Source organism: Paraburkholderia nemoris, from assembly GCF_905221015.1.
GTDB lineage: Bacteria > Pseudomonadota > Gammaproteobacteria > Burkholderiales > Burkholderiaceae > Paraburkholderia > Paraburkholderia nemoris.
This window is the reverse complement of the sequence record NZ_CAJNBO010000028.1, coordinates 1-57,671: the sequence shown is the minus strand read 5'-3', so window position 1 is coordinate 57,671 and position 57,671 is coordinate 1. Positions and strand designations below refer to the sequence as shown.

Sequence of the window (57,671 nt, the reverse complement as noted above, 5' to 3'; positions counted from 1 at the left end):
GGCCCCATGTACTGGCGGGCGTAGTAGATGGCCCCGCCCCGTTTATGTTCGATAACCGTTCCGGGCGCGCCCATCAGGACCTTGTCCTGAGTGGCGGCGGCCTGTTCGATATTGGCGAACTGGGAGCAGTAGGCTTGTTCTTGCTGCTCGTAGAGAGGAAAAAGCGGCATGGGATTTTTCAGTAATTTTTTATATTTTACTGAAAAATGCCCGCTGGTGGGTTTTTCAGTACTTTTCCACAAATTACTGAAAAATGGAGGTGAGCCAACCCGCCAGACTCCGAATGACAAAAGCCCCTGTTCGTCATAGACAAACAGGGGCTTCGGACAGATCGAAAAACCAGCCTCCACGCAACAAGGCCGGGCGAACTCAAACCCTTATCGCCGGCGGCACATACTTACACTCATACCGCTTCCTCACCGTGCCGTTCTCATCGACGCTTTCCAGGTAGACGTCGAACTGCCACAAGCGCGCCATGTGCTTGAGCACTTCATCGCTATCGCCGGACAGATGCCGGTTGTCGCTCATGAAATGCCGCAGCGTCAGGCTCCGGTCACCCCGCGTATTCACCGCCCACACCTGAATATTGGGCTCCCGATGGTGCATGTCGTACTGCCGCGACAACGCCTGGCGCACGTATTGATAGCCGCTATCGTCATGAATCGCCGACACTTCGAGCGCATCGCGCATATCGTCGTCGAGCACCGAGAACAGACGCATCTCGCGAATCAGATGCGGCGACAGATACTGCGCGACGAAACTCTCGTCCTTGAAGTTGCGCATCGCATAGTGCATTGCCTGCAGCCACGGACTGCCCGCCAACTCGGGGAACCACTTGCGATCCTCCTCCGTTGGCGACTCACAGATCCGGCGGATATCGCTCATCATCGAAAAGCCGAGCGCATACGGGTTGATGCCGCTGTAGTACGGTTTCGTGACCGGCGGCTGGTAGACCACATTGCTGTGTGAATGGAGAAATTCCATCATGAAGCCGTCTTCCAGCTTGCCCTGGGCATACATCGTATTGAGCAAGGTGTAGTGCCAGAACGTCGCCCAGCCTTCGTTCATGACCTGGGTTTGCCGCTGCGGATAGAAATACTGGCCGACCTTGCGGACGATGCGGATCACTTCCCGCTCCCACGGCTCGAGCAGCGGTGCGTTCTTCTCCGCGAAATACAGCAGGTTTTCCTGCGGCTCGGGAGGATAGCGCTCCTCGATTTCCTCCGGCAACGGCGTATGCCGCGTCGGCAAGGTGCGCCACAGTTCGTTGACCTGCGATTGCAGATAAGCCTCACGTTCGCGGCGCGCCGCAAACTCCTTTTCCAGCGACAGTTTCTGCGGACGTTTGTAACGGTCCACGCCGTAATTCATCAACGCATGGCACGAGTCGAGCAGTTCCTCCACCCGGTCGAGCCCGAAGCGCTCCTCGCACTCCGCAATGTAATTCTTCGCGTAGACGAGGTAATCGATGATCGCGTGCGCATCCGTCCACAGCCTGAACAGATAGTTGCCCTTGAAGAAAGAATTGTGGCCATAGGCCGCGTGCGCGATGACGAGCGCCTGCATCGTCATCGTGTTCTCTTCCATCAGGTACGCGATGCAAGGGTTCGAATTGATGACGATCTCATACGCCAGCCCCATCTGCCCGCGACGGTAGCTTTTTTCGGTGGAGAGAAAGTGTTTGCCGAACGACCAGTGACGGTAGTTCACCGGCATGCCGACGGACGCGTAAGCGTCCATCATCTGTTCGGCGCTGATGAGTTCGAGCTGGATCGGATATACGTCGAGTTCATATTGCTCTGCAACACGGGCAATATGCGAGTCGTACTCTTCGATCAATTCGAAGGTCCAGTCGGACGGGCACGGCAGAGGCCGTCTATCGGCTACGTTCATACGGACTTCCCTTTGCCCCTCAGTGGGCGTTCCGGTGTGTCCCCGTGCTGCAGCGGCGTCGACTGCTCCGGCTGCGGCGGCTCCCGTATCGTCCGCCTTCGCCTCGGCATGCCCCGACTGTTGCTGCTGCGGCACGCCTTTCCCGCGCGCCGGCTGATCGCCGGCCGCTTCGTTGTGCAGGTGCTTTGCCGTCATGAAGACGCCACCTGCTTTTCAAACAACTCCCGAAACACCGGATAAATGTCAGCCGCGGTTTCGACCTTCTTCATCGCCATGTGCGGCTGGCTCAGCGCCAACTGTGCATATTCGAGCCACAAGTTCTGCTCTTCCGGCGTCACCTGGATATACGCAAAATAGCGCACCTTCTCCAGGATGTCATCCGAAAGTATCTTGCGGCACTTGGGCGAATCGTCGGTCCAATTGTCGCCGTCAGACGCCTGAGCGCCGTAAATATTCCATTCAGTCGGCGAATAGCGCTCGTCCATCACCTTCTGCATCAGTTCCAGCGCGCTCGACACCACCGTGCCGCCGCTTTCCGTCGAATGAAAGAATGTGTCTTCGTCGACTTCTTCGGCGCGGGTGTGGTGGCGAATGAACACCACCTCGATCTTTTCGTAGTTACGCTTGAGGAACAGATACAGCAGGATGAAAAAGCGCTTGGCGAGATCCTTGCGCTGCTCGTCCATGGACCCGGACACATCCATCAGACAGAACATCACCGCCTGGCTGGACGGCGTGGGCTGCTTCACCCGGTTCACGTAGCGCAGATCGAACGGATCGATAAACGGAATGCGCCAGATGCGCCCGCGCAAATGGTGAATTTCCTCTTCGAGCAGTTTGATCTCGTCGCGACGGTCGTCCGGATCGGCCTTCATCACTTCGAGTTGCCGTTCCATCTCATGCAACTGATTGACGAGCGGCGCACCAAGCGCAATCCGGCGCCCGAGCGCGCTGCGCAGCGAACGGACCACGTCGATATTGTTTGGCGTGCCTTCGGCCGCCCAGCCGGCGCGGATGCTTTTCCACGTGGGCACGGCCATCAGATGGGTTTTGACGAGACGCGGCAGTTCAAGGTCGTCGAAGAAATACTGCATGAATTCTTCGCGGCTCAGCTCGAACACGAAGTCGTCCTGACCCTCGCCCTCGTTGCTCGCCTGGTTGCCCCCGCCTCCGCCGCCGCCCCCTTGCGGGCGCTGGATCTTGTCGCCGCGGATGTAGTCGGAATTGCCCGGATGCACCATTTCCCGCTTGCCGCCGGGACCATGCCGGAACGACGGTTCCGCGATGTCCTTGCGTGGGATGGTAATGCTCTGGGTGTTCTGAATATCCTTGATGCTGCGATCGCGAACCGCTTCCGAGACGGCGCGACGAATGTAGTTTTTAACGCGACGCAAAAAACGCTCGCGGTTTGCAATGCTCTTGTTCTTACCAGCTAACCTGCGGTCGATGATTTGATGAAGCACGCCCGGTCTCCAGTATCGACCGGAGTTGGCGCTTCAGCGCTTACTCCGGTCCTATGCAGTCGCAATTTCCGCTGCGCGAGACGCACATTGCAATAGGCATGTCTGCAAATGCAACGCTATGTCCATGCGACATGCGCCTCGCAAGGTGCCCGCGCGGTCGGACCGCGCGGGCGGCACGCAGTGCGTATCATGACGACTTGCGCACGCGCAGATACCAATCACACAGCAAGCGCACCTGCTTCGGCGTATAGCCCTTCGTCACCATGCGATTGACGAAGTCTTCGTGCTTGCGTTGCTCTTCCGCCGAACCCTTGGCGTTGAACGAGATCACCGGCAACAGCTCTTCCGTGTTCGAGAACATCTTCTTTTCGATCACGACGCGCAGCTTCTCGTAACTGATCCACGCGGGATTCTTCCCCGCATTCGCAGCCCGCGCACGCAGCACGAAGTTCACGATCTCGTTGCGGAAGTCCTTCGGGTTGCTGATGCCCGCAGGTTTCTCGATCTTCTCCAGTTCGGCGTTCAGCGCCGCGCGGTCGAAACTCTCGCCGGTGTCGTGGTCGCGGAACTCCTGATCCTGAATCCAGAAGTCCGCATACGTCACGTAGCGATCGAAAATATTCTGACCATACTCGGAATACGACTCCAGGTACGCGGTCTGAATCTCCTTGCCGATGAACTCGGCATAGCGCGATGCCAGCACGTCCTTGATGAACGACAGATACTTCTGCTCGGTTTCCGGTGGGAACTGCTCGCGCTCGATCTGCTGTTCGAGCACGTACATCAGGTGCACCGGATTTGCCGCGACTTCCGTCGAATCGAAGTTGAATACGCGTGACAGGATCTTGAACGCGAAGCGGGTCGACACGCCGGTCATCCCTTCATCCACGCCCGCGAAATCACGGTACTCCTGATACGATTTCGCCTTCGGATCGGTGTCCTTGAGATTCTCACCGTCGTACACCTGCATCTTCGAGAACAGGCTGGAATTTTCCGGCTCCTGCAAGCGCGTGAGCACCGACATCTGCGCCATCATCTTCAACGTACCCGGCGCGCATATCGCACTGGCCAGCGACGAATTGCGCAGCAGCTTCTCGTAGATCTTGACCTCTTCGCCATAGCGCAGGCAGTACGGCACCTTCACGACGAAGATCCGGTCGAGCAGTGCTTCGTTGTTGCGGTTGTTACGGAACGCCTTCCATTCCGACTCGTTCGAGTGAGCGAGGATCACGCCGTCGAACGGGATTGCACCGAAGCCTTCCGTGCCCTTGAAGTTGCCTTCCTGAGTTGCGGTAAGCAGCGGGTGCAAGACCTTGATCGGCGCCTTGAACATTTCGACGAACTCGAGCAAGCCCTGGTTCGCGAGGCACAAGCCACCGGAGTAGCTATATGCGTCCGCATCGTCCTGGGCGTACTGTTCGAGCTTGCGGATGTCGACCTTGCCGACCAGCGACGAAATGTCCTGATTGTTTTCGTCACCCGGCTCGGTCTTGGCAATACCGATCTGGCGAAGGATCGACGGGTAGCGGCGCACCACGCGGAATTTGCGGATGTCGCCGTTGTATTCGTGCAGGCGTTTCACCGCCCACGGGCTCAGAATATTTTTCAGGTAGCGGCGTGGAATACCGTATTGCTCTTCGAGGATCGGACCGTCCTCGTCGTAATCGAACAGACCGAGAGGCGACTCGTTCACGGGCGAGCCCTTGATCGAGTAGAACGGCACGCGTTCCATGAGTTGCTTCAGACGTTCCGCGATCGACGATTTACCGCCGCCGACCGGTCCCAGCAGATACAGAATCTGTTTCTTTTCTTCGAGCCCCTGGGCCGAGTGCCGGAAGTAGGCGACCACCTGCTCGATCACCTCTTCCATTCCGTAGAACTCACGGAATGCGGGGTATACCTTGATGACCTTGTTCGCGAAGATACGCGACATGCGCGGATCGTTGCGAGTGTCGATCTGTTCTGGTTCACCGATTGCCGTCAACATGCGTTCGCCAGCCGTAGCGTACGCGGCGGGATTGTCTTTGCAGAGCGCGAGATACTCCTCGAGCGAGAGTTCATCTTCTCGCGTTTTCTCGAAGCGGGTCGCGAAACTGCTGTAGATATCCATGCTACCTCCTCGCCGAAGTCTAGACCGATGTCGTGCGCGGCGCGCTATTCGGAAACGACATCGCTCGAATTCATCCTAAACCCTTTTAAATTTTTTTTCACGAACTACGTTGCGAAAATCGCGCCGTACCCGCCTCCCAACATTCCTCACTTGGAAACACAGATTCGCTCACCTACAATCTTCCGCTCACATCACAGCGAATGTGCGGCGATTGCCGGCATCACGTTGATGCCTCTCCTGCGCCCTCTGCTCGCCATGCTCCGTTACACAAATCGTCTCGTTCATCGAACGATCTCACTGCTCTACCGGACGGCCTGTCTGCATGCGCACACTTTCTTGCATTGAGCGCGGACGTCATGCGTTTTCTGTGCCCGGGACCTTTTTTCATCAACGCGCGGCATTGCCGTTTGGTCTACAGCGACATGCGCAGTGTTACATGTTCGTTCGCCGCGCTCACCTGAGGCGCTCTTCACCGACGCATCGTCAAGCGGTTCGTCAACGCGCCGGCGGTATTGTTCCGCACTATTTCGCATGAAGTGCGGTGTGTTGCCACTGCTTGCTGCCCATGCCTGCCTCGCGCATTAACCGCGTCAGCAACATGGTTAGCCGCATGTATAACTGGATCACGGCAGCGCATCGGGCCGCTTCATAGGTGTATACGGCAAAGCGTGTGGTGCAGATGCGCCGGCAAATGTAAAACGGCCGCCCGCGGGCAGCCGTTTGCGTGATGCTTCGTAATCAGCGGTTACAAGCGAACCTTCACAAGCGGCCCTTCACAAGCGCGCCGTTACAAGTACACCGTGACACGCTCAGGTCAGTTCAATCTCCACTTCCCCAAGGCCGTCGATGTGGCCGCGCACGATGCCCGGCTTGTCCACATTGTGCGCACCGACGTACGAACCGGTGGTGATCGTCCATTCCGGCTCGATGGTGATGCCCATGGCGGCGCAATGGTTGACGAACCACACCAGCAGTTCACGCGGATCGCCGGCCGGATTACCCGTAGCTTCGGGCACCAGCGAGTTGCCGTCGAAGCTCAGCTCCAGTTCGGGCGATACAAAATCGAAGCTGCGTGCAAGACCCGCATAGGCAACCGGATGACCGGTGATCAATGCGCCGTTGTTCTGTGCGTCGGCCAGTTGCGCGAGCGGCGCGACATTGGGCCACTCGGCAAAGCGGCTATCGACGATCTCGATGGTCGGCAGCACGACGCCGACCTTCGACAGCACCTCGTCGCGCGCATAAGCCCGGCCGCGCGGTTCGATCGCCTCGGCGAAGCGGAAGGCGACCTCCAGCTCCACCAACACCCGGAAAAAGCCGGCATGGGCCACCCGCGCGGGCGACTGCAGCACCAGCGAAGCCGGAATCGGCGCGCCCGCGGCGGCCCCGCCCGGCGCTCTGGCGCCGATCTTCCACGCACCCGTCGAGTCGCCGAGGCCCACGATGACGGCCTGCTGGATCGCGTACGCGGTTGCTGCGTCAGGCGGCAGGCTGTCGAGTGGGGGCGCATCGATCGGGCGATGCTGCCGGCGGGCTTCGACGAGGCGGTGCGCGAGGTCGTGTTGCGTCATGTCGGTCCTTTATGGCTGGCGCGTTGAGCGATGGGTTGCCGCGCTGAGTTGCAGCAGTTGGGAGAAGCGGGCTCACGGTCCGCGCGCTGACTGCCTGGGCGGCGAGGTTGCCGTTACAAGCGGTAGTCGCGCCCGTCAATGTACCGGATCACGACGCTTGCCAGGGTGTCGACAACGCTTGTGAGCGTTACTTAGTCCGCAGACCATGAAAAAAGACCGCGGTTGCATGCGCAATCGCGGTCTTTGTCGTCATGCGGTCGATCCGCACAAGCACCGTTCCGTCTGATGCATCATCGGGAACGAATGTTGCTGCGCTCAGAACGTTTCCCAATCCTGATCGCTTCCGGCACTCGCTGCTGCCCGGGCCGGTGTCTTCGTGGGCGCGGCGGCAGCCGGTGCCGGTGTCGCTGCGGGCGCAGCAGGTGGCCTGGCTGCCGGGGTGGCTTGTGACGCGGAATGTGACACCGAATGTGACACCTTACGTGCCGCCGTCGAGCGAACCGGCGCGGCCGCGCGCTTCGGCGCCGCGCTCACCGGCGCCTTGAAACCGCTTTCTTCGAGCTGGAACACCGCGACCGCCGAACGCAGCTTGCCAGCCTGATCTTCGAGCGAAGACGCTGCTGCAGCGGCTTCTTCTACCAGCGCGGCGTTCTGCTGCGTCACCTCATCCATCTGGGTGACGGCGCGCGCCACCTGGTCGATGCCGCTGCTTTGTTCTTCCGAGGCCGCCGCGATCTCGCCCATGATGTCGGTCACCCGCTGCACCGCACCGATGATCTCGGTCATGGTGCGGCCGGCTTCGTCGACCAGCGCCGAGCCGGACTGCACGCGCTCCACCGAGGTGTCGATCAACTCCTTGATTTCCTTGGCCGCCGCCGAAGAACGCTGCGCGAGGCTGCGCACTTCGCCTGCCACCACCGCGAACCCGCGCCCTTCTTCGCCGGCCCGCGCCGCTTCCACGGCCGCATTCAGGGCCAGGATGTTGGTCTGGAACGCAATCCCTTCGATGATCGAAATGATGTCGGCAATCTTCGCCGAGCTTTGATTGATGTCGCCCATCGTGCCGACCACCTGGCCGACCACCGCGCTGCCCTTGTTGGCAATCTCGGACGCATTGGCCGCCAGCGAGCTCGCCTGGCGAGCGTTGTCGGCGTTCTGCTTGACCGTGCCGGTCAGCTCTTCCATGCTCGACGCGGTTTCCTGCAACGCCGACGCCTGCTCTTCCGTTCGCGAGGACAGGTCGATATTGCCGGCTGCGATCTGGCGTGTGGCCGTCGCGATCGATTCGCTGCCACTGCGCACCGTACGCACCGTTTCGGTGAGGCTGCGCTGCATTCTGGCGATACCTTCGAGCAGTTGCCCCATTTCGTCGCGCGAGGTGATCACGACCGGGCGGCGCAGATCACCCGCGGAGATCGCGTCGAAATGACCGAGGGCGGCGTCGAGCGGGCGGCCAATCGCGCGGCTCAACGTCAGGTAGGACAGCACGGCGGCAAGCACGCCGACCAGCAGTGCGCCAATGCTCACCACACGGAACACTTCGAAACTGCTTTGCGCGGAGTCGTAACCTTGCTTGGCCGATTCGAACTGGAATTTGCGCAGCGCGTCGTCCGCAGTGGCGAGGTCGTTGTACGCCGCCTGCAGGCGCTTGGCGCCGTCGACTATCTTGCTCTGGTCGTTCGCCGTGATGATTGCCGCAAACGCGTCCAGTTGCTGATGCAGTGCGTCGCGTTTAGCGATAACGTCCTGGGCGAGACGGTCTTCCCCGGTGTCACGCGGCAGGTCCATATACTTTTTCCACCACATGTCGGACGCCACACGCATCGCACGCGCACGTTCGAGCGTCGAGGCCACCTCCGGCGTGCCCATCATGAACGCGGCCCGATCGAGCGCCAGCCGTTCGCGCGCCGCATAGAGTTCGGCGTTGCCGATATCGACAGCGCTCGGCATTGCGTTGGTGAACGTATCCTGGTAAGCGTCGTTCGAACGGCTCATCCCGAACAAACCGAAAACGCCGATGGCGACCAGCAGCGCGGCGAGGAAAGCCATCGTGAGGCCTATCCGCGCCTTGATCGTGATGCCTTTGTTCAACATGCTCGTTCCTGTACTTAACAAATAAGAGGCTGCGTGCGCAGTGCGGGGTAGCGTGTGGCTCTGCGTACTTGGCGCTGATTTGAGGCGGCGCTCTAATGCTCCTGTTTACGGCACCTGATCTGCATACTTGAAGGATTTATATGGTATGAAGAAAGACGTTGTAAGCAATTGGAAGAAATTACAAAGCACTGACAGGCCGTGCTCATGCGGCGGTCACACAGCGTTTTGGGCATTCGGGAAATTGCATTGACTCGGCGCGGAAGCGCCGGACGCGGATAGGCGAGACGGATTCAGGCGGGATTCAAACGGGGTTCCAAACGGGGTCTCAAACGGAACGCTTGACCTGGGCAGCGCTATGGCGCGCCTGAAGACGGGCGCGAAGCGCTCACGCCCTGGCCGGCGCGAGTCTGTGCCCAACGCTCGCGCACGATTCAGCAGGGCGCAAAAGCGGCATGAAAGAGACCGACCGCAAAGCCTTCCAGCTCGCGCCCGGCAACGCAACAATCGATATCAGGCCGCCAGATCGCGCCTCGCCACGCCGGCCCATGTCGCGGTCGATTCGCGCACGATCAGGCGCGGCGACACGACACGCCGGCGACCCAGCGCGCGCGGGCTGCCCGAGGACGTCCCGGCAATGCGTTCGATCAGCGTCTGCGCGGCCATATCGCCGAGTGCGCGGACCGACTGCCCGACCGTCGAGAGCGCCGGATAGGTGAATCGTCCCAGTTCGATATCGTCGAAACCGATGATCGAGCAATCGCGCGGCACGCTGATATTGCGCTCCGCCGCGGCGCGCAGCGCGCCGATGCCCATCATGTCGTTGCCGGCAAAAATCGCCGACGGCTTCACCGTGTCGAACAGTTGTCCCGCCGCACGATGGCCGCCCGTTCCCGAAAAATCGCTTTCGACAATCGCCCCGGCCGGAATCTCGATGCCGCGTTCGGTCATGGCGCGAATGAAGCCGTGTACCCGCATGGCGCTCACCGCTGTCTTGACAGGCCCGGTGATGCAGCCGATCCGCACATGCCCCAGTTCGAGCAGATGCCGCGTCGCAAGATAGCCGCCCTTCTCGTGGTCGATCTGCACCAGATCCGCGTTCACGCCCTCGATATTGCGGTCCACGACGACCAGCGGCTCGCGGGCGTCGGCAAGCGTCTGCGCCAGTACCGCGTCGTCGCCCGCGGAGGCGACGATCAGCCCGTCGATACGCTTTTCCTGCAGAACGCGCAGATAGTTACGCTGCTTGGCCGGATCGTCGTCGGAATTGCAGAAGAACAGGCAGTAGCCGTTGCGCGCGCAACCATCCTCGATACCGCGCGCCATTTCCGCGAAATACGGGTTCGTACTGTTCGGCACCACCAGACCGATCGTCGCTGTCGCCCGCGCCTTGAGCGAGCGGGCCACCGCCGACGGTACATAGTGAAGCTGACGGATCGCGTGTTCGACCTTCGCGCGCACGTCGGCCGACACCGGCCGTGAGTTGTTCACCACGTGCGATACCGTCGTGAACGACACGCCTGCCACGGCCGCTACATCCTTGATCGTCGCCATAACCTGTTGCTCTCCTGCCTGTTGTTCCCGCCGGCCGCGCCATCTGGCGACCCACCGGACGTCTTCCTCGAAGACAGACCACACCCATGAATACTTGCTTTTATCGCACTGCCTGGCGATCGCGCTGAACGTCTCGCACGCCAGAAAGGCGAACCCAGCGGCGAGAACAGCACGATCATCGCCAGTAGCTCACCGGCGAGGCCCAGGTAATTCGAAAAGCCGAGCCGCATGCCGGCCGTCTTGTCGCTTACCTCTGGATTTAACGGCGGCGCAGGAGGTTTCTTGAGCGTTTATTGAATTGACGCGGATTCGCGTGCCTTTTGCTATGCATTCAGCATGCAGCGGCGTGAGCGCGAACCCGCGTGCTTCGGCGTGTGGCGGTGCTTCCTGTAGTGCTTCTTGTGCCTACTGCCCGGCGCTCATTTAGTCACGAGGTCACACGGCGTTTCCACCACGCCGGACAACTGCGACTGCTTCTTGTGTTCGCTGATCGCCTTCAACGCTGTGTCGATACCGAACACGGCCTGCTTGGCGGCGTACTGGTCGGCGGTGGCGAGCACGCGGCCGTCTTTAAGCATCGGCTTGATCGCGTTGATGTTGTCGTAGCCGACCACCAGCACCTTGCCCTGCTTGCCGGCCGCACGGACGGCCGAAACCGCGCCGATCGCCATATTGTCGTTGCCGGCGAGGAGCGCCTTCAGGTTCGGATACTCATTGAGCATGGCCGACGCCACCGCGTTGCCCTTGTCGATTTCCCATTCACCCGACTGCACCGACACGACCTTCGCGCCGACGGTCTGCATGGCGTCCTTGAAGCCCGCGGTGCGTTGCTGCGCGTTGGTGGTGGTCGACACGCCTTCGATAATGCCGACTTCATCGCCCGCCTTCAGTTTTTTGGCCAGATAGTCGCCGACCTTCTGCGCGCCCTTGCGGTTATCCGGGCCGACGAACGGCACATTCAGGTCTTTCGACTTGAGCACGTCCGGGTCGAGCCGGTTGTCGATATTCACGACGATGATCCCCGCGTCGACGGCCTTCTTGACGACCGGCACCAGCGCCTTCGAATCAGCCGGCGCCAGCACGATCGCATCGACCTTCGAGACGATCATCTGTTCGACGATGCGGATCTGGTTCGCCGTATCGGTCTCGTCCTTGATGCCGTTCGTGATCAGGTCGAACTGCGAGGCATTGTGTTTCTGGTAGTCCTTCGCGCCGGTTTCCATGGTCAGGAAGAACTCGTTGGCGAGCGACTTCATCACCAGCGCAACCTTCGGCTTATGGGCCGGCGTGGTTTGCGCGTAAGCGGAGGACAACGGCAAAGCAGCGGTGGCGGTGACGAGAACAGCGGCCGCCAGCATGCGGCGGCGAATGCGATGGCTCATGCCTATCTCCAGGGTTTGTTGGGCTCGTGTCGAGCCGCATTTTTAGTGATGAGCAAACGTTTGCGAGGCCTATTCTCAGCGTGCCATTCCCAGGATGTCAACGATTCGCAGTGTTGTGGTGCATCGGCGCGCAGACAATGCGTCGATGCGATGCGCTCGATGGCTTCGGCGCGGTACGGCGAACAGCCGCACCGGCAGGCTGTGTTCTGGCAACGGTCCCTCGCTCAGTCTGTGCATGGCAGATTCACCGCCGGCTGCAAGCTTAGCGGCCGGCGGGCTGCCTATGCTGGACTTTTATTGCGCACGGTGCAAGCGGGGAACCACGCGGGGCGATGGGCTAGCGGCGTGTCAGAGCCAGCCGGACTTGCGAAAGCGCCAGTACAGGATCAGATCCACGATCACCATCACGGCAAGACAGATTGGATAGCCGAACTTGTAGTGCAACTCCGGGATGGTCTCGAAGTTCATCCCGTAGATACCGGCGATCATGGTCGGCACCGCGAACAATGCGGCAAACGAGCCGAGCCGCTTGGTCACCTCGTTTTCGACCAGCGAGATCATCCCCAGATTGACCTGCACCGCGGTCACAACCAGTTCGCGCCGGCCATCGATGATTCTGACGATCCGATCGAGATGGTCGTAGACGTCGCGGAAATAGGCTTGCATGCCTCCGCAGACGCTCGGAATCCGGCCGCCCGTCAATTTGCCGACCGCTTCCTGAAGCGGCGCGATGTGATGCTGCAGGATCACGAGACGGCGTTTCAGCGAATACAGATCCTCAATGATTGCCCGCGATGCCACCGAATTGTTGCGCTCGAAAATGCGGTCTTCGAGTGCTTCGATCTCGTTGTTCATCGTCTCGAGGATCGGAAAATAACGATCGACGATGTCGTCCATTAGCGCATACAGCACGAATGCCGAGCCCTCCTTGAGCAATTCCGGCTCGCGCTCGCAACGGGCGCGAACATTCTGGAACCCGGTGCGCGTACCGCGGCGCACCGACAGCACATAGTTGTGTCCCACGAATACGTCGACTTCGCCGATCAGCAGTTCACCCGCTTCGTCCATTTCCACCGTATGTATGACGGCGAATAGCGACTCGCCGTACTCCTCGATTTTCGGACGCTGATGGCCGTTTTGCGCGTCTTCGATGGCGAGTTCGTGCAGACCGAATTCGTGCTGCATCACGGCCAGCTCTTCCGGCTCCGGGTCTTTCAGCGCAACCCAGACGAAGCACTCGGGCCGCGCCACATAGTCGCTGATGCTATCGATATCGATATCGGCCAGCTTCCGGCCGTCCTGATAGGCGGCGCAATTGATTAGCATGTTGGATGACCTTGAAAACGGAACAGACCGGCCGGCTTCGCACTATGCGTAAGCCCGGTGGCGAATCTGAGTGAACAAATACACGAAAGCCGACATGTTAAGGGCTCCGCGTGACCGTCATGTATCGAATTGTTAAATGTTCAGACTGGAACCATAGTTACAGCTTGCGTGCGGCAGCCAGTACAGTTCGAAACCGTTCAACAAGGCCCCGCCGCAACCCCGCGTTGTCAGACGCTGTCCTCCGTTACTGCGCAACCCGGCGCAAAACGATGCCGTGATCGTCGTCGAAGGTGACCGACGCGCGGTTCGTATAGCGTGTATCGGCCGTGACCGTAAAACGCATCTCCACGACCGGATCGAATTGCGTGGAGACACCGATGCGATGCACCCCCGGGCTCAGATAGAAGACCACATGTTCTCCGTTCATCAGATCGGTGACCTGCTCGCCGTCGATATACACCAAGGCATCGCGGAACCGGACGATGACGTCGCGGGAACGTTCGCGCCGCACGTCCACGGCGACCAGGCCGGTTCCCGGCTCCGTGTAGCCGGGCTGGACGATCCGCGCTTGCGGCACCTCCTTGAACGGAACGGGCTCGGCAGGTGTCGAGGCGCAACCGGCGAGCGACGCGATAGCCAACGCAAGCAGCGCGGCTTTGCAATGGAAGTGCGGACGCATCGGCATGCTGGGTCTCCCGTGTTGTTGGTGGTGTTGCTCTTGTTATAGGCGCATTGTGCGATCCTGGCCGAACGGCCAACTGTCTTTGCGCCCTCTTGCGCGCAGCCGCGTTCTTCTTCATGATCGCTGCAAAGCGCAGCGCTGTGGGCGCCGCGCGCTGCGGATTTACCCTCGGATCCGCTGCGTGCTACCTTTGTCCGCCCGCATGTTTGCTTCTCTGTACCGGCTATGCGTAATGCCTCACAGGTTGCCTCGCCGGACATACGATCAAGGAGACCGCGATGTGGTATTTCACCTGGATTCTCGGCATCGGCGTGGCGTTGGGCTTCGGCATCATCAATGTGATGTGGCTGGAGGCCAGCGGCAAATTCGCGCGTGACCCGCAGCACGCCGGCACTCCGCCCGCCGCGCCCGAGGACACGTCTTCGTGACCCACCTGGTTTTCTTCTGCGGTCACGCCGGCACCGGCAAAACCACCCTGGCGAAGAAGCTGATCGGCCCGCTGATGCAGGCGAGCGCGACGCCCTTCTGCCTGCTCGACAAAGATACGCTGTTCGGCGGCTACAGCGCGGCCGCCATGGCCATGCTGACCGGCGACCCGAACGACCGCGACAGCCCGCTTTTTCTGCAGCACCTGCGCGATCCTGAGTATCGCGGCCTGCTCGATACCGCTCGCGACAATCTCGAACTCGGCATCAGCGCACTGGTGGTCGGGCCGCTCTCGCGCGAAGTGCGCGAGCGGCGCCTCTTCGATCGTGCCTGGCTCGGTGTCGGCGCGGACGTGGCGCTGCGGGTCGTATGGGTCTACGTGTCCGAAGAAATGGCGCATCAGCGCATCGTCGCGCGCGGCAATCCGAACGATGCCTACAAGCTCGCGCATTGGGACGAGTATCGGCAGCGCCGCTTCGAGCCGAGCGGCGATATTTGCGAAGACCTGTTGATGTTCGACAACACCGCCCCAACCCGCGCGGATTACGAAGCGTTGCTCGCACGTCTCGTAGGCGAGCCGCCCGTGGCGCCTGCGATGCCGCCGCCGCTGCCTGTGTAGCAGCCTATGTCACAACCAGCGCCGCTGCCTGTATAGCACCGGCGTTTCAAACGAAAAACGCCCCGCATGGCGGGGCGTTCATCAAGCGGCCTTCTGCGAGGCCTGCTTCGTTGCTCGCGGCAATCACTACCGCGTCGTCGCACGGCCCTCGGTATTGAGCCTCTTTTGCAACCTCAACGCGACAGTCGCGGCTTACACCGTTGCCATCGCATCCAGCGACTGCCCTTCGTACAACTGGCCAAAGCGGTTCGCGAGGAAGTCGCGCAGCGACACCTGTTCCTGACGCACGAAACCGCTTTGAGGCAGCTTCTGCTCACGGAACAGATCGAGTACCGCGCACATCGCGCCGGCCGTGGTGATCTGAATGGCGCTCATCGGCACGCCGCACACCGTCTTCGCGAAGATCTTGCGGGTGAAGACTTCCTGCACCAGTTGACCGTCACGCATGCCGCTTACGGTGATGAACACCAGCACGACGTCTTGCGCGGTCGCGGGCACCGAGCGGCGCATGATGGTCTTCAACGTATCGCGGTCGCTCGCAAGACGCAGGTCTTCCAGCAGGAACTGCATCAGGTTGCGGTGGCCCGGATAGCGCACCGACTTGTAGTCGAGCGATTCGACTCGGCCCGCCAGCGTTTCGCATAGCGTACCCAGCCCGCCGGACGTATTGAAGGCTTCGTATTCGGTACCGTCGAGCGAGAAGTGTTCGAGACCTTCCAGCGGCTGCACCCACTGCGTGCGGCTGTCGCGGATCGCTTCGCACGGCTGGCAGTACTCGTTGATCAGACCGTCGACGCTCCACGTCAGGTTGTACTTCAGCGCGTTAGTCGGGAACTCCGGCAGCGCACCGACGCGCATTTTCACGTCGCGGATTTCGGTGAAACGGTTCGCCAGCTCATGCGCGGCGATGCCAATGAAACCCGGTGCGAGACCGCATTGCGGCATGAAGGCGTGATCGGCGTCGTCGGCGATTGCACGAATCGCGCTGGTGGCGCGCACGTCTTCGGTCAGATCGAAATAATGGACGCCCGCGCCCTTGGCAGCCGAGGCTACGTTCACCGCGAGGTAATACGGCAGCGCGTTGATGAGCGCGTCGAAGCCTTGAATGGCGGCGCGCAGTGCGGCGGCATCGGCGGAATCGACGCGGCGGGTCGGGATACCCTGGGCGGCGAGCTTATCGAGCGCATGCTGATCGCGGTCAAATGCGACAACGTCGTAGTCGCCAGTCTCACGCAACATATGGGCGATGGTGTGACCGATCAAACCTGCGCCAACAATGGCTACTTTCATGTCGCTTCTCCTGGTTTTTATCTGCTGTCTCCAGCTTGGGAAGTGCGCTGCGCTAAGGCGCTGCGCCCGGCGGGCTGAACCCTTGAGACACAGTTTAGGGAGAAGCAAAAACAGTTCATACGCGCAAAGTGCTGCGCTATGACCATGAACTTCGACGTTATGACGACGTAATCAGTCGATATGTCGAAAACATGTCAAAACGGCGTAAAAATTGGGCAGCGGAATCACACCATGCCACGGTCGATCTTGCGCGCAAGAATGATGGAAGTCGTGGTTCGCTCCACCCCTTCCAGGCCGCCAATCTCGTCGAGCAGATCGTTGAGGCGGTCGGGCGAATCGGCGCGCAGCCACGCGACATAGTCGAACTCGCCGCTCACCGCGCAGAGCAGTTGCACCTCGGGCATCTTGCCGAGACGTTTCTGCACGGCCGGCCCGTACTTCGGCGCGATGATGATGCCGACGTACGCCTGGATGCTCGAGTCGAGCACATCCTGGCCGAGCCGCACGCTATAGCCGCCAATCACGTTGCTGCGCTCGAGCCGGGCGATGCGGGCGATCACAGTGGTGCGCGCCACATCCAGTTGACGCGCGAGATTGGCGACGCTCTCACGGGCGTTGGCTTGCAACAGCGCAACGAGGTTGCGGTCGAGGTCGTCGAGTTGGTCGAGGCGCGGAGGTCTCATCGGGGGCGAAAGAAGTTGGTCGGTAGTGAAGGATTATCGCGCGTCCTAGGCATCGGGCGGCAGGCAGAGGAACCCCGAGCCATGGGTGACGCAAAGTGATGAGCGGATAACAACGAGCGCCAAACGGCAAACGGGAAACAAAGCCCGGCAAGCGCCAAGATCACGCCCCGAACCGCTCGATCACGAAATCGATGAAGCTGGTGAGCTTGGGCGTGGCGCGGCGGTCGCGTGAGTAAAGCAGATGGACGGGCGCGCCTTCCGGCAGATAGTCCTCCAGCACCGACACCAGTTCGCCACTGGCGATCTCCCTCGCAAGCAACGCCTCCGGCTGCAACACCAGCCCGAAGCCGCGCAATGCCGCAACCTTGAGCGCCTGGCCGTTGTTCGCCCGGAACCGTCCGGCGCGCAACTGGTTTTCGTCCGCGTCCTCGCCGCCCAGCCGCCACAAGCCCTCGCGGCCCCAATGCAGAAAGCCGAGGCATTCGTGCTGCATGAGGTCGGCCGGCGTGCGCGGTATGCCGGCCCGCGCCAGATACGCCGGCGACGCGCACGCGCGCATCCGGTAAGGCTTCAACGGCCGCGCGACGAAACTGGAATCCGGCAAACGGCCGATGCGCACCGACGCGTCGAAGCCTTCTTCCACGAGATCGATCACGCGATTCGACAGATCCAGTTCGAGGCTCACGTCCGGCCACGCACTCAGGTAGTCAGTCATCGCCGGGGCAAAGACTTCGACGCCATAGGTCAACGGCACCGTTACCTTCAGCACCCCGCGCGGCGCGGCCGCCATGGCCTCGGCGAGCGACTCCGCCGCCTTGACGTCGGCCAGAATGCGCCGGCACTGCTCGTAATATTGCCGGCCGATTTCAGTCAGGCTCTGGCGGCGTGTGGTGCGCGTCAGAAGCCGCGTCGCGAGCCGCGTTTCAAGCGAGCGGATGTGCTTGCCCACCATCGCCGACGAAATGTCAAAGCGCTCGGCGGCCGCCGTAAGACTGCCCGCCTCGACCACCGCAACGAAGATTTCCATGCTGACGAATTTGTCCACCCGCTATTTCCTGTTCGTTTCGGTTGTAAGCGTTTGTCGCACTGCAGCCGCATTGTAGGGATATCGTGATACTAATAGCGGCGACGGCGAAGTGGGCAGCCGGTCGCCTTGCGTCGCTATGCGAACGCGCGTCGAGCCGCTCGCCATGCTCGCCTTGTCATAATTCGAACAGACATCAGGAGTTTCGATGAAAAAAGCACTCGTAATGCTGGCCACCGCAGTCGCCATGAGCGGCGCATTCGCACAAACTTCCGCACCGGCCTCGGCACCGACGGGCACCCCGGCTTCGGCGCCGGCCGCCAAAGCAGGCCACGAGCGCAATGTCGAAGACCGCATCGCCTACCTGCACACGCAATTGAAGATCACGTCGGCGCAGGAATCGCAATGGAACGCGTTCGCCGATGTCATGCGCGGCAATGGCGAGACGATGGGGCAGTTGTTCCAGCAGCGCAAGGCCAACACGAATCTGTCGGCGATCGACGACATGAAGCAATACGCCACGATCGCGCAAGCGCATGCGGACGGCATGAAGAAACTGGTCGATGCGTTCGATCCGCTGTACAGCAGCTTCTCGCCTGAGCAGAAGAAACTGGCCGACGTGACGTTCCATCAGGGCGGCCCTGAAGGCAGCCATCGTCACAATGGTAAGGGCAGCGCCAAGAAGGCGCCGGCCGCTGCCGAGTGATGCGACTCTGAAGCTGTAAGAGACTAGTTACACGGTTGATGGCGCGCGGCGCGGGTTTTCGCGCTGCGCGCGCCGTTTTTTTGCCTTTGGCAAAAGAACCCGATCTTCAAATGCATCTGGCATGATTGCGAGTACACAGCGTCGGGGCGCAAGGTCCCGGCCAGGCTGGCCATATCTCCACACCCACTCGCTTCATGACCGAACTCAAAAATCTCGATCTGAGTCAAGATGCCGACGCCCAGCGCGTCGTCAAAAACGAAACCGTGCACGTTGAATTCGCTGCCGCCGAAGGCCAACTGATGAGCCTGGAAGGCCCGAACCGCTATGCCCGCGGCGACGCACTGATCACCGGCTCGACCGGCGACCGCTGGGTCGTCTCGCGTGAACGTTTCGATGCCAAATACCTGCCGGAAGACGCCGGCCTCGCTCACGGCGAAGCGGGCGCATACCGTAATCGTCCCGCGGTCGTGCTGGCCAAACAGATGAATGAAGCGTTTTCACTGGCCCGCTCGGCGAGTGGCGGTGACGTGCTGCACGGCGCGGCCGGCGACTGGATCATGCAATACGCCCCCGGCGACTACGGCGTGGTGCAGGCCGCACGCTTCGCGAAGGTTTATCGGCTCGCGGACTGAGTCACAGCCCGTGATTCACAGCCCGTGAATCGTGGCCGGCTGGGCGTTATAAGTCCAGCCGCACTCGAGCCCGCCGTCTACCCAACGGCCCAGGGGTCGCGAGCGAATCGCTTCAGGCAAACTCGTCGCCGAGATCCACTGTCACATCGCGCGGCACCGCCTCACCGTTCGCGTACTGTTCTTCAAGCGAGCCAATACTCGCTTCGACATAGGCCCGCAGCACGGCAAAACTCCGGCCTCGCAGCCGCGCCGGCAACGCGCGATAACGTGCCAACGCCGTCGGCGCGATCACCACGGCCATCACAATCCGGCGCGCGGTCGAACCGAAACGCATGGCCACCCAGTGAATCGCCAGCGTCGGCGTGCCGTCTTCGCCCGCACGCTGGATGAACTGCGTCTGCTCGGGAAACAGATCGCTGATAACGCGCGCCAATTCCTCGAATTCGGGATTCGCGCAATCGTATTGGTAAGCTTCTTCCATGAAGTGTGCCGAAAGGATGAGCCTGAACAGCGTACCGCAAGGGTACGCCGAAAGTTAGAAAATCGCGGATGGCCTGGTTGACACCTGACTCACGCGGCAAGCGCCGGGCGACGGAACGCTCTGAACAACAGGCCCGCGACGATCACCGCCCCCACCGCATACACGCCGTCCACGGCAGCGAGCGGCACGAGCTGCGCCTGGAACAACGCAGCCGGCACGTCGACCAGCGCGTGCAACGCAATCGCGAGCGGCAGGATTCCACGCCAGCCCGCGCGCAGGCCGCGCCACATCAACACCGACAAGCCGATCTGGAACACCAGCGCGGCCACCCGTTCGAGCGCGAAAATGCCGGCCGTCTGCGGCGTCAGGCTGGCGAGGATCAGATGGATGCGCATCACCGAGTCGGTCGGCAGATTGCTCAGATAGCCATCCAGTTCGCCGCGGTTTTCGAAGATGGCAAACAGAATCCATTGAATCTGCACCAGCACGCCGACCAGCCAGGCTTCAGCGCCGCCGTGGCCGAGGCCGTAGGTCAGCGCCGTGCCGTCACCGGTGCCCGCAGCGGACTTCGCTGCCGCACGCTTGAGCAGCAGCCGCATCCCGATGAACCGCCCCACTTCCTCGCAGATCCCTGCCGCCAGCGCGCCATACACCACGAAGGCCACTGGATTGGACAGGAAGGTGGCGGTCGCTTCGTTCCGATGCAGCACGTAGTCGTTCAGCGCGCGCTCGATCACCATCGCGAACAGCGCGAATACGGCGATGCCGGTGATCGCGTCGCGGGGGTTCAGCGCGAGCGGCCGGCGCAGACGGCGGTAGATCAGGAACGGTAAAGCGGCGATGAACAGCGTCGCGACGGCGAGGCTCGAGAGGGTAAGCGGTGCAACAACCATGGGTTTCCTTGCGATGACCGGCGCGCACCCGCTGCGCGCCGCAGCCCGAATGATCGCAGATCAGCGCGAGGTCAGCGCAAAGTTGAGGCGCGGACGATCAATTCGCCTGGCAAGAGGCAGTCGCGCGCGGTGGCCTGAACCCCTTCGATGCGCTCGTGGAGGAACTCGACCGCGCGATAGCCGATCTCGTAGGTCGGCTGGCGGATCGCGGTGATACCCGTCAATTCGGCCCATTCGGGATCGTCGATCGAGAGCAGCGCGACGCGCGTCTGCCAATCCGGGCCGTAGCGTGCTTTCAGATGCAGCGCGAGACACAGTGCGACGGGCGCGTTGGCCGCGAACAAGGCGATGCGGCTGCCTTTGCCGCCGGTGCGATCTGTGACGCTGCTTGTCGCGTCGCCTGTCACGCTGGCCGCAGCCCCGCCAAGGCCGCCAGCCGCATCAATTGCGCGATCCAGTTCAGCGAGGGCGCGCTCGACCGCCGCCGGCTCCGCAAGATTCAGCACCAGCGTATGCCCGTGCGCGCCGCCTTTGCCTTTGCCGCTGCTAGTCCCACCCGCGCCGCCCTCGCCGCTCATCACCTCGCGAAATGCCGCCTCGCGCAGTTGCCGCGAACTGACTTGCTCGAAGGGCTGCACGACAAACCAGATGTCGTCGAAACCATTGTCGAGCAGATGCCGCGTGCCGAGCTCGGCGGCCGCCCGGTTGTCCAGCCCGACCATGTCGGCGACGAGCCCATCCACCGAACGGTCGACCAGCACCGCCGGAATCCCGCCGCCGCCCACCGGCCGCAGGGTTTCCTCTCGCACGCCGAGTGCGTTGACGATCACGCCTTCCACGCGATACGTGGTCAGCAGTTGCAGATAGCGCCGCTCCATTTCGACTTCGTTGGCCGCGTGGCAGATCAGCGGCATCAGCCCGAGCGCATGGCAAGCGGCTTCCACGCCTTGCAGCACTTCGACGGAATACGGGTTCGTCAGGTCGGCGAGCAACATGCCGATCAGGCGATTGCGGCCACGCTTGAGGCCGCGCGCCATCTGGTTCGGCTGATAGTTGAGACGCTCGATGGCCGCCTCGATGCGCGCGCGCAATTCCGGCGACAGCACGCTCATCTCGCCGTTCAGGTAGCGCGAGATGCTGGTCTTGCCCGTGCCGGCTTCGCGCGCGACGTCGGTAATCGTCGCGCGGCGCGGGGCGGCAAGCGGCGTCGTACTCATTTCTTCAGCACTTCACGGTTGACGATATTGGTCGCGAGCGTCCCGTCGAGCGCGGCGACGAGGTTTTCCGCCGCGTTAAGCGCCATCGCATGACGGGTCTCGTGCGTTGCCGAACCAATGTGCGGCAGCGCGACCACGTTGGCCATTTTCAGCAACGGCGAATCGGCCGGCAGCGGCTCGGTCTCGAACACGTCCAGACCCGCGCCGTGAATCGTGCCGTTTTGCAGAGCTTCGATCAGCGCCTGTTCATCGACCGTGGCGCCGCGCGATGCGTTGATCAGAATCGCGCTCTTCTTCATCGACTTGAATTCGGCCGCGCCGATCATGTGCTTCGTCTCGGGCGTAAGCGGCACTTGCAGGCACACGAAGTCAGCGGTGGCGAGCAACTCCGCCAACTCGACGCGGCGCGCGCCGTAAGCCTGTTCCGCCTGCGCATTCGCGCTGCGATTCGTGTACAGCACCTTCATGTTGAAGCCGAGCGCCGCGCGCCGCGCGACCGCGCCGCCGATCCGCCCCAGCCCGACGATACCGAGCGTCTTGCCCTGCACGTCGACACCGAAATGCGCGGGTCCGATGCTTTGCTTCCACTCGCCCGCCTTCACCCAATCCGCGAGCTCGACCACGCGCCGCGCCGACGCGAGAATCAGCGAGAACACCGTATCCGCCGTGGACTCGGTCAACACGTCCGGCGTGTGCGCAAGCACGATGCCGCGGCGCGTGAGGTCGGCAACATCGAACTGATCGAAACCCACCGAGATGGTCGACAAGGCCTTCAGCCTGCTTGCGCCTTCGAGCATCGCCGGCGTGATTTTCACGCTCGAACCGATGCCGCCGTCCGCGTCCTTCAATGCGGCGACGAACGTATCGTGCTGCGCAGGGTCGACCTGCACGACTTCCGCATGCTCTTGCAGATACGCGAGCACATCCTCAGGCAGCGACTTCCAGGCGACGATCTTCTTCATCAGCTTATTTTCCTTGCAACGGTGTAGCGAGCGTGGCGCCCTTGGTTTGCGGCTGTACTTGCGCCTGCGGTTTGACGATCAACGTCAGAATCACCGCGGCGATCAGGGCTACGCTCATAAACGCATAGGATGCCGCGGGTGAACCAGTCGCGCCATTCAGATAGCCGACCACGTACGAGCCGACGAACGAACCGAGCGCGCCCATGCTATTGATCAGCGCCATCGCGCCGCCCGCGACGTTCTTCGGCAGCAGTTCCGGCACGATCGCAAAGAACGGCCCGTACGGCGCATACATTGCGCCACCGGCAATCACCAGCAACGCGTACGACAGCCAGAAGTGCGTGGAGCCGAGCGCATACGACGCGGCGAACGCGATCGCGCCGACCAGCAGGAACGGCCACACGAACACTTTACGGCGGTTGAGTTTATCCGATGCCCACGAAGCCGCAAGCATGGCGATCGTGGCGGCCAGATACGGCAACGCCGAAAGCCAGCCGGTTTCGACCATGCCGAGCGTCGAACCGTTCTTCAGAATCGACGGCAGCCACAACACGAAACCATACACGCCGATGCTCCAGCAGAAATATTGCGCGCACAGCTTGATCACGGCGGGCGTACGGAACGCTTCGCTGTAATTGCGCATCGGCTTGATCGCGGCCTGTTCGGCGCGCAGGGTTTCGGCGAGGTCGTCCTTCTGTTGCTGCGTGAGCCACGACACCTGCTGCGGCTTGTCCTGCACGATGAACCACCAGCACACCGCCCAGAGAATCGCCGGCGCGCCTTCGGCGATGAACATGTGACGCCAGCCGAACGAATGCACCAGATAGCCGGAGACCACCGACATCCACAGCACCGTCACCGGATTGCCGAGAATCAGGAAGGTGTTGGCGCGGGAGCGTTCGCTCTTCGTGAACCAGTTGCTGATGAAAATCAGCATCGCCGGCATCACCGCGGCCTCGACCACGCCGAGCACGAAGCGGATCACCATCAGCGAGGGAATATTGCTGACCATCCCGGTTAGAGCCGCGCACCCGCCCCACAGGATCAGGCTCCAGAACACGAGCTTTTTCACGCTGCGGCGTTCCGCGTATATCGCGCCGGGAATCTGGAAGAAGAAATAACCGAGGAAAAACAACGCGCCGATCAGCGAAGATAAACCCTTACTGATGCCGAGATCCTGGTTGATGCCGGCAGCCGATGCAAAACCGTAGTTCGCGCGGTCGAGATAAGCCAGGCTGTACGTGATGAATACGATCGGCATGATCGTCCACCAACGGCGAATTGCAAGCGATGAAGTCATGGAAGTCTCCTTTGTCGACCAGAGTTAGTGCTTTAGCACTTACTCTGGTCCCATGCAGTTGCGGTCGACCAGAGTTGGTGCAAAGCACTTGCTCGGGTCCCATGCAAGAAAGTTGCTAACGGCTTCCCGAAGCAATGATGGACGGTCATGGGGCGCTGTTCGGGCGCTCTTGCTGTTATCGAGCCAGCTAATGCTGAACGGCTGAACGGCTGAACGCGGCGTTGTGCGAGGCACAGACGCTCAAGCCGCGGTTGCAATGTGCAGCGCGTCGGCACGCTCGAGCGCGTCGAGTTCGGCACGGCTCGGCAGGCCTTCCGAATCGCCGATCACCTGAATCGCCAGGGCGCCGATGCGGTTGCCGCGCGCGACCGCTTGCGGCAGTGTCTTTCCCTCGAGCAACGCACTGACCACACCGACGGCGAAGCCATCGCCGGCACCGACCGTGTCCACCACCTTCGTAACCGGCTGACCGGCGATCACGGCGGCATCGTCGACGGTGCGGAAGTACGCGCCTTCTGCGCCGAGCTTGATGATCACGCCGCGCGCGCCCTGGTCGAGATAAAACCTGGCGATGTCGTCCGGCTGCGTATAACCGGTCAGAATCTCGCCTTCGCCGATGCCGGGTAGCACCCAGTCGGCCAGTGCGGCGAGCGCATTCAAGCCTTCGACCATCGCGGCGCGCGAGGGCCATAACGTCGGGCGCAGATTCGGGTCGAACGAGATCGTCTTGCCCGCGGCACGCATTTCACGCGCCAGATGGAAGGCGAGTTCGCACGAACTGGCCGAGATAGCCGGCGCCACGCCCGTCAGATGCAAGTGACGCGCGGGCAGCACGTAATCGGCCACGTAGTCAGCCAAGGACAGATGGCTTGCCGCCGACCCTTTGCGGAAGTATTCGATGGCCGGATCGCTGCCGTCGTCGTTCTTCGACTTCAACTGGAAACCGGTCGGGTAGCGCTCGTCGGTGGTCACGCAGCGCTGGTCGATGCCTTCTTTCGTCAGCGTGTCGCGCACGTATTGGCCGAACGAATCGCTGCCGACGCGGCTCATCCAGCCCACCTTGAAACCCAATCGCGACAAACCGATCGCTACATTCAGATCGGCGCCCGCGACGCGCTTGGTGAATTGCCCGACACCGGCGAGTGCTCCGGTTTCGGCGGCCACGAACATGGCCATCGCTTCGCCGTAGGTGATGACATCGAGTGCTGCGTTTGTGTTGCTCATGCTTCGCTCCTGCGTGTTCCTGTTTACTGCCTGTCTTTTGCTTGCGCTTCTCTGCATGCTTCCGCCCGTACCGCGTGCACTGCTCCGCACACGCTTTCTGCCGGGCATTTTTTGGATACCGCTCTCTCAGGTCCTACGCGCCGCTTACGCGGCGGCCAGCCATACGACGTAGTGCGCCGCGTCCGCATCGATACGGTTCGCATCGAACGGAAATTCAATGCCGCGCGGCACGTGGCGCGGCAGCCTGTCGAGCACCGCGGCGAACTGCGTGTCGCCAGCGGCCGGCGCGGCGGGAAAGCGTCGTGCGCCCTCGCCCACCGTCGTCTTGCAATGGATGTATTCAACATGCGCCGCCAGCGGCCCGGCGGCATCGAGCGGCGCGACATCGCGCCAGGCCCAGTTGCCGATGTCGAAGGTCATGCCGAGCAGGCCGGCGTGGCCTTCACGCTCCAACGCGTCGAACAGGCCGGTGAATTGCGCCAGCGAACCGCCTTCAGCCAGTTGACCGTTTTCGACCACGAGCCGTACGTCCGCACAGCGCATGTAATCGGCGATCACGGCGGCGTTAGCCTCGGCGCTAAACCCGCCGAGTTGCAGCTTCACGAAGCGCGCGCCTAACGCGATCGCTTCTTCAATCGAGACGCGCAGTGCGTCGGCGTCGAGCCCGCCATCCGGCGTGTACAGCGATGCGGGTGTCGAGTAGACGGACCACAGCCCGAGTTCCACAATCTGTTTGCCGAGCGCGCGTAACGCCTGCGGCGCGGCGGCGGCTTCGTCCGCGAAGAGTTCGCGACGCACTTCGAAGCCCGTGGCGCCGGCCTGTTTGCTCGCGGCGGCCCACTTCAGATGACCGTGCGTGCGAACCGCGTCCATCCCGAATGCGCTTGCGACGATCACCACGTCCACTGCCTCAGTCATGTCGAATTTACTCAAACCTGTCTCTTGATCAGCGCTTGGAACCGGTTCCAAACACGTTTCGAAAAAAAGCGCCGAGGCGCTTGCGATGCCCGAATAGTGCGCCGGGCGAGGTGTCATGCACCATAGTGGAAATCCCCAGGCGAGCCTGGCACGGGCGGGGGCGCGAGGCTCGATGTGGTCTGTTCAGGGCCCATCCGCAAGACACAACGCGAGAAACTGCTCGACCACCCGCGACGGCGCACTCGCATGCGGCACCAGAATCGACAGCCGCCGCGTCAGCGGCTCGGGGCTCAACGAGAACAGACACAGCGCGCCGTCCTCATGCCGCATCGACATCGCCGAGACGAAGCCGATGCCCATACCCGCCCGCACCGCCTCCTTGACGCCTTCGACCCCGGCAATCTCCAGCGCCACGCGCATCGGCACGCCGGCCCGGGCAAAGGCACGCTCGACGATCTGCCGCACGCCCGACCCGGCCTCGCGCAGCACCAGCGGATGTGACCCGAACGCGGCCAGCTCCGCCCGCCCGCCGTTGATACCCGCTCCGCTTTCCAGCGCCCCCTGCGCTCCGCCCTCTACTGCTCCTGATACTCCGATCCCGTCCACCCCTGCTGCTGCGACAGCCCCACCACCCGTCTGCGCCAGCGCCACCGCCAGCGGATGCGTGCGCGGCATGATCGCGACGATCTCATCCTCGCGCCACGCGTGCACCGCGGTGTCCGGCGGCAGATCCGAGCCGACCGGACCTTCGATCATCGCAATATCCACCGAACCCAGCGCGCCGACGATTTCCGTGGTGTTGCCATCGGCGGTATGCAGCGTCACGTCGGGATAGTGGCGATGAAAGCCGGCGATCAGGTACGGCAGCAGATAGCTCGCCGGCGTGGTACTGGCGCCGATGCGCAAGGTGCCCTGCTCGAGGCCGCGCAGCGCGTCGCGATACGCATGCGCCTGCCGCCACGTATCGCGCAGCCGGGTCGCATAGCTGGCGAGTTGCTCGCCGGCGGGAGTCAGGCGCACGCCGCGCCCGTCTCGCAGGTAAAGCGGTTCGCCGAATTCGTCCTGCAACTGGCGCAATTGCCCGGACACGGCCGGCTGCGACAGATGCAGCGCCACAGCCGCCCGGCTGATGTTGCGATGCTCGGCGACAGCGGCAAACGTTATAAGTTGGTCCGGGGTCATGGCTGGCTAAATATCCGTTGAGCTGATACTTCACATTCTAAATCACGATTTTTCATATCGATATATCTAATTTAGGATTGGGCCTATCGAATCAAGACAGTCATAGAAAGGCGCTACGCCATGTCCACCGCTCATCTCACCGCTTCCGCTGCACCCGCCGGGTCGTCCACCCGCGGCCAACTCAACGGCGTTCTGTTCGTTGCGCTGTTCGCCGCGGCCGTGACCCGCATCGCGTCGATCCCGGCCATCGCTGGCCTGGGCCTGAGCCCGCTGATCGTCGGCATCGTGGCCGGCGCCATTTACGGCAACGCGCTGCGTGACGGCATGCCCGAAAGCTGGGCGGCCGGCGTCAACTTCTCGGCGCGCAAACTTCTGCGCATCGCTGTGGCGTTCTTTGGGCTGCGCGTCAGCCTGCAGGAAATCGCTCAGGTCGGCTTGCCCGGTCTCGCTGAATCGGTGCTGATCGTCGTGAGCACGCTGGTGATCGGCACGTGGGCCGGCATGAAGATCATGAAGCTCGACCGCGACACGGCGCTGCTGACGGCTGCGGGCAGCGCGATCTGCGGCGCGGCTGCCGTGCTCGCTTTCGAGTCGACGCTGCAATCCAAGCCCCATAAGAGCGCGATGGCGGTAGGCAGCGTCGTGCTGTTCGGTACTCTTTCGATGTTCCTTTACCCGGTGTTGTTCAAGGCGGGCTGGCTGCATCTCGACACGGTTGGCGCGGGCCTGTTCTTCGGCGGCACGATTCACGAAGTGGCGCAGGTGGTCGGCGCGGCCAGCAACGTGAGCCCGGAAGCGACCCACATCGCGACCATCGTCAAGATGACCCGCGTGATGCTGCTGGTGCCGGTGCTGCTGGTCGTCGGCATGTGGGTGAACCGCTCGGCACGCAACGCGGCCGCCTCCGCAACAGCCGAAGACGGCAAGCAACACGCCCCGCGCAAGCTGGCGATTCCCTGGTTCGCGCTCGGATTCCTCGCCTTCGTCGTGATCAACTCGCTGCACGTTCTGCCGGAAAGCACGACCAGCACGCTGAACATGCTCGACACCTTCGCGCTCACCATGGCCATGACCGCGCTCGGTATCGAAACCCGTATCGCGCAGATCCGTCAGGCCGGCCCCCGCGCATTGACCACCGGCTTCATCCTGTATGTGTGGTTGATTGCCGGCGGACTGGGTATCACGTGGACCGTCCAGCACCTGTTCGGCTAAGCCGCCCCCGCCTTCCCGCCAACCCCGCCGCGTGCGGGGTTTTGTGCGTTCAGGAGAACCATCTGTCACTCATGCGCGGCATACTGGTTGCTGACGTTGTCCGTTCACGCAAACCCGTTCATGCAAACGGAATGAGGACTGATCGATGAGCCTGGAACTTTACTATTGGGATGGCCTGCAAGGCCGCGGCGAATTCGTGCGGCTGGCCCTGGAAGAAGCCGGCGCAGACTACGTGGAAGTGGCGCGCGGCGAATCGTCCGATGGCCTCGGCACGAACGCGATGATGGCGATCATGAAAAGCAAGGACGAGCCCTATCCACCGTTCGCCCCGCCGTTTCTCAAGGACGGCGATCTGGTGATCGCGCAGACCGCCAACATCCTGTTCTACCTTGGCCCGAAGCTCAATCTCGCGCCGTCGGCCGAAAGCCTGCGCTATGTCGCCAACGGACTGCAACTGACGATCGCCGACATGGTGACCGAAGCGCACGACACGCATCATCCGCTCGCCAGCGCCTTGTACTACGAAGACCAGAAAGACGCCGCCAAAGTGCGCGCGCACGACTTCATCGACCACCGGATTCCGAAGTTCATGAAGTACTTCGAGCGCGTGCTGAAACAGAACCCGGCCGGCGACTCGTTCATGGTGGGCGACGCGCTCACTTACGTCGACCTGTCGATGTTCCAGCTGATCGACGGTCTGCTGTACGCGTTTCCGCGCGCGCTCAAGCGTTTTGGCGAACACTATCCGCGGCTCGCGGCCTTGCACGACGCAGTGATCGAGCGGCCGAACATCGCCGCTTATCTGCAGTCCGAGCGGCGCATCGCGCATAACGAAGCCTGCATCTTCCGGCACTACCCGGAACTCGACAAGGCGGCGACTTGATCCACGCCGCACTCCTTCGCGACCCTTCTGCATCGTGCCCGCTTCCGCCAGCGGGCGCGATGCTGTTACCGTACGCGCATTCCATCCACCCATCACGCCCTCTCCTGCCGACGTGCTTTCATTCCTGCTGAAGCTGCGCACCCGCGCCCAGACCCTGTTCCGTCTCTCCGACGCCCATACGATGCTGGTCTGGTCGGTGGTAGTCGGCGTCGCGGGCGCGTTCGCGACGATTGCCTTTCGCGAAGGCATCGCGTTGCTGCAACTGGCGGCGGTCGGCAAGTCCGGCAGTTTCGTCGAAATGGCGCGCAGCTTGCCGTGGACGGTGCGCGTGTGGCTGCCCGCCGCGGGCGGCCTGATCGCAGGCTTGTTTCTGTTGATCGCGCAACGTCACGTCGACAAGTGCAATCACATCGATTACATGGAAGCGGTCGCGATCGGCGACGGCGTGGTGCCGGTCAAGCTGAGCTTCTGGCGCAGCGTGTCCTCGCTGTTCACGATTTCGAGCGGTGGCTCGATCGGCCGCGAAGGTCCGATGGTGCAACTGGCGGCGCTGGCCGCGTCGTTGATCGGCCGCTGGGTGCATCTGGATCCGCCGCGTTTGCGCCTGCTCGTCGCCTGCGGCGCGGCAGCCGGCATTACCTCCGCGTACAGCGCGCCGATTGCCGGCGCGTTTTTTGTCACTGAAATCGTGCTCGGCTCGATCGTGATGGAGAGCTTCGGCCCCGTGGTCGTTTCAGCGGTGGTCGCCAACATCACGATGCGTGAGTTCACCGGCTACAAGCCGCCGTACGAAATGCCGGTTTTTCCGCCCGTGGCGGGTGCTGAAGTCCTGCTGTTCGTTGGGCTCGGGCTGCTGTGCGGTGCGGCCGCGCCGCAGTTTCTTCGGCTGATGGACTTCTCGAAAGCAAACTTTCGCAAACTGCCCGTGCCGTTGCCCATCCGGCTGGCGCTGGGTGGTCTGATCGTCGGCATTCTGTCGGTCTGGACGCCTGAGGTGTGGGGCAACGGCTACAGCGTGGTCAACTCCATTCTGCATTCGCCGTGGACGTGGAGCGCGCTCGTCCTCGTGCTGGTGTTCAAGATCGTCGCGACTTCGGCGACCGTGGGTTCAGGCGCGATTGGCGGGGTGTTCACACCGACGCTCTTCGTCGGCGCGGTGGTCGGCTCGCTGTTCGGTCTGGGCATGCACGCGTTGTGGCCGCACGGCACCTCGGCGCCGTTCGCTTATGCGATGGTCGGCATGGGCGCGTTTCTGGCGGGCGCCACGCAGGCGCCGCTGATGGCGATCCTGATGATCTTCGAAATGACGCTCAGCTATCAGGTGGTGCTGCCGCTGATGCTCTCGTGCGTGGTCGCGTATTTCGTGTCGCGCGCGATCGGCAAGACGTCGATGTACGAAATCACGCTGCGCCGCAATCAGGAGGAACAGGAACGCACCCGTCTGCGCGCGACGCAGATGCGCGAGCTGATCCGTCCCGCCGAAACCGTCGTACCGCCGAACGCGACCGTGCAGGACATGACGCGTGTGTTCCTCGAATATCCGGTGAAGTATCTGTACGTCGCCAACGAGTCCGGCGCGTTTCTCGGCGTGGTCGCGCTCAAGGACATCACCTCCGATCTGCTCGACAAGCGCGACACTTCCGCAAAAACCGCCGCGGATTATCTGCAGCCGCATTTCGATGTGCTCACACCGGATATGCCGCTCGGCGTTGCGTTGCAGCACTTCATGGCGTTCCAGGGGGAACGCTTGCCGGTGGTCGAAAGCACCGCGGATCCGAAGCTGGCGGGGGTGGTGTACAAGACTTCGCTGCTCGATGCGTACTTCCGCATGAATCCGACGCGCTGAGGCCGGGGGCCGGGCATTCGGACGCTGAGTCGCTGAATCGCTAAATCGCTGAGCCGTTCCGAACCCGCGCTGCATTGCGCGGCGCCCCACCAACGCCTTACTTCCGAGCCGTGCAAAGCGCGGCAGATTCTCTACAATGAGGAAACCGCTGCAGCGCTTGCGAGCAGCGTGCGTTACGCCAAGACGGGCGCACCGAGACGCCCGCCCTTCGATCGGAGCGAAGATGAGCGAACCGTCCCTCGATGCCGTCCGCCGTGATCAGGCCGGCTGGATTTTTCTGCATATCGAAGGCGAGCCGTACGATCGCGGCGAGCAGCACGGCCAGTTGCTCGCCACCGAAATCCAGAACGCGATCCGCACCGCCCGCTACCTCGCGAAATGGGATACCGGCGAAGACTTCGACACCTTCGTCGACGCCGCCGTGTCCCAGTTCGCCAACAAACTCGACACTGAATTCGCCGACGAAATCCAGGGCATCGCCGACGGCGCGAAGCTGCCGTTCGCCGAAGTGCTGGCCTGGAACGGCTACATGGATCTGCTGCAAAGCTGGTGGCCGAGTCACGCGGCGGCCCAGAAACCACAGCTCGGCATGAAACCGTGGCGCGGACGCCGCGGCCATCACTGCAGCGCATTCATCGCCACCGGCAACGCCACTCGCGACGGCCGCATCGTGATGGCGCACAACTCGTGGGACCGCTACGCCGCGGGCGACGCGTTCAACGTCGTGTTCGACATCGTGCCCGATCGCGGCAACCGCATCCTGATGCAGGGCCTGCCGGGCTGCATCTCCAGCCTCACCGATTTCTGGGTCACCGAAGCCGGCCTGATGGTGACCGAAACCACCATCTCCAACTTTGTCGGCTACAACGCGGCAGGTGCGCCGGAGTTCTATCGCTCGCGGCGCGCGTCGCAGTACGCCAACAACATCGGCGAATGGTGCGAGATGTTCGCGGTCGCCAACAACGGCGGCTATGCGAACAGCTGGCTGCTCGGCGACACCAAGACCGGCGAGATCGCGCGCTACGAACTCGGGCTGCACTATTCCGGTTTCGAGAGCACGAAAGACGGCTTCTATAGCGGTTACAACACCGCGACCGATCTGAAGATCCGCAACCAGGAATGCATCGGCGAGGGCGAAGACTATACGGACGTGCGCAAGAACGGCGCGCGCCGCTTGCGCTTCATGCAGCTCGAAGAAATGCATCACGGCAAGATCGACGTCGAACTCGCCAAAGAGATGATCGCCGACCATCACGACGTCTATCTCGACCGCAACGACAACCCGTGCTCACGCACCATCTGCGGGCATCTGGAACTGGACGACGCGCGCTTCGGCGGTTCCGATCAAGGACCGTTCAATCCGTGGGGCGCCAACGACGGCAAGGTGGTCGACAGCGAAATGGCGCGCAAGATGGCGTTCACTGCGCGCTGGGGGCACCCGTGCGGCCGGCCGTTCGACGCCCAGGCGTTCATGAAGCGCCACCCGCAGTGGAACTGGCTCAACGGCTATATGCGCGACCGGCCGTCGTGGCCGTGGACACGGTTCGACGTGCTGCGCTAGAAGATCGCTCCTGGCGGTTACTAAAACCGTTGTTGGCCCAGGCTGTTACCAGGCAGACTGAGGTTCGCCCGCGACTCGGGCATCAGCCGCTGCCGCACCGCAACATAAACGCAGCACGACCGTTCGCGACTGCGCTGCCTTTTTCCTGCCATCATGTGAAATCTACAATTCGGTTTTGTCTCATTTGCGCGCGTCGCAGCCGTTTGCCATCTAAGATGGTAGATGCACGCCGCCCGCCTGTATCAACGCCGCGTGTAGGTTGCACCGTCCTTACGACGCGGGGACGGCACAACGCTTGCTCAACTGTCAGCGCCGCATGAGCTTAGGAGGTCGGGCGATGAAAACCTCGACACTGTTGACCATGGTGACGCTGTCAGCCTCGTGTTTTGCCGCGCCGGTTCATACCGCGCCGGACAGCACAGCCGCCAATAGCCTTGCCGAACGCGCCAACGCCGCACCGGTCGCTCCCGCGGCACCGGACGTCGCTGCCACGGACGACAATCGTCCGCAACAATGGCAACACATCGCGCTGCCCAAATCGCGGCATCTGGAGCGGAGCTTCACGGGCCAGAACGAGCACCTGCAGACCTGAAAACAGCACCTTTGGAGCGCGCATGACCGCATCGGATATTCCCGGCGAATCGATTGATCTGCAGATCGCCGACGTTCTGCGCGAAGTCCGTTTCCCGACCTACAAGGACGCGCTAGTCGACGCCGCGCGCGAAGCCGGCGCGAGCAACGAAGTCGTGTCGATGCTCGACGGTCTGCCGGAGCAGGACTATGCCGACGTGGCGTCGGTTACGCGCCTCGTCGGCGGCAACTACGGGCCGGGTCTGGGGGCATGAGCGGAAAGCAGGTCTTGACGCTGGGTTCGCTTTCATCCGTTCCGAAGCCCGCTGCCGACTGGATCCATCGCTCGCCGCATTCGGGCGGCACGAGCGGCATCGAGCGAATCGAAGCCTTCTTTCATCATGCCGGCTATGCGATGCACCGGCACGATACTTATGCAATCGGCCGCACGCTGGCAGGCGTGCAGAGCTTCCGCTATCGCGGCAGTACGCGTAACAGCTTGCCGGGCGGCACGATGGTGCTGCATCCCGATGAACCGCACGACGGCCAGGCCGGCACCCGCGACGGCTTTCACTACCGCATGATCTATGTCGACCCGGCGCTGTTCCAGCAGGCGCTCGGCGGCAAGCCGCTGCCGTTCATTGAAGGCGGACTCTCGAGCGACCCGCGTCTGTTTGAGGCGACCGAGAGCCTGCTGCGCACGATGGATTGCGCGATCGATTCGCTCGAACAGGACGACGCGCTCTACGAACTGGCCATCGCACTCGACGCCGTGGCAGGAGGTGCGGCGACGCGCCGTCCGGTGGATTACCTCGCGGCCGAGCGGGCGCGCGAGTATATGCTTGGTTCGCTCGATAGCGCGGTGACACTCGACGAACTGGCAGCGGCCGCCGGTCGCGACCGCTGGAGTTTGTCGCGGGATTTTCGGGCGCTGTTCGGCACGAGTCCGCATCGCTATCTGACCATGCGCCGGCTCGATCTCGTGCGCCGACTCGCGATCCAGGGCGTGTCGCTCGCCGACGCGTCGGCGGCGGCCGGCTTTACCGATCAGAGCCATATGACGCGGCACTTCAAGCGCGCATGGGGCGTTGCGCCGGCGCATTGGCTCAAGATGCTGGGGCCTTCGACGCGCGGCGCGCGCTAAGCGGCAACTCGACGGCTATCCCACCGCTCATCGTCCATCGTCCGGCGCCCGCGCGCACAAACGTACAAGACCCGACAGCGCCTCCCGGCCTACGCTCCTGCCTGACACCTACCCCTCAGGAGAGAGCACCGCGATGTCCACCCATCAAACGATTCAACAGCATTACCGCGCCGTCAATTTCGCCGAGAAGCTGCAGCTCTTCAGCGACCAGTGGCAAGCGCGCGTGATCGCCGAAATGAACGACTACCAGTTCAAGCTGGTACGTATCGAAGGCGACTTCATCTGGCACGAACATGCCGACACGGACGAAACGTTTATCGTGCTCGACGGACAGTTGCGCATCGACATGCGCGACGGTTCCGTGCTGATCTCGGCAGGCGAAATGTTCGTGGTGCCCAAAGGCACCCAGCACAAACCGTATGCCGAACGCGAGGTCAAGCTGCTGCTGATCGAACCGCGCGGCGTGAAGAACACCGGCGAAGAGAGCAACGAACGCACCGCCGCGAACGACGTGTGGATCTAGCCTTACCGCACACGCGTCAAAGCGACGACGACGCTACGATCCGCGCGCGTGAAACCGGGAGCGTCGGCCGTGTCGCCTCGCCCGGCAAGGCAGACACCGGCAGATCGTCGGCATAAGCCGGCGAACCGGCCACGGCACGCCGCGACATCCTGGCCCGCGGATCGCGCGCGTGCTCTTCGGTGCGCTGGAAATGTGCGACGAGATGATCGATAAAGGTGCGCACTTTCGCCGGCAAATGCAGGCGGCTTGGATACGCAATCGTGATTTCGATTTGCGGCAGACGGTAGTCGCCGAGCAACGGCACAAGCCGCCCGGACGCCAGATCGCGGCCGATCAGATAGCTCGGCAAAATCGCCACGCCCATGCCCAGCAAAGCGAACTGCCTCAGCATCTCGGTGTTGTTCGCCGCAATCGCGTTGGTAGGTCTCACGCGGACTTCACCCTGCGGTCCGGTAAACACCTTTTCGTCGCCGCCCTGCTCCGCGGGCCGGCTCAGACACGGATGCTTCAACAGATCCTCCGGACGGGTCGGCGTACCGTGCTGCTGCAGATAGGCGGGCGTCGCGCAAACCGTCATATAGCCGGTGGTCAATCGCCGCGTGACGATGCTCGCGCTGCGCATGTGCCGCGCGACCATAATGCCGACGTCGAACCCCTCTTCCACCAGATCGACGTGGCGATCCGCCAGCGTGACGTCAGGCATGACTTCCGGATAACGCTCGGCGTAAGACTGCACCACCGGCGCGAGGCTATGCAGCCCGAACACCACCGGCGCAACGATGCGCAGCGTGCCGACCGGTTCGTGATTGCGCGCCACCACCATCTGCTCGACGCCTTCCAGGTCGTCGAGAATGTGGCGCACGCGTTCCAGATAAGTGGTGCCGGATTCGGTCAGTGAAAGACGCCGCGTCGTGCGATTGAGCAGCCGGGTACCAAGACGCGCTTCCAGATCCGCGACGTGGCGCGTGACGACGGCAGTGGAAAGATCCAGCGCGCCGGCCGCGCGGACGAAACTGCCAAGGTCGGCAACCTTGACGAATACGCGCATCGACTGCAATTGATTCATGGGACGACTCCTGCCTCGGTAAAGCCGGGCCGGCGCAACGCTGCCGCCTGTGTCGACCCGCGCGACAAGGCGCGCGCGGATTTGCCCAACGATTCGATTGTATCGACCCGATCATGTCCCAACCCTGACCTGAACATGACATTCCGGTCAGGTTCCTGAGGCGCTCGCGACACTATTGCGAGGCTTATTGCGGATATTTGATAGGTATAAACCCTTAGATGCTGGTAACATAGCGGCCGAAAGGAAATCAATCGCTATGCCACATCGTTTTCAGCTTTTCGAAAAAATCGCGTTTTCACTGGTTTGCTGGTCCGCCGCGGCCTGTTCGGCCTTCATCGCTTACGAGCGGTGCCCGGAACTCAAGGTTGTCGTGCACGTCGGTGAAGAAGTCCTGCGCTACAGCGGGCAGTATTCGTTCGTCTGCGCCACGCCGGTGGCGGACGCCTGCGCGCAATTGCCGGCGAGCTGATCCGCCGGCATTCGTCGTATTGCGCGGGCATCACGCCCGCATTCGTATTACGGATCGCGCCCGAACACCACGCGCGCGAAAAATCCCGCCAGCACCGTTTCAGCCATCTCCGACGACACGTTCTGCGGGTCGACCGTGTAGAAGAACTGCACGCCGTCGCACAAGCCCATCAAACCCATCGCCAACGTCTCCGCCGGTAGCGGCAACGGCGTGCCGACTCGCGTCGAAAACTCGCGGATGTACGCGCTCAACTGTTCAAGCTTTTCGTGCAGGAACGCGTTAAAGGGTATCCGGAAGCGGCCGTCACGCACGGCAAGCAGCTTCGCCTCAACCCACAGCAGAAAGCACTTGTTCTCGCGATGCAAGTTGCTGTAGTAGCGCAGCACGCGCTCTTCCATCTCCTCGCGCGTGGCCGCGTTTTCGAAGATGGTCTGCAAGCCCGCTTGCATGGCCTCGTGGTCGCGCCGCAGTAACTCAAGAAACAACTCGTTCTTGCTGCGGAAGTTCGAATAGAACGCGCCGCGTGTATAACCCGCCGCCCCGGCGATGTCTTCGACACTCGCCGCGACAAAGCCTTTCTTCATAAAAATCGCTTGCGCAGCGTCGAGCAGACGCAGGCGCGTCTGGTCTTTGCTTTGCTCGCGTGTAAGTCGTTGCCGTTTCATGGGCGCAAGTCTAGCACCGAAAAGAATTCCAATTCACATCAACATTCAAATACAGGTGTGTATTAGAATGCGACCAATCATTCGAAGTCAGACGCGTATGCCGATTGCATGTTTCGACCCTCGTGTCTTCGCTGGCGAGCCGCTGCCGCTTGCCGTGTTCGTTCGCTGTCTCCAGTTGGGGTAATTGTGAAGCGTCCCGGTCCTCCCGCATCGTCTGCGATGCGCCAGCAATCTCATCGGAATGCCCGTTCCGCGCGCTTGCGCCGCGCAGCATTTGCCCTCGCGCTCGCCGGTATGGTCACGCTCGCCGCGTGCTCGAAGAAGGAAGCGGCTGCACCCGCGCCGCGTCCGGTAGTCGCCGTCGCCGTGCATGCGGATGGCAGCGCGGCGGCCGCGGCATCGTTGCCAGGTGAAGTGCAGGCGCGCTATTCCACCCCGCTGTCGTTTCGCGTCGGCGGCAAAATCATCGAGCGGCGCGTACGCTTGGGCGACGTGGTGAAGAACGGGCAGATCGTCGCCCGGCTCGATCCGGCGGATGCGCAAAAGAACGCCGCCAGCGCGCAGGCTCAACTCGAAGCCGCGCAACACAGTCTCGTGTATGCGAAGCAGCAACTCGATCGCGACCAGGCACAGGCGAAAGAAAACCTGATCGCGCCCGCTCAGCTCGAACAGACCACTAACGCGTACGCGTCAGCCGCCGCGCAGCGCGACCAGGCCGCGCAGCAGGCGGCGCTGTCGAAAGACCAGTTGCAGTACACCACGCTCAGTGCCGATCACGCCGGCGTGATCACCGCCGAACAGGCCGACACCGGCCAGAATGTGTCCGCGGGGCAAGCCGTCTATAACCTCGCATGGAGTGGCGATATCGACGTCGTCTGCGACGTGCCGGAAAGCGCGCTTGCCGCGCTCTCGATCGGGCAGACCGCGCGGGTCACGCTGGCCGCGCTGCCGGGCCGCAGCTTCAAGGCGCGCGTGCGCGAACTCTCGCCCGCCGCCGATCCGCAAAGCCGTACTTACCGCGCCAAGCTCACGCTCGACAATCCCGGCCCGGACGTACGTCTCGGCATGACCGCCGACATCGCGCTCGCCGCACCGTCGCCCTCGGACTCATCGGCCAACTCATCGGCAAACGCATCGGCCAACGTAGCTGCCAACGTAACTGCCAACACCTCGGCGAGCCAGAGCGGTTCCTTCACCGTGCCCGCCACCGCCCTGTTTCACGACGGCACGCAGCCGGCCGTGTGGGTCGTGCGTGCCGCGGACAACGCGCTGGAACTGCGCCGCGTGACGGTCACGCGCTATAACGAGCGCACGATTGTGATCGGCCAGGGGCTCAAGGACGGTGAGCGCGTCGTACTGCAAGGCGTGCATACCGTGAGCGCCGGCGAAAAAGTCCACGTGATCCCGCCGCTGCATCCCGAGGACTTCGCTTCATGAGCACCACGCATGAAGAAGGACGCTTCAACCTGTCCGCATGGGCGCTGCGCCATCAGGCGCTGGTCGTTTTCCTGATCGCGCTCGCTACCGCATTCGGTGTTCTCGCCTATACCCGGCTCGCGCAATCCGAAGATCCACCCTTCACGTTTCGCGTGATGGTGATTCGCACCTTCTGGCCCGGCGCGACCGCGCGCCAGGTGCAGGAACAGGTCACCGACCGCATCGGCCGGAAATTGCAGGAAACGCCCGCCATCGATTTCGTGCGCAGCTACTCGCGCCCTGGCGAATCGCTGATGTTCTTCTCAATGAAAGACTCGGCGCCGGTCAAGGACGTGCCCGAGACCTGGTATCAGGTGCGCAAGAAAGTCGGCGATATCGCCACGACCTTGCCGCAAGGCATTCAGGGCCCGTTCTTCAACGACGAATTCGGCGACGTCTACACCAACATCTGGACGCTCGAAGGCGACGGCTTTTCCGCCGCGCAACTGCACGATTACGCGGACCAGTTGCGCACGGTGCTGCTGCGTGTGCCGGGCGTCGGCAAGGTCGATTATTTCGGCGATCCGGACCAGCATATCTACATCGAGATCGCCAACACGCAACTCACACGCCTCGGCATCTCGCCGCAACAACTCGGCCAGGCGATTAATTCGCAGAACAGCGTCTCGCCGGCAGGCACGCTGACCACCACCGACGACCGCGTGTTCGTGCGCCCCACCGGCCAGTTCAAGGACATCAATGCGCTCGCCGACACGCTGATCCGCATCAACAACCGCTCGTTCCGTCTCGGCGATATCGCGACCATCAAGCGCGGCTACGACGACCCGGTCGCCACGCAGATGCGCGCCGGCGGCAAGGAGGTGCTCGGCATCGGCGTCACGATGCAGCCGGGCGGCGATGTGATTCGTCTGGGCAAGGCGCTCGATCAGCAGATGGTCACGCTGCGGGCCTCCTTGCCCGCCGGTTTGCATCTGGTCGAAGTGTCGAGCATGCCGAACGCAGTCGCACGTTCTGTCGACGATTTTCTCGAAGCCGTCGCCGAGGCGATCGCGATCGTGCTGGTGGTCAGCCTGCTGTCGCTCGGCGTGCGCACCGGCATGGTGGTCGTGATCTCGATACCTGTCGTGCTCGCGGTCACGGCGCTGTGCATGTATCTGTTCGACATCGGACTGCATAAGGTGTCGCTGGGCACGCTGGTGCTCGCTTTGGGGCTATTGGTCGACGACGCGATCATCGCCGTCGAAATGATGTCGGTGAAGCTGGAGCAAGGCTGGACCCGCACGCGCGCTGCGGCCTATGCGTACACCAGTACCGCTTTCCCGATGCTGACCGGGACGCTCGTGACCGTCTCCGGCTTCCTGCCGATTGCGCTCGCCAAGTCCAGTACCGGCGAATACACGCGCTCGATTTTCGAAGTGTCGGCGATCGCGCTGATCGCGTCGTGGCTCGCGGCGGTGGTGCTGATTCCACTGCTCGGCTATCACATGCTGCCCGAGCGCAAACGGCAGGCACACGAAGCAGAAGACCACGAACACGACATCTACGACACGCGGTTTTACAAGCGCCTGCGTGGCTGGATCAGCTGGTGCATTGAACGGCGTTTCGTCGTGTTGGCGATCACTGTCGTGCTGTTCATTCTGGCCATGGCGGGCTTCACGCTGGTACCGCAGCAGTTCTTCCCGAGCTCCGACCGTCCTGAGTTGCTGGTGGATGTGCGTTTGCCCGAAGGTGCGTCGTTCGAAGCGACGTTACGGCAAGCAGAGCGGCTGGAGAAAGTACTGGTGGGCCGTCCGGAAATCGATCATACGGTGAACTTTGTCGGCACCGGTGCGCCGCGTTTCTATCTGCCGCTCGATCAGCAACTGCCGCAACCGAATTTCGCGCAGTTCGTGATCACGGCGAAATCCGTGAAAGATCGCGAGAAGCTCGCGCAATGGCTCGAACCGGAATTGCGCAACAACTTTCCGGCGATCCGCACGCGCCTGTCGCGCCTCGAGAATGGTCCGCCGGTCGGCTACCCTGTGCAGTTCCGCGTGAGCGGCGACGATATCGCCACCGTGCGCTCGATCGCGGAGCGCGTCGCCGCGACCATGCGCGCCGACGCAGGCACCCGCAACGTCCAGTTCGACTGGGACGAACCCGCCGAGCGCTCGGTACGCTTCGAAGTCGATCAGAAGAAGGCTCGCGAACTCGGCGTGACTTCCGAAGACATCTCGAGCTTCCTCGCGATGACGCTGTCCGGCTATACCGTCACGCAGTATCGTGAGCGCGACAAGCTGATTAGCGTCGATCTGCGCGCGCCCAAAGCGGAACGCGTCGACCCCGCGAAACTCGTCACGCTGGCGATGCCGACGCCGAACGGCCCGGTGCCGCTCGGCACGCTCGGTCATCTGCGCAACGACCTCGAATACGGTGTGATCTGGGAACGCGACCGGCAACCTACCATCACCGTGCAGTCCGATGTGGCGCCCGGCGCGCAAGGGATCGACGTCACGCATGCCGTCGACAAAGCCCTCGGCCAGATTCGCAGCACGCTGCCGGTCGGCTACCGGATCGAGATCGGCGGCTCGGTCGAGGAAAGCGGCAAGGGGCAGACGTCGATCAACGCCCAGATGCCGATCATGATCATCGCCGTGCTAGTGCTCCTGATGGTCCAGTTGCAGAGTTTCGCGCGCGTGCTGATGGTGGTGCTGACCGCGCCGCTCGGCTTGATTGGCGTGGTGTTGACGCTGTTGTTGTTCGGCCAGCCGTTCGGCTTCGTCGCGATGCTGGGGGTGATCGCCATGTTCGGCATCATCATGCGTAACTCGGTGATTCTGGTCGATCAGATCGAGCAGGACATTGCCGCGGGCCATAAGCGCTTCGACGCGATCGTCGGCGCGACGGTGCGGCGCTTCCGACCGATCACGCTGACCGCGGCCGCCGCCGTCCTCGCGCTGATTCCGCTGTTGCGCTCGAACTTCTTCGGCCCGATGGCGACCGCGCTGATGGGTGGCATTACGAGCGCGACCATCCTCACGCTGTTCTATCTGCCGGCCCTGTACGCCATGTCGTTCAGAGTACGCACCGACGAGCGCGAGCCGCCGGCGCCATCCGCCACGACGCATTCGGGGAACTGAGATCATGGCTATCCTTGCATTCCCACGACACACGCGCCTCACGCTTCTCGCCGGCGCTACGCTGACGCTGGCCGCCTGCTCGTTCGGCCCGAACGGCGAGCCGCCCGCCATGCCGCAACCGGCGCACTACGGCGCCGAAGCGCAACCGACGCAAACCGTGCCCGCACAAGGCGTCACCCAGCAATTCGTGGTCGGCGCGAAGCCCGTGCCCGAATGGTGGAAGCTGTATCAATCGGCGGCGCTGAACTCCCTGGTCGACGAAGGCTTGCGCAACAGCCCAACGCTTGCCGCGACAGACAAGAGCCTGGCTGCCGCACGAGAACAACTGCGCGCGCAGATCGGCAGCTCGATGCTGCCGACCGTCGACCTGGGCGGCCAGGCCACCCGCAACCGCGCGCTGGCGATCCCCGAGGCCGGACCGAACACGTTCCTGTACAACATCTTCGTCGGTCAATTGCAGGCGCACTACACGTTCGACCTGTTCGGCGCCGCGCGTCTCGCCGACGCCGCCCTTGCCGCTCGCGTGAACGTGCAGGCCTATCAGTTCGACGCCGCGCGCCGCGCGCTGGCCGCCAGCATCGTGACGGCCGCGATCACGAGCGCCGCATTGCGCGCGCAGATCGACACAACTGCGCGACTCGTGACGCTTGCCAACGATCAGGCGCGCGACACGCAACGGCGCTACGTATTGGGCGCGGTCTCGCATGCCGACCAGTTGAGCGCACAACAAAGCGCGGCGAGTCTGTCAGCGAGCTTGCCAGGCTTGAAACAGCAATGGCTGACGACGCGTCATGCCTTGGCCGTCCTGCTCGGCCGCACACCGGACGCCGCCCCGGACGACCTCGAGCTTGCGCAACTGCATGTGCCTGAACAGGTGCCCGTCGTGGTGCCCTCCGAGCTGCTGCGCACGCGGCCCGACATCCAGGCCGCGGACGCCGCCCTGAAGGCCGCGGCGGCCGACGTCGGCGTGGCGACGGCGCAGATGTTCCCGAGTCTCTCGCTGAGTGCCTCGATGGGACAAGGCGGCTTTAGCTGGCCGGTGGCGCTATCCGGCGCGGGGGCGATCTGGAGCATTGGCGCCTCCTTGTCACAACCGCTGTTTCACGGCGGCGCCCTGTTCGCACAGCGCCGCGCGGCGGTCGACACGTATGACGCTACGGTTTCGCAATACAAGCAGACCGTACTGACCGCATTCCAGAACGTCGCCGACACGCTCGCAGCACTCCAGCACGACGCACAAGCGCTCGACGCCGCGAACATTGCAGCGCGCTCGGCGCAAGGAATTTTCGACGAAACGTCGGGACGCTACCGACTGGGCGCGTTGCCGATCGCATCGACGCGCTCGAGCGAGCAACAGTTCCGCAACGCGCAGCTCGACGAGATCCGCTACACCAGCGCACGGCTAACCGACACGGCGGCCCTGTTCCAGGCGATGGGGAATCCGCCATTGGAGCCGGGGCGGTCTGCGTCTGCTTCCGCGGCGGCTTCGGCGGTGCCGGGAGTTTCCACGGCCAACGTGGGCGCATCGAACTAAACCTGGGATTCCGTAGTTATGGCTGGGGACTTATCCCCAGTTTATGTTGACAGGGCTGTTGATAACTACGGGGCTACGCGCTTAAGTGCTTGATGCAGATCGGTTTGTTGCGTGGGGTGCAGGCTGATGCAGAGGGTGATCGACTACGCACCGCGCGCTGGCGGCCGTATTACAGAGAGACGCCTTATCCACAGATTTTGTTGAAAGGCATGTTGATAACACCTGGACATCCGGCGTAAGTGCTTGAGCACGCAACGAAATCAGACGTAGAACTTTGGGGCGCCGCCCAAACAGCGAGTGGTTTTAGGAATTACTCTTCGGCGCGCGCAGCGCCGCTGGAAGAATGACTCCCTTGTCACTAGCGCATGCAGGTGCACGAACTCAGATTCCAGATGCACCACTACCCGTAGCAGACCACGGTGCCCACTTAGCATTCGCGGTTTGAGCCGCTTTCTCTTGCTTACTTCTCTTTGCGGCGGCAAAGAGAAGTAAGTGCCGCCCCGCACAGGGGCAACACTAATAGACCACTAACAAATCAAGGAAAGGCCAAAGCCCCAAGAACACGGCCAACAAGCGCCGCGAAGGCAAAAAAATCAATAAACCCCAGCCTCCCCAGCAGGCCGATGCTTAAACCTCTTATGCACCCAATAATACTGATCAGGAATCCGACGCACCTGCGTCTCAAGAAACTCGGTAATCCGCCGAGCATCAACAGCAACATCCTCCGAAGGAAAATCCTTTAACGCTTCGAAGATAGTCAACTTATAGCCCCGATAATCGGGCAAGACTTCAGTCACAAACGGCACAACCCGAGCATTCCCAGCCTTAGCCATCCGCGAAACGGAAGTAAGCGTACACGCAGGCACACCAAAAAACGGCACAAACACCGAATCCCGTAGCCCAAAATCCATATCAGCAGCCAGCATGACAGGCTTGCCGTCCCGCAGCACCCGCAAAGCCCGTCGCACACTATCGCTACGCGGAATCATCTCCGTACCAAAGCGCCCACGTTGCCGCTTGGCCATCGCATCAAGCAACAAATTCGACATCGGCGTATACAAAGACGCAACCGGATGCCGCGTCGAATACATCATGCAACCCGCCTCGATACCGACAAAATGGAACCCGACAAAAATCGTCGGCTGCCCCTCCATGTCCGTCAGATCGATCGCGCTCTCCACCTCAACAAGGCGCGCCAACGCCTGCGCATTACCGAACCACTGAGGCCCGCGCTCAACATAACTGCGGATCACATGACAGAAATGCGCACGCGCGAGACGCTCACGCGCGTCGTCGCTCATGTCGGGAAAGCACAGTTTCAGATTGGTATGCACGACGCGCCGGCGCGCGCTGGGAATCCGGTACAGCAACGCACCGATGCCGGTGCCGATGCGCGCGACAACGCCATATGGCAGGAAGGCAAACGCGCGCAGCAGACCTGTCATCAGACAGATGAGTATTCGACTTTTCACGAGGCAACGACCCGGTGGATGCTGTGTAACAAACACGCCGGCCGCGGCAACCTGACAGTTGCTCACGGACGAAGTGGCATGCGCGCGCGTCAAACGGGTCTTGCGCGGCGGGACTTTCGAAGACGTGCGTCTCGCTCGCGGCGAGACGCAGCAGTGTTAGAGGCCGAAACCGTTTGGGAATCGAGCGTCCTTATGGGACCCAATAAAAAAGCACCGCAGGCGTGATTAAAACACACTGCAGAAGGCGGGCACAAAATCTGCTCGGCGAGGCCCGCGTCGCGCGACAGAAATCCACGCCGGCGCGTGATTTCCCGGCCCTTTCCAAAACTTGCACGTGCGGCCCTAAGCAGGCCGCACACGCTCCTACGCCCCTAAGCGAGCCCCACAGGAAATCCGCTTTGAGCGACAGCAGACATCAAGGCTTGTTCGTCTCGAACAGATCCATGATCTGCTTCTTCTCATTCGACGAAACGTTCGGCGGCGGCACTGCCGGTGGCGTCATACCCGCCGGCCCTACGCCGCCCAACGCGTCGCTCACACCAGCAGTCGGATTCGCCGAATCCAGACCGATGCTGGCCACGAAGCCATTGCCCGGCGTCATGTCCGCGTAGAACAGTTCGCCATCGACCGAAGTCACGCCGTCCGGTTGCGCCGGCTCGCTTTGCGGTACGCCGCGCAGCGCGCGCTGCATGTACTCGACCCAGATCGGCAACGCGAGTTGCGCACCGAACTCGCGGCTGCCGAGACTCTTCGGTTGGTCATAACCCATCCACGCCACCGCCACCAGCGATTGCTGATAACCGGCGAACCAGCCGTCCTTGGCGTCGTTGGTCGTACCCGTCTTGCCCTGCAGGTCCGAACGATGCAGCGCGTTGGTGCCCGCCCCCGTGCCGGCCGTGGCCACCGAATGCAACAGGCTGTTCATGATGTATGCGTTACGCGGTTCGAGCGTACGCGGCGCATCCTGGCCAGCGGTCAACGGCTGCGCCTTCGAGAGCGGCTCGCCGCGAGCATCCGTCACCTCGTTGATCAGATACGGATTGATGCGGTAGCCACCGTTGGCGAACACCGAGTAAGCACCCGCCGATTGCAGCGGTGTGACGAGGCCGGCGCCGAGCGCCATCGGCAGATACGGCGGAGTCTTGTCGGCGTCGAAGCCAAAACGCTGCGTGACAAAATCTTGCGCGTACTTGGTGCCGATGAACGACAGGATACGGATCGACACCAGGTTCTTCGACTTCTGCAGCGCGAGGCGCATTGGCATCGGACCGTCCGGCTGGTCGTCGTCCTTCGGTTCCCACGCGTCACCACCCGGCGTGCTCGGCGGGAAGTACAGCGGCGCGTCGTTGATGATCGTAGCCGGTCCGAGACCCTTGTCGAGCGCCGCCGAATAGATGAACGGTTTGAAGCTCGAACCCGGTTGACGCCACGCCTGCGTGACGTGGTTGAACTTGTTCTTGTTGAAGTCGAAGCCGCCCACCAGCGCACGAATCGCGCCGTCCTGCGGCGTGAGCGAGACCAGTGCGCCTTCCACTTGCGGAAGCTGCGTGATCTGCCAGTTGCCCTTGTCGTCGGCGACGAGGCGCACGATCGAACCCGGCTTGATCTTCGTGGCGGCCGCCGCGCGCGCGGAGAGCGCGCCGGCTGCGAAGCGCAGGCCGTCGCCGCTGATCGTCACTTCGGTACCGTCGACCAGTTGCGCCTTCACCTGCTTCGGATTCGCGTCCGTCACCACGGCGGCGATGATTTCGCCGTTGTCGGGGTGATCGGTGAGCGCGTCGTCGATCGTCTGATCGCGGTCGTCGCCCGGTGCGGGCAGTTGCACGAAGCCTTCCGGCCCGCGGTAGCCGTGGCGCCGCTCGTAGTCCATCACGCCCTTGCGCACTGCGCGATAGGCGGCGTCCTGGTCGGCGGAATCGATCGTGGTGGTGACGTTCAGGCCGCGCGTATAGGTTTCGTCCTTGTACTGCGCGTACATCATCTGGCGAACCATTTCGGCGATGTACTCAGCATGCACGCTGTATTCGTTGCCCGGGTTCTTGGTGTGAATCTCTTCCTTGACGGCCTGGTCGTACTGGTCCTGGCTGATGTATTTCAGCTCGAGCATGCGCTTCAGAATGTATTCCTGACGGATCTTCGCGCGCTTCGGATTGACCACCGGGTTGTACGCGGAAGGCGCCTTCGGCAAGCCGGCCAGCATCGCGGCTTCAGCGAGCGTGATGTCTTTCAGATCCTTGCCGAAGTACACGCGCGCGGCCGCGGCAAAACCGTACGAGCGCTCGCCCAGATAAATCTGGTTCATGTAGACCTCGAGGATCTGATCCTTGGTCAGCGCGCGCTCGATCTTGTACGCCAGCATCATTTCGTAAATCTTGCGCGTGTAGGTCTTCTCGCTCGAGAGGAAGAAGTTGCGCGCCACCTGCATCGTGATCGTGCTCGCACCCTGCGAGGCGCCGCCATGCGTGATGTCGGAAATGCCCGCGCGCAGAATGCCCACGAAGTCGACGCCGCCGTGCTCGTAGAAGCGATAGTCTTCGATCGCGAGCACCGCCTTCTTCATCTGGTCCGGAATGTCCTGGAAGCGCACGATGCTGCGCCGCTCTTCGCCGAACTCGCCGATCAGCACGTGATCTGCGGTGTACACGCGCAGCGGCACTTTCGGGCGATAGTCGGTCAGCGCATCGAGCGACGGCAGTTGCGGCCCCATCACCACGAGCGCGTAACCGACGATCAGCGCACCCACCACGGCGATGGTCGCCAGCAGACTGACAAACCAGATGGTGATGCTCGCGCCGATCGAACGGCGGCCAGGCTCAGCGTCGCGCGAAGCAGCGTTGCGTCCTGGAGTGCGGTGGTAGGCGTCCCGGTCGTCACCAGCCGGAGAATTTGAAGAGTGCGGTCGTTTGATGATTGGCATGACTGGAATAGTGGGCGCGTAGCTGAACGCGTGAGGCGCAAAACACCGCGCGGCCCTTATGCCCCCGGGCGACCGCACGGCACGCCTGTGACAGCGTCCGGCGCAACGTAACAGCGCATTTTAAAGAAATCAAGCGCCGTCCAAGACAGTTTTTTTGTAAGAATTCCCTTCGTGCTTCGTTATACAGGTAGATCACGGCAGTCGTGCAAGTGCCCCGCGCCGCCTGCCAGAGTTATCAACAGAAAATGTTGAAAGGCCTGTGGACAAGCCCGCCGCAAACGCTACAAGCCGTTGATGTCACGGGATTTTCATGTCGCGCCCGTTCCGCATCGGTGCAACTCGTCATATGATGGACTCGGCGCGGGAGTCATTACCGATACGCGCGACGGCGTACGCCAGATTCACGCCTTGATTCGCCAATGCCAACAAGTATGCGAGCCGACCATGAACAAGCCCAGCGAACGCATCGTCGTATTTGTCACGACCGCGCAGAAGCGCGCGATCGCCGCCACCGCCGAAAACCTGGGCATTAGCGTCAGCGAACTGATGCGGCGCGCGGTGTTGAGCTTCGGCGCGACCAGCGAACAGGTGAAAGCGGCCAGCATCGTCGACCGGCTGCGTGCGCCGCGCGCACCGGATGCCCTTGACGCCGCGCTGCAGCGGGTCGCGCGCGGCACGCGCCACGCACGGGCAGCGCTCCCGGAGGCCTTGCAGACTCACGGTGACAGCGAATCCGCTGCGCCGGCAGAAAGCGCGGCCGCATCGCAAGCGGATGAATTGTTGGGCGCAGCCGCCGGCGCGGGCCCGGCGCCGTTGCTGCCGGCCGGCGTACTGGCCGCCCTCACCGCCACCGCCGAGGAACTGGAAGCGGCTGCAGCAGCCGAAGCCGTGGCGCGTGTCGCCGCTGCCGAGGCGGCCTCCATTGCCGGTTCGGCGCAAAAACCCAGCGATGAGGACACGCCTTTGCGCAACGTGCTTAAACGCCCGCGCCTCGACGCCACGCGCGACGAAGACGATCCGCAAAGCGATCCGAGCACGGAAGGCGGCCGCTTCGCCTGAATCGCACGCGGTACGGTCAAGCGCCCCAACCCGCCGCGCATCGATGCGCTGTTGAAGCACAAGCACGCCGTCCGCACGCCACGCCTGTTCACATCCACGACACCCGCTGCGCGGACACTTGCCTTGCCGATATGCACTGCGCGGATGCCCGCCGCACGGATGCCCGCCGCGCACAAAGGTGGCGATTATGTCATCGCGCCCTTTAAGGCGGTTTTAAGAGAATGCGTGGTGTAATATCCGCGAACGGCTGAATATGCCAACGCGCGTTTTAACCACTGAGGCTGTTGGCCATTTGTTTTCAAAACGTAAATTTGTGGCGCCGCTATTGCAATTGGCGAGTGTGCCCCGAACTCCGGTCCGAACGTTGCGCAGCTTCTCGCGCAGCGGCGTAAAGTAGCATTTGAAAGCAGTTAAAGCGCGTGGGAATTATTCAGCGCCGATTTCATTCTTTGGAGGTTTTCATGTCGCTTTTTGACAGCATTTCGCGCACGCTTAAAGGTCTCCTGAACGACGCAGCCGATTCCGTGCAGGACCCGTCGCGTGATTCACGCCAGATCGTGCGCGAACTCGACGAGAGCATCGCTAAAGCTGAGAACTCGCTGATCGAGATTCAGGCACAAGTCGCCACGCAGCAAAGCAAGCGCGATGTCGCCGCCGACAAGGCAAAGAAGTACGAAGACGGCGCGAAGCGCGCGCTGCAATCCGGTGACGAAGCGCTCGCACGCGAAGCCCTCGGCGCGCAAGCCACGGCCGAAGCTGAACGCGACGCGCTGGCCAAGGAACTGACTACGCTGGAGCCGTCGGTTGCCCAGTTGAAGAGTCAGATCGACGACATGCGTGGCCGTCGTAACGACCTGAACGCGCGCTCGAACATTCTGCAAGCCAAGCAGCAGATCGCTCAGGCCAAAGATGTTGCCGCTACTGCGTTGGGCGGTATCGGCGGCAAGAATCTGTCCGAGGATTTCCAGAAGCTGGAAGACAAGGTTGCGTTGTCGAATGCCCGTTCCGACGCGCGCCTGAATTCGGCCGACGTAAAAACCGGCAAGGCGCTCGACGACAAGCTCGCGGATCTGAACCGCGGCCCGTCCGTCGAAGATCGCCTCGAAGCATTGAAGAAGCAGATCAACACGCCGGCTCAGTAATTGCGTCAGCAGTGCATACCGGCTGCCATGACTAGCGCAGCCGGAATCGACTGAAGGAGACGGGTGCATCGCACCCGGTCCGTAAATGAAAAAATTTCTCGCAAGCGCGTTCGCCTCACTGCTGTTCGTGTCGGCTGCGGCGTTCGCCGTGCCGACGGTCCAGCAGATCGAATCCGCCATGTCGCAAGGCAACTGGCAACAGGCCGATGCCGGTTTGAGCGAAGTGCTGCAGGCGCATCCAAACAACGCCCGCGCGCGCTACCTGTACGGTCAGGTGCTCGATCGCGAAGGCCGTTACGGCGACGCTCTCGCCCAGATCCAACAGGCCAAGACGCTCGATCCACAAATCCGCTTCACCGACCCGACCCGTTTCGCGCAAACCGAAGCGCGCATCCGCAAGGACGCGGAACGTGCAGGCGGCGCCGGCGGCAACACCACGAGCCGCGCAGCCAACCCGTTCGTGCAGCAGAATTCCCCGGCGGTGCAGCAGCAGTCCGCAATCGTGCAGCAAGCGCCGCAACGGCATGGTCCCGGCATCGGCATGTGGGTTGGCATCATTCTCCTGATCGGCGTGATCGCGCTGGTGTTGCGCTGGACCTTGCGCCGCGCCCGCACGCAAGACGATTCGCGCGCCGACGACGATCGCCGCGTGCAGCTCAAGCGCGCGACCGAAATGCTCAACGCCGTGCGCTCGTTGAAGCTCGACGTGAAGCTCTCCACCGTGCAAGGCCATGAGGCGCTGGAGAAGGAAGTCGAATCGACCGAAGACCAGTTACGCGGTCTCGTCGAAGCGCTGTCGAACAGCAAGAATCCGGTGCCTCCGTATCAGCTCGACGAACTGGAACAGCGCATTGGCAGCCTGCGCGCCCGCGCCGAAGGGCGGCCCGATCCGTATGCCGCGCCGGCCGCCGGCACACAGCAGTCGCCGTATGCGCAGGAGGCCGAGCGTTTCGGCAACCCGCCGCAGCCGTATCCGCAACAAGGACCGTATCAGCAGCAGCCGCAGGTCATCGTGCAGCAAGGTGGTGGCGGTTTCGGCGGTGGCATGGGCGGTCTGCTGACCGGCGTGCTGCTTGGCGAGGCGCTGAATTCCGGGCGTGAACGCGTCGTGGAGCGCGACGTGATTGTCGATGACGAAACGCGTCGCCGCGGCGGTGATGGCGGCAATGGCGGCGGTCTCGACTTCGGCCAGGGCTCGAACGACTGGAACGACAACAATGGCGGCGGCGTCGACATGGGCAGCAACGACGACTCCGGTGGCTGGAGCGATACCTGAGAAACACCGCGCTACGTGAGATGCCGTTAATCAAACGCTAATCGATCAAGCTGCAATGAAAACAGGCTCCGTACGGAGCCTGTTTCTTTATGTCGATTCCGTTCATTCATGCGGGCGCCCTCACCGGCTCATGCTGCGCCAGCAGCATCGACCCCGCGAACAGCCGGACGATGAAACGCTCCGCGTACCCGACCAGCGCGTCCCGGCGCTCGGCATTCCCGTCGATGTACTCCGCCGAAAGATGAAACAGCAGCAGCACGATCTGCGTGCAGACTTCGTCGACGGTTGCGCGGACGAGCGTCGGCATCAGTTCCAGTTGCACGACGTCGTCCGCCATTTCCGCCGACACCTCGTGGAGGTTTGCGCGCACCGCTTCGCGCAGCGCCGGCGACGTACCGTGATACTCGGCCAGCGCGCTCATAAATGCCTCGCGATTCTCCAGCGCAAACGCGAAGAACGCCACGCACGCGCGACGCGGCACGCTTAGCGGCTCGTCGTGCGCGGCCAGCCAGCGCTCGCGCCGCAGCATAGGCCGCAAGCGGCGGCTCACCGATTCGACCGCCTCGTGCGCCAGGTCGTCGAGCGTGTCGAAATGACGGTAGAACGTGTTGGGATTCAACCCTGCCTCGCGCGCCAGTTCACGCAGACCCAGACTTGCAAAGCTGCGCCCGCCCGCGGTCAGACGCAACGCGGCTTCGATCAGTTTGCGCTTGCCGGGCGGCAGGTCCTGCCCCGCGACAGCGCCATGGTCGGCGGCGAGCGCCGCTTCGGGTGAGGGTTTCATGAGCTTTCAGTCGGAGCGCGGCTCGTGCGTTTAATAGTCGTACTCTAAACGATCTTGACGCGAAGTGTACAGTTGTCTACTCTGCGCGTTATACGGCTGTAGACATCTGTAGACACCCGAATTTTGCCCACCTCCGGAGACCCGCCTTGACGCCTGCTTCAACTGCCCAACCCGCCACGCCGCGCATTGCTATTGTCGGCAGCGGGTTTGCGGGCATCGGCATGGCGATCCGCCTTCAGCAGATGGGCATCACGTCGTTCACGATTTACGAGGCGGCCGGTGATGTCGGCGGCACGTGGCGCGACAACACCTATCCCGGCGCGGCCTGCGATGTGCCGTCGCATCTGTATTCGTTTTCGTTCGAGCCGAATCCGGCATGGTCGCGTGCGTTCGGCAGCCAGGCGGAGATCTTCGCTTACCTCAAACATTGCGCGCGCAAATACGGCGTCGATCGTTACGTGCGTTGCAATGCGCGCGTGGCCTCGGCGCGTTTCGACGAAGCGCGGCAGACATGGCAGGTCGAGATCGATTCGAACGGTACGCGCGAAAGCATTGAGGCCGATGTCGTGATCGCCGCGAGCGGTCCGCTATCGCGGCCGGCCATGCCGAAGATCACCGGGCTCGAGCGCTTCGAAGGCAAGCTGTTTCATTCCGCGCGCTGGGACCACGACTATCCGCTCGAAGGCAAGCGCGTGGCCGTGATCGGCACCGGCGCCAGCGCGATCCAGTTCGTGCCGCAGATCCAGCCACGTGTCGCGCAACTCGAACTGTTCCAGCGCACCGCACCGTGGATCATGCCCAAGCCCAACAAGCCGGTCGGCCCTCGCGCGCATTGGCTGTTCCGCCATCTGCCGTTCACGCAGCGCTTCGTGCGCAATGCGATCTACTGGCAGCTCGAATCGCGTGCGATTGCGTTCGTCGTCAATCCGAAACTGATGAAGCCGCCGATGAAGTTCGGCTTGAGCTACCTCGAACGGCGCGTCAAGGACCCGGCGCTGCGCGCCAAGCTGACGCCGAACTACCGGCTCGGCTGCAAGCGCGTGCTGCTGTCGAGCGATTACTATCCGGCGCTCAGCCAGCCCAACGTCGACGTGGTGACGACCGGCATCCGCGAGATCGTCGCCGACGGCATCGTCACTAACGACGGCATGCATCACCAGGCCGATGCGATCATCTGCGGCACGGGCTTCCAGGTCAACGACGTGGGCGCGCCGTTCGATGTGACCGGTCTCGACGGCGCCGACCTCGGCGCGATGTGGCTGCGCGATGGACCGGAGGCCTACCTCGGCACCAGCATCGCCAACTTCCCGAACTTCTTCATGATCGTCGGCCCGAACACCGGGCTCGGCCACAACTCGATGATCTACATGATCGAGTCGCAAGTGCAGTACATCGCCGATTGCCTGCGCGTATTGCGCCGACGCAAGGCGCGCACGATGAACCTGCGGCCCGACGTTCAGCACGATTTCAATGAACGTCTGCAGAAAGAGATGCAGCACTCCGTGTGGACCACCGGCTGCCATAGCTATTATCAGACGAAGAGCGGCAAAGTCACAACGCAGTGGCCGGGCTTCACGTTCAACTTTCGCAAACGCACGCGGCGCGTGCGGCCGCAGGATTATCGCTTCGTGCCTTGATGTGCCTTGATACGCCTTGAAGCGGCATGCGGCGGCTGAGGGGCTGCGCGCGATGGGGAGGCGGAGGCGTTCGAATTCAAACTAAAGGGAGACAACAACCATGGCAAGCATCGACTCCGAAACGCCCGCATCCACCTCGCCGCTGCGCCCCCGCTCGCTCGCCGCGCGCCTCGGCATTACCAGCGTGCCGCGCACCGAATTGCAGCGGCGCTACACGCAAAGCGGTTCGAAGTTCGTCAAGATCATGGGTGCCGACGTGCACTACGTCGACGAAGGCAGCGGCGACACGATCGTGATGATTCACGGTTTCGCGTCTTCGTTGCATACGTGGAATCGTGTGGCCGACGAACTCAAGCGTGAGCATCGCGTGATCCGTCTAGATCTGCCGCCGTTTGGCGTAACCGGACCGCTGCGCTCGAACTCCGGCGAAATCGAAACGATGAACCTGCCGACGTACCGGCGATTTATCGACACGTTCATGCAGGCACTCGGCATCTCGCGCGCGACGCTGATCGGCAACTCGCTCGGGGGCCTGATTTCGTGGGATTACGCGGCACGCCATCGCGATGCCGTCGAAAAGCTTGTCCTGATCGACTCGGCCGGTTTTCCGATGAAGCTGCCGATTTACATCGGCCTTTTCAATAGCGCGCTGGTGCGGGTCAGTTCGCCGTGGTGGCTGCCGGAAGTCATTATCAAGAGCGCGGTGCGCAACGTGTATGGCGATCCGCGCAAGATCGACGCGGTGACGCTGCGGCGTTACGTCGAATTCTTTCACGGCGAAGGCACGCGCACGGCAATCGGCAAGATGGTGCCGACGCTCGACTTCAAGGACGTCGATACCGATGTGCTGAAGACGTTGAAGGTGCCGTCGCTGGTGCTGTGGGGAGCGAAGGATCGCTGGATTCCGCCTGCGCACGCGGCCGAATTCGCGAGCCGCATTCCTGGCGCGAAATCGGTAATGTATCCGGGACTCGGCCACATTCCGATGGAAGAAGCGCCTGAGCGCGTGATGACTGATCTGCGCGCTTTTCTCGGCACGAGCGGCGCCACTGCTCCGGCAGTTGAAGGCGTGCGCAGCGCGCCGGTCTGACCCTTCCTGACCGCACGATGCGACGGTCGAATCGTCGCATCGTCTGGCGGTCCCGCCGATTGGCCCGATTCACCGATCCGCACCCAGGCGCGCATGGCCGCGCTGCTAACGCATCGCCGGCACACGACGTTGCGCTCTCAACCACCTCCGAGCAACCGCAACAGTCCCCAGAGAAACTTGCAGAGCATCACGATCAGTTCCCACAGGTGGTAAAGCTGCTGCCAGCCTGAGACGCGTGCGAAGGAGTCGATCATGGTCCGCTGGTGAGTGGGAGGGCTGCGAGAAATGGCAGGCACAGCCACTTGCGGGGCCAGGCCTCTGTCAGGCCGGGTTGTCGCACGCGTGCTGCGCACCGGGCCGTGTCAGCGCCCTGCCGGACCCCACATCATAACGACCGCGGGATACCCCGTATCAAGTTGTTTGAAAGTTTGCCGTCAATAACTCGGGAAGACGCGGCATCCGTGCAGGATGAGCGCGCGAATCGACTCAGCAAACCGCGCCATCAAGGAGAACACGACCATGACGCGCTTCAGCTTCCGCCGGGCTGCCCGTTCGCAGACCGTGGTCGGCGACATTGCCGCCCACGCCGGCAAACTGGGCATTGAAATCTGCGATGTATCGGGCCACGTCGAAGAGGTGGCTGCGCGCGTGCAGCGCCAGGCACAGGTATGCCGCGCGCTGCGCGAATCTGCTGCCGTCACGCTGGCGGGCAACCACCGTATCGCCGCCGCTGCGCGCGAAATGCGCAATGTGTCGGCTGAAGCCGCAACCGGCGTGCAGGCGTCGCAGCAGACGCTCGAGGCGTCGCTCGCCGATATCCACGGGCTGGTGGAAGGCGTGACGGTGATCGAGAGCCAGATTGGCGCGCTGCGCAGCGCGTTGGCCCATGTGAGCCGCGTCTCCGAGGAGATTTCGCTGATTGCCCGCCAGACGCATTTGCTGGCGCTGAACGCCGCGATCGAAGCCGCGCGCGCCGGCGACTCCGGCAAGAGTTTCGCCGTAGTGGCCGCCGAGGTGAAGAACCTCTCGGCGAAGACCGCGCAGGCGACCGGCCAGATCGAGACGACGCTCGCCCAACTCACCCAGCAGACCGAGCAGTTGATCAGCGAGGGCTCGGTGAACACGGCGCGCGCCCATCGGGTCCGCGAAGGCACTCGCAAGATCGGCGACGTCGTGCACGCGACGGGCGATGCGATTACGCAGCTCAACGACGAGGCAGGACAGATCGCCGCGTTGACCGGCGAGATTGAAACGCAATGCAACGGGCTCGAGGCGCAGGTGCTGGAAATGGCCAGTGGTGTCGAAGATTCGAGCGAGAACTTTGTCCAGGCGAAGGACCGGCTGGGGAATCTGCTGAGCGTGTCCGAGACATTGATCGAGCTGACCGCGGCCACGGGGGTCGAGACGACGGATACGCGGTTTATCGAAGCTGTGCAGCGGGCCGCGGCCGAGGTGAGCAAGGTATTCGAAACGGCGGTTGCGCGGGGCGAAGTGTCGATTGAGGATCTGTTCGATCAGCACTACGTGCCTGTTGCCGGGAGCAATCCGGCTCAGTTCGTTACGCGGTTTACTGCTTTTACCGATCGGGTTTTGCCGGCTATTCAGGAGCCGTTACTCGGGCTGGATCCACGCGTGGCGTTTTGTGCTGCTGTCGATGTGCGTGGGTATCTGCCTACGCATAATCTGAAGTTTTCTTTGCCGCAGCGCGAGGATGTGGTCTGGAATATGGCGAATTGCCGGAATCGGCGGATGTTCGATGATCGCACCGGGATTGCGGCTGCTTCGCATGTTAAGAAATTTTTGCTGCAGACGTATCGGCGCGATATGGGGGGTGGGGAGTTTGTTTTGATGAAGGATGCGTCGGCGCCCGTGTTTGTGGGCGGGCGGCATTGGGGTGGGGTTCGGATGGGGTATAAGGTTTGATGTTTTTTTCTTGCGGGGCGCTTTTTTGTCAGTGTTCCTGGGGCTTTGGCCTTTCCTTGATTTGTTAGTGGTCTATTAGTGTTGCCCCTGTGCGGGGCGGCACCTACTTCTCTTTGCCGGCTGCAAAGAGAAGTAGGCAAGAGAAAGCAGCTCAAACCGCTAATGCTAAGTGGGCACCGTGGTTTGCCTGGGGTAGTGGTGCGACTGGAATCCGTGCTCTCGCACATTCCGCGTTAGTGACAAAGGCGTCATCAGCTCCCACTCCGCACTGCGTGCGTCGCGGACGGGTCTGCAGGGGAAACCACCGGTTTCGATTTTGGTTTGTGGGATCGTTGGCTTCGCCTCGGCGAGGCGCCTCTGCACTCTTCCGGGAACCCACTACCTCAAACGATATGTCGGTGTACTGCAATCACCGTCCGGGTCACGATCACAGTCGCAGTCGCAGTCGCGGTTGCGGTTGCGGTTGCCGTAGGCGGTGGCACTTGCCGCTCCAATTGCAATCGCGGACGGTGCAATGACGAGCCACGACCCGGCGGCGAGGCGTGGGCGTCAAAACGTAGCGATCGGTTTTATGAATGGCTCTTCGGCGCGCGCAGCGCCGCGGACCTATCCGCAATTTCGTGGGCGGGGCATATCATGAAGGATGAAAATCATGGATATGCCGATCATGAAGAAGAAACGTACCGTCGCCTCGCAGGCAGCGGCCCGAGGGC

The 57,671-nt window shown here is 62.4% G+C and carries 47 protein-coding genes and 2 pseudogenes (1 of these 49 running past the window's edge); 22 read left to right on the top strand and 27 right to left on the bottom strand.

The genetic code is table 11. The features are described 5' to 3' along the window. The 11 genes and pseudogenes from KHO33_RS32815 to KHO33_RS32770 all read right to left on the bottom strand — a co-directional run. Window positions 1–350 carry the 5' portion of a GSU2403 family nucleotidyltransferase fold protein gene (locus KHO33_RS32815; RefSeq protein ID WP_236074741.1) on the bottom strand. It extends 883 nt beyond the left edge of the window, so the window shows 350 of its 1,233 coding nt (coding positions 1–350); it begins with the start codon at window positions 348–350; the stop codon falls past the left edge of the window. Between the two features lie 19 nt (window positions 351–369). Next, entirely contained in the window at window positions 370–2,088 is a 1,719-nt protein-coding gene (locus KHO33_RS32810; RefSeq protein ID WP_200566792.1) for a SpoVR family protein, read from the bottom strand. After that, window positions 2,085–3,356 carry a YeaH/YhbH family protein gene (locus KHO33_RS32805; RefSeq protein WP_054039600.1) on the bottom strand — a complete coding sequence of 424 codons (1,272 nt, stop codon included), beginning with the start codon at window positions 3,354–3,356 and terminating at the stop codon, window positions 2,085–2,087. The genes KHO33_RS32810 and KHO33_RS32805 overlap by 4 nt, the downstream gene beginning before the upstream one ends. Window positions 3,357–3,543: 187 nt before the next feature. After that, entirely contained in the window at window positions 3,544–5,466 is a 1,923-nt protein-coding gene (locus KHO33_RS32800; RefSeq protein ID WP_054039598.1) for a PrkA family serine protein kinase, read from the bottom strand. 809 nt (window positions 5,467–6,275) lie between these two features. Continuing rightward, entirely contained in the window at window positions 6,276–7,037 is a 762-nt protein-coding gene (locus KHO33_RS32795) for a hydratase (RefSeq protein ID WP_200566791.1), read from the bottom strand. A 315-nt stretch (window positions 7,038–7,352) separates the two neighbouring features. Next, window positions 7,353–9,131: a methyl-accepting chemotaxis protein gene (locus KHO33_RS32790; RefSeq protein WP_200566790.1), complete on the bottom strand. Its 1,779-nt coding sequence runs from the start codon at window positions 9,129–9,131 to the stop codon at window positions 7,353–7,355. Window positions 9,132–9,641: 510 nt separating this feature from the next. Continuing rightward, on the bottom strand, window positions 9,642–10,682 hold the full coding sequence (locus tag KHO33_RS32785; protein ID WP_200566789.1) for a LacI family DNA-binding transcriptional regulator: 1,041 nt from the start codon (window positions 10,680–10,682) through the stop codon (window positions 9,642–9,644). Between the two features lie 108 nt (window positions 10,683–10,790). Continuing rightward, a pseudogene (locus KHO33_RS42295) lies at window positions 10,791–10,960 on the bottom strand (ABC transporter permease); the annotation flags it as partial. Between the two features lie 141 nt (window positions 10,961–11,101). Further along, entirely contained in the window at window positions 11,102–12,064 is a 963-nt protein-coding gene (locus KHO33_RS32780) for a sugar ABC transporter substrate-binding protein (protein ID WP_200566788.1), read from the bottom strand. A gap of 348 nt (window positions 12,065–12,412) precedes the next feature. After that, a complete protein-coding gene (corA, locus tag KHO33_RS32775) occupies window positions 12,413–13,390 on the bottom strand; it encodes a magnesium/cobalt transporter CorA (protein WP_093644961.1) in 978 nt (325 codons plus the stop codon). Between the two features lie 244 nt (window positions 13,391–13,634). Beyond that, entirely contained in the window at window positions 13,635–14,075 is a 441-nt protein-coding gene (locus KHO33_RS32770) for a hypothetical protein (protein WP_200566787.1), read from the bottom strand. Between the two features lie 275 nt (window positions 14,076–14,350). Here KHO33_RS32770 and cydX point away from each other — a divergent pair, with 275 nt between their 5' ends. After that, entirely contained in the window at window positions 14,351–14,500 is a 150-nt protein-coding gene (gene cydX, locus KHO33_RS32765; RefSeq protein WP_128576616.1) for a cytochrome bd-I oxidase subunit CydX, read from the top strand. Next, a complete protein-coding gene (locus KHO33_RS32760; RefSeq protein ID WP_200566786.1) occupies window positions 14,497–15,117 on the top strand; it encodes an AAA family ATPase in 621 nt (206 codons plus the stop codon). The genes cydX and KHO33_RS32760 overlap by 4 nt, the downstream gene beginning before the upstream one ends. 192 nt (window positions 15,118–15,309) lie before the next feature. Here KHO33_RS32760 and KHO33_RS32755 read toward each other — a convergent pair whose 3' ends face one another. The 3 genes from KHO33_RS32755 to KHO33_RS32745 all read right to left on the bottom strand — a co-directional run bounded on the left by KHO33_RS32755 (window position 15,310) and on the right by KHO33_RS32745 (window position 18,135). Beyond that, on the bottom strand, window positions 15,310–16,407 hold the full coding sequence (locus KHO33_RS32755; RefSeq protein ID WP_054039584.1) for a saccharopine dehydrogenase family protein: 1,098 nt from the start codon (window positions 16,405–16,407) through the stop codon (window positions 15,310–15,312). Window positions 16,408–16,631: 224 nt separating this feature from the next. Then, window positions 16,632–17,090, bottom strand: coding sequence for an Lrp/AsnC family transcriptional regulator (locus KHO33_RS32750; RefSeq protein ID WP_054039581.1), 459 nt, complete (start codon window positions 17,088–17,090; stop codon window positions 16,632–16,634). A gap of 160 nt (window positions 17,091–17,250) precedes the next feature. After that, on the bottom strand, window positions 17,251–18,135 hold the full coding sequence (locus KHO33_RS32745; protein WP_054039579.1) for a LysR substrate-binding domain-containing protein: 885 nt from the start codon (window positions 18,133–18,135) through the stop codon (window positions 17,251–17,253). A 187-nt stretch (window positions 18,136–18,322) separates the two neighbouring features. Here KHO33_RS32745 and KHO33_RS32740 point away from each other — a divergent pair. Both KHO33_RS32740 and KHO33_RS32735 read left to right on the top strand, forming a co-directional pair. Further along, window positions 18,323–18,839: pseudogene (locus tag KHO33_RS32740) on the top strand (Spy/CpxP family protein refolding chaperone). 175 nt (window positions 18,840–19,014) lie between these two features. Further along, a complete protein-coding gene (locus KHO33_RS32735; RefSeq protein ID WP_054039577.1) occupies window positions 19,015–19,452 on the top strand; it encodes a PGDYG domain-containing protein in 438 nt (145 codons plus the stop codon). Between the two features lie 112 nt (window positions 19,453–19,564). On the opposite strand, the gene KHO33_RS32730 is transcribed toward KHO33_RS32735, so the two are convergent. The 8 genes from KHO33_RS32730 to KHO33_RS32695 all read right to left on the bottom strand — a co-directional run bounded on the left by KHO33_RS32730 (window position 19,565) and on the right by KHO33_RS32695 (window position 27,629). Continuing rightward, window positions 19,565–19,933 (bottom strand): DUF3022 domain-containing protein, encoded by a 369-nt coding sequence (locus KHO33_RS32730; RefSeq protein WP_054039575.1) that lies wholly within the window; start codon window positions 19,931–19,933, stop codon window positions 19,565–19,567. An 89-nt stretch (window positions 19,934–20,022) separates the two neighbouring features. Beyond that, complete coding sequence (locus KHO33_RS32725) at window positions 20,023–20,826, bottom strand: YhfC family intramembrane metalloprotease (protein ID WP_200566784.1); 804 nt, start codon at window positions 20,824–20,826, stop codon at window positions 20,023–20,025. A 71-nt stretch (window positions 20,827–20,897) separates the two neighbouring features. After that, on the bottom strand, window positions 20,898–22,043 hold the full coding sequence (locus KHO33_RS32720; RefSeq protein WP_200566783.1) for a LacI family DNA-binding transcriptional regulator: 1,146 nt from the start codon (window positions 22,041–22,043) through the stop codon (window positions 20,898–20,900). Then, window positions 22,040–23,005 carry a 2-hydroxyacid dehydrogenase gene (locus KHO33_RS32715; protein ID WP_200566782.1) on the bottom strand — a complete coding sequence of 322 codons (966 nt, stop codon included), beginning with the start codon at window positions 23,003–23,005 and terminating at the stop codon, window positions 22,040–22,042. Before KHO33_RS32715 ends, KHO33_RS32720 begins: the two co-directional genes overlap by 4 nt. Window positions 23,006–23,009: 4 nt before the next feature. Next, complete coding sequence (locus KHO33_RS32710; RefSeq protein WP_200566781.1) at window positions 23,010–24,305, bottom strand: MFS transporter; 1,296 nt, start codon at window positions 24,303–24,305, stop codon at window positions 23,010–23,012. Between the two features lie 240 nt (window positions 24,306–24,545). Beyond that, on the bottom strand, window positions 24,546–25,529 hold the full coding sequence (locus KHO33_RS32705; protein WP_200566780.1) for a sugar kinase: 984 nt from the start codon (window positions 25,527–25,529) through the stop codon (window positions 24,546–24,548). 144 nt (window positions 25,530–25,673) lie between these two features. Then, entirely contained in the window at window positions 25,674–26,447 is a 774-nt protein-coding gene (locus KHO33_RS32700) for a TIM barrel protein (RefSeq protein WP_200566836.1), read from the bottom strand. Between the two features lie 183 nt (window positions 26,448–26,630). Continuing rightward, window positions 26,631–27,629, bottom strand: coding sequence for a LysR family transcriptional regulator (locus tag KHO33_RS32695; protein ID WP_200566779.1), 999 nt, complete (start codon window positions 27,627–27,629; stop codon window positions 26,631–26,633). Window positions 27,630–27,749: 120 nt separating this feature from the next. Here KHO33_RS32695 and KHO33_RS32690 point away from each other — a divergent pair, with 120 nt between their 5' ends. The 8 genes from KHO33_RS32690 to KHO33_RS32655 all read left to right on the top strand — a co-directional run bounded on the left by KHO33_RS32690 (window position 27,750) and on the right by KHO33_RS32655 (window position 35,368). After that, window positions 27,750–28,841 (top strand): YeiH family protein, encoded by a 1,092-nt coding sequence (locus tag KHO33_RS32690; RefSeq protein ID WP_054039560.1) that lies wholly within the window; start codon window positions 27,750–27,752, stop codon window positions 28,839–28,841. 145 nt (window positions 28,842–28,986) lie between these two features. After that, the gene (locus KHO33_RS32685; RefSeq protein WP_200566778.1) at window positions 28,987–29,724 is read left to right on the top strand and encodes a glutathione S-transferase; all 738 of its coding nucleotides are present in this window, start codon (window positions 28,987–28,989) and stop codon (window positions 29,722–29,724) included. Window positions 29,725–29,836: 112 nt separating this feature from the next. Next, window positions 29,837–31,570, top strand: coding sequence for a ClcB-like voltage-gated chloride channel protein (locus KHO33_RS32680; RefSeq protein WP_200566835.1), 1,734 nt, complete (start codon window positions 29,837–29,839; stop codon window positions 31,568–31,570). Window positions 31,571–31,793: 223 nt separating this feature from the next. Next, the gene (locus KHO33_RS32675) at window positions 31,794–33,131 is read left to right on the top strand and encodes a C45 family autoproteolytic acyltransferase/hydolase (protein WP_200566777.1); all 1,338 of its coding nucleotides are present in this window, start codon (window positions 31,794–31,796) and stop codon (window positions 33,129–33,131) included. Window positions 33,132–33,468: 337 nt separating this feature from the next. Continuing rightward, a complete protein-coding gene (locus KHO33_RS32670) occupies window positions 33,469–33,723 on the top strand; it encodes a hypothetical protein (protein ID WP_054039558.1) in 255 nt (84 codons plus the stop codon). Between the two features lie 22 nt (window positions 33,724–33,745). After that, window positions 33,746–33,976: a DUF2795 domain-containing protein gene (locus KHO33_RS32665; protein WP_054039557.1), complete on the top strand. Its 231-nt coding sequence runs from the start codon at window positions 33,746–33,748 to the stop codon at window positions 33,974–33,976. Then, the gene (locus KHO33_RS32660) at window positions 33,973–34,845 is read left to right on the top strand and encodes an AraC family transcriptional regulator (RefSeq protein WP_200566776.1); all 873 of its coding nucleotides are present in this window, start codon (window positions 33,973–33,975) and stop codon (window positions 34,843–34,845) included. Before KHO33_RS32665 ends, KHO33_RS32660 begins: the two co-directional genes overlap by 4 nt. A 133-nt stretch (window positions 34,846–34,978) precedes the next feature. After that, window positions 34,979–35,368 carry a cupin domain-containing protein gene (locus tag KHO33_RS32655; RefSeq protein ID WP_200566775.1) on the top strand — a complete coding sequence of 130 codons (390 nt, stop codon included), beginning with the start codon at window positions 34,979–34,981 and terminating at the stop codon, window positions 35,366–35,368. Window positions 35,369–35,384: 16 nt separating this feature from the next. Here KHO33_RS32655 and KHO33_RS32650 read toward each other — a convergent pair whose 3' ends face one another. Beyond that, a complete protein-coding gene (locus KHO33_RS32650) occupies window positions 35,385–36,434 on the bottom strand; it encodes a LysR family transcriptional regulator (protein WP_200566774.1) in 1,050 nt (349 codons plus the stop codon). A gap of 256 nt (window positions 36,435–36,690) precedes the next feature. On the opposite strand from KHO33_RS32650, the gene KHO33_RS32645 reads away from it, so the two are divergent. Next, the gene (locus tag KHO33_RS32645) at window positions 36,691–36,903 is read left to right on the top strand and encodes a hypothetical protein (RefSeq protein WP_200566773.1); all 213 of its coding nucleotides are present in this window, start codon (window positions 36,691–36,693) and stop codon (window positions 36,901–36,903) included. A 47-nt stretch (window positions 36,904–36,950) separates the two neighbouring features. On the opposite strand, the gene KHO33_RS32640 is transcribed toward KHO33_RS32645, so the two are convergent. Beyond that, window positions 36,951–37,568 carry a TetR/AcrR family transcriptional regulator gene (locus KHO33_RS32640; RefSeq protein ID WP_211629251.1) on the bottom strand — a complete coding sequence of 206 codons (618 nt, stop codon included), beginning with the start codon at window positions 37,566–37,568 and terminating at the stop codon, window positions 36,951–36,953. A gap of 219 nt (window positions 37,569–37,787) precedes the next feature. Between KHO33_RS32640 and KHO33_RS32635 the strand changes: the two genes are divergently transcribed. From KHO33_RS32635 to KHO33_RS32625, 3 genes are read left to right on the top strand one after another with little or no spacing between them, the layout of a single operon-like run. Then, a complete protein-coding gene (locus tag KHO33_RS32635) occupies window positions 37,788–39,005 on the top strand; it encodes an efflux RND transporter periplasmic adaptor subunit (RefSeq protein WP_200566772.1) in 1,218 nt (405 codons plus the stop codon). After that, the gene (locus tag KHO33_RS32630; RefSeq protein ID WP_200566771.1) at window positions 39,002–42,124 is read left to right on the top strand and encodes an efflux RND transporter permease subunit; all 3,123 of its coding nucleotides are present in this window, start codon (window positions 39,002–39,004) and stop codon (window positions 42,122–42,124) included. The genes KHO33_RS32635 and KHO33_RS32630 overlap by 4 nt, the downstream gene beginning before the upstream one ends. A 4-nt stretch (window positions 42,125–42,128) precedes the next feature. Further along, window positions 42,129–43,658, top strand: coding sequence for an efflux transporter outer membrane subunit (locus KHO33_RS32625; RefSeq protein WP_200566770.1), 1,530 nt, complete (start codon window positions 42,129–42,131; stop codon window positions 43,656–43,658). Window positions 43,659–44,251: 593 nt separating this feature from the next. Here the strand turns inward: KHO33_RS32625 and KHO33_RS32620 are convergent. Beyond that, window positions 44,252–45,130: a lipid A biosynthesis lauroyl acyltransferase gene (locus KHO33_RS32620; RefSeq protein WP_093645042.1), complete on the bottom strand. Its 879-nt coding sequence runs from the start codon at window positions 45,128–45,130 to the stop codon at window positions 44,252–44,254. A gap of 415 nt (window positions 45,131–45,545) precedes the next feature. After that, on the bottom strand, window positions 45,546–48,047 hold the full coding sequence (locus KHO33_RS32615) for a penicillin-binding protein 1A (RefSeq protein WP_200566769.1): 2,502 nt from the start codon (window positions 48,045–48,047) through the stop codon (window positions 45,546–45,548). 444 nt (window positions 48,048–48,491) lie between these two features. Here KHO33_RS32615 and KHO33_RS32610 point away from each other — a divergent pair, with 444 nt between their 5' ends. The 3 genes from KHO33_RS32610 (at window position 48,492) to KHO33_RS32600 (ending at window position 51,524) form a co-directional block, all read left to right on the top strand. Next, complete coding sequence (locus KHO33_RS32610; RefSeq protein ID WP_200566768.1) at window positions 48,492–49,106, top strand: hypothetical protein; 615 nt, start codon at window positions 48,492–48,494, stop codon at window positions 49,104–49,106. 461 nt (window positions 49,107–49,567) lie between these two features. Continuing rightward, window positions 49,568–50,248 carry a PspA/IM30 family protein gene (locus tag KHO33_RS32605; RefSeq protein WP_054043431.1) on the top strand — a complete coding sequence of 227 codons (681 nt, stop codon included), beginning with the start codon at window positions 49,568–49,570 and terminating at the stop codon, window positions 50,246–50,248. 85 nt (window positions 50,249–50,333) lie between these two features. Further along, on the top strand, window positions 50,334–51,524 hold the full coding sequence (locus tag KHO33_RS32600; RefSeq protein WP_054043432.1) for a tetratricopeptide repeat protein: 1,191 nt from the start codon (window positions 50,334–50,336) through the stop codon (window positions 51,522–51,524). A 106-nt stretch (window positions 51,525–51,630) separates the two neighbouring features. Here KHO33_RS32600 and KHO33_RS32595 read toward each other — a convergent pair whose 3' ends face one another. Then, on the bottom strand, window positions 51,631–52,308 hold the full coding sequence (locus KHO33_RS32595) for a TetR family transcriptional regulator (protein ID WP_054043434.1): 678 nt from the start codon (window positions 52,306–52,308) through the stop codon (window positions 51,631–51,633). Window positions 52,309–52,454: 146 nt separating this feature from the next. Between KHO33_RS32595 and KHO33_RS32590 the strand changes: the two genes are divergently transcribed. From KHO33_RS32590 to KHO33_RS32580, 3 genes are all read left to right on the top strand, one after another. Beyond that, the gene (locus tag KHO33_RS32590; RefSeq protein WP_200566767.1) at window positions 52,455–53,945 is read left to right on the top strand and encodes a flavin-containing monooxygenase; all 1,491 of its coding nucleotides are present in this window, start codon (window positions 52,455–52,457) and stop codon (window positions 53,943–53,945) included. A gap of 100 nt (window positions 53,946–54,045) precedes the next feature. Then, window positions 54,046–55,035, top strand: a complete 990-nt coding sequence (locus KHO33_RS32585) for an alpha/beta fold hydrolase (RefSeq protein WP_200566766.1) — start codon at window positions 54,046–54,048, stop codon at window positions 55,033–55,035. A gap of 519 nt (window positions 55,036–55,554) precedes the next feature. Next, on the top strand, window positions 55,555–56,958 hold the full coding sequence (locus KHO33_RS32580) for a methyl-accepting chemotaxis protein (RefSeq protein ID WP_054043442.1): 1,404 nt from the start codon (window positions 55,555–55,557) through the stop codon (window positions 56,956–56,958). The last annotated feature ends 713 nt before the right edge of the window (window positions 56,959–57,671 follow it).

Bases quoted from the DNA above. Each gene is read 5' to 3' on its own strand.
- KHO33_RS32710 (WP_200566781.1), bottom strand. From the start codon at position 24,305: ATGACTTCATCGCTTGCAATTCGCCGTTGGTGGACGATCATGCCGATC.
- cydX (WP_128576616.1), top strand. From the start codon at position 14,351: ATGTGGTATTTCACCTGGATTCTCGGCATCGGCGTGGCGTTGGGCTTC.
- KHO33_RS32665 (WP_054039557.1), top strand. From the start codon at position 33,746: ATGACCGCATCGGATATTCCCGGCGAATCGATTGATCTGCAGATCGCC.
- KHO33_RS32785 (WP_200566789.1), bottom strand. From the start codon at position 10,682: ATGGCGACGATCAAGGATGTAGCGGCCGTGGCAGGCGTGTCGTTCACG.
- KHO33_RS32600 (WP_054043432.1), top strand. From the start codon at position 50,334: ATGAAAAAATTTCTCGCAAGCGCGTTCGCCTCACTGCTGTTCGTGTCG.
- KHO33_RS32720 (WP_200566783.1), bottom strand. From the start codon at position 22,043: ATGAGTACGACGCCGCTTGCCGCCCCGCGCCGCGCGACGATTACCGAC.
- KHO33_RS32750 (WP_054039581.1), bottom strand. From the start codon at position 17,090: ATGAGACCTCCGCGCCTCGACCAACTCGACGACCTCGACCGCAACCTC.
- KHO33_RS32630 (WP_200566771.1), top strand. From the start codon at position 39,002: ATGAGCACCACGCATGAAGAAGGACGCTTCAACCTGTCCGCATGGGCG.
- KHO33_RS32780 (WP_200566788.1), bottom strand. From the start codon at position 12,064: ATGAGCCATCGCATTCGCCGCCGCATGCTGGCGGCCGCTGTTCTCGTC.
- KHO33_RS32770 (WP_200566787.1), bottom strand. From the start codon at position 14,075: ATGCCGATGCGTCCGCACTTCCATTGCAAAGCCGCGCTGCTTGCGTTG.
- KHO33_RS32810 (WP_200566792.1), bottom strand. From the start codon at position 2,088: ATGACGGCAAAGCACCTGCACAACGAAGCGGCCGGCGATCAGCCGGCG.
- KHO33_RS32755 (WP_054039584.1), bottom strand. From the start codon at position 16,407: ATGAAAGTAGCCATTGTTGGCGCAGGTTTGATCGGTCACACCATCGCC.
- KHO33_RS32645 (WP_200566773.1), top strand. From the start codon at position 36,691: ATGCCACATCGTTTTCAGCTTTTCGAAAAAATCGCGTTTTCACTGGTT.
- KHO33_RS32795 (WP_200566791.1), bottom strand. From the start codon at position 7,037: ATGACGCAACACGACCTCGCGCACCGCCTCGTCGAAGCCCGCCGGCAG.
- KHO33_RS32670 (WP_054039558.1), top strand. From the start codon at position 33,469: ATGAAAACCTCGACACTGTTGACCATGGTGACGCTGTCAGCCTCGTGT.
- KHO33_RS32605 (WP_054043431.1), top strand. From the start codon at position 49,568: ATGTCGCTTTTTGACAGCATTTCGCGCACGCTTAAAGGTCTCCTGAAC.
- KHO33_RS32700 (WP_200566836.1), bottom strand. From the start codon at position 26,447: ATGACTGAGGCAGTGGACGTGGTGATCGTCGCAAGCGCATTCGGGATG.
- KHO33_RS32735 (WP_054039577.1), top strand. From the start codon at position 19,015: ATGACCGAACTCAAAAATCTCGATCTGAGTCAAGATGCCGACGCCCAG.
- KHO33_RS32610 (WP_200566768.1), top strand. From the start codon at position 48,492: ATGAACAAGCCCAGCGAACGCATCGTCGTATTTGTCACGACCGCGCAG.
- KHO33_RS32730 (WP_054039575.1), bottom strand. From the start codon at position 19,933: ATGGAAGAAGCTTACCAATACGATTGCGCGAATCCCGAATTCGAGGAA.
- KHO33_RS32695 (WP_200566779.1), bottom strand. From the start codon at position 27,629: ATGACCCCGGACCAACTTATAACGTTTGCCGCTGTCGCCGAGCATCGC.
- KHO33_RS32715 (WP_200566782.1), bottom strand. From the start codon at position 23,005: ATGAAGAAGATCGTCGCCTGGAAGTCGCTGCCTGAGGATGTGCTCGCG.
- KHO33_RS32650 (WP_200566774.1), bottom strand. From the start codon at position 36,434: ATGAATCAATTGCAGTCGATGCGCGTATTCGTCAAGGTTGCCGACCTT.
- KHO33_RS32685 (WP_200566778.1), top strand. From the start codon at position 28,987: ATGAGCCTGGAACTTTACTATTGGGATGGCCTGCAAGGCCGCGGCGAA.
- KHO33_RS32675 (WP_200566777.1), top strand. From the start codon at position 31,794: ATGAGCGAACCGTCCCTCGATGCCGTCCGCCGTGATCAGGCCGGCTGG.
- KHO33_RS32655 (WP_200566775.1), top strand. From the start codon at position 34,979: ATGTCCACCCATCAAACGATTCAACAGCATTACCGCGCCGTCAATTTC.
- KHO33_RS32705 (WP_200566780.1), bottom strand. From the start codon at position 25,529: ATGAGCAACACAAACGCAGCACTCGATGTCATCACCTACGGCGAAGCG.
- KHO33_RS32800 (WP_054039598.1), bottom strand. From the start codon at position 5,466: ATGGATATCTACAGCAGTTTCGCGACCCGCTTCGAGAAAACGCGAGAA.
- KHO33_RS32640 (WP_211629251.1), bottom strand. From the start codon at position 37,568: ATGAAACGGCAACGACTTACACGCGAGCAAAGCAAAGACCAGACGCGC.
- KHO33_RS32585 (WP_200566766.1), top strand. From the start codon at position 54,046: ATGGCAAGCATCGACTCCGAAACGCCCGCATCCACCTCGCCGCTGCGC.
- corA (WP_093644961.1), bottom strand. From the start codon at position 13,390: ATGCTAATCAATTGCGCCGCCTATCAGGACGGCCGGAAGCTGGCCGAT.
- KHO33_RS32690 (WP_054039560.1), top strand. From the start codon at position 27,750: ATGTCCACCGCTCATCTCACCGCTTCCGCTGCACCCGCCGGGTCGTCC.
- KHO33_RS32615 (WP_200566769.1), bottom strand. From the start codon at position 48,047: ATGCCAATCATCAAACGACCGCACTCTTCAAATTCTCCGGCTGGTGAC.
- KHO33_RS32595 (WP_054043434.1), bottom strand. From the start codon at position 52,308: ATGAAACCCTCACCCGAAGCGGCGCTCGCCGCCGACCATGGCGCTGTC.
- KHO33_RS32625 (WP_200566770.1), top strand. From the start codon at position 42,129: ATGGCTATCCTTGCATTCCCACGACACACGCGCCTCACGCTTCTCGCC.
- KHO33_RS32580 (WP_054043442.1), top strand. From the start codon at position 55,555: ATGACGCGCTTCAGCTTCCGCCGGGCTGCCCGTTCGCAGACCGTGGTC.
- KHO33_RS32660 (WP_200566776.1), top strand. From the start codon at position 33,973: ATGAGCGGAAAGCAGGTCTTGACGCTGGGTTCGCTTTCATCCGTTCCG.
- KHO33_RS32790 (WP_200566790.1), bottom strand. From the start codon at position 9,131: ATGTTGAACAAAGGCATCACGATCAAGGCGCGGATAGGCCTCACGATG.
- KHO33_RS32635 (WP_200566772.1), top strand. From the start codon at position 37,788: ATGCGCCAGCAATCTCATCGGAATGCCCGTTCCGCGCGCTTGCGCCGC.
- KHO33_RS32725 (WP_200566784.1), bottom strand. From the start codon at position 20,826: ATGGTTGTTGCACCGCTTACCCTCTCGAGCCTCGCCGTCGCGACGCTG.